Raw genomic sequence first — 57,671 nt, forward strand, 5'->3', positions numbered from 1 at the left:
TTTACTTCCTCTTTTATATAACGATAAAGCATCTCGTACTGCTCATTTAACTTCGAGATCCACCTAGGATAGATATGTTCTTGTTCATCTTTATCCCAATCAGTTGTATCGACGTCTTTGTACCGTGCCTTCTTTATTACCAAACTTTTTGTTGCATATTTGAACCATTCTAAAGAATTTGTATTACGTTTCTTATATTTTTTTAATGAGTCTTTAAATAGATTCTCTGAAGTATTTAAATCAATAGATTCTGTACGAGCATACTTTTTTCTCAATTGTGTGATCAAGTTTTTATTCGTGAGTGGATCATGACGTTTATCTAGTGAAATCATTTAAACGATCACCTCGGCCTTCAAATAATTCGATTATAGTTCATGATTTCCCTATCTAAAATATAATAATCAGCATGTTAAAGGAGTGGGGGAGAGCCGTTCTGCAAACCTCTTTTTGGATGTAAACAAAAATGTTTGCAAGTTTACAAATACGTTTGCAATTGTTTGCTTATTTGTTTGCAAGTTTACAAAACTGTTTACTTGTTGGTGTATAAGGGTTTATTCCATATTAAGTGATTTGTTTGCAACTATGTTTGCAAGTTTACAGAAAATGTTTGCGTGTTTACAAATGTATTAAAAAGAAAAATAGGCATTGTTTAATTTCACTTAACCCTCTAATCTATTTATATAGCACAAAATAAAGATTTGAAAAAAGAAAGGATGTACGCCCATGAGTAATTCTAGAATTGCTGCAGTTGATGTAGGTAACGATTCACTAAAAGGAATTTTCGGTACATTAGAACATGAATTAAACATCCCTAACGTAATTGCTAGAGATATTGAGGATCGTCCTGTAATCGGGATTGAGGAGTTAGACAGCAAGGATCCTTTAGAAGGCATACATATTAGAGTTCACTCCCCTGCCCTTAAAGAAAACAATGTGATTTATCGTGTTGGTCAGCTTGCTGCTAAGAGCGATAACTCTACTGAATTAGATCCAGGAAGCAGTAAATCAGAAGAAGATCAAACATTGATCATGCTTTTCGCTGCATTAGCTCTTGATGCTGTAAATGAAGATAATGCTAAAACATTCACTAAAAACAACAATGTAATTGATACAAGCTATATTTTAGGGACAGGTCTTCCTCTACGCGAAGTGAAGGAAGGTAAGGATGCTGGATACCGTTCAAAACTATTAGGATCTGTTCACCAAGTAGAATTCCTAGTAACGCCTAAGTATCAAGGTATTAAAGTAAACTTAAAGTTTGAAGAAGTAAAAGTGTACCCTGAAGGTTTTGCTGCATTTATTAACCTTGTAATGGATAACGATTTAAACATTACTAATAAAGATCTGATCGACAAGCCTATTCTTATTCAAGATATCGGCGGCCTGTCTACAGATATCGCGGTTATCAAGAATAGAAACGTTGATGATGATAAAGCACAAGGCTTTAACCTTGGTGTTTCTGAAGCGCTAGAACAAATTAGAGAAGAAATCCGCTCTAAGCATGGCGTGGAATTAGACAGCCGACGTGATGTAGTAGATATCATTACGAAAAAGACGAACCGCAACCACATCATGGTACGTGGTAGCCGTACGAGTGTTCATGACATCACGGACCGAATTTTAGTAGACTTGGCGAAAAAGCAATACCGTCTTCTTCGCAACGTTTGGCAAAAGAATTCGCAAACTGAAATCTGCTATTTTGTAGGTGGAGGATCTGCTGTACTTAAAGATTATATTAAGACGTTAAACAATAACCTAGATGGCTACAACATAGACTTTTTTGAAGATGAAAAAGAAAGCATCTGGATGATGGCAAACGCTTATTATAAGCTGATCTCTGATCACTTAAGAAGAACTGCACCAAAAGAGAAAAAGAGCGAGGATAAAGACAAAAAAGCCGTTAAAGCTTAAACAAGGGTGATGAAATGGACAAAAAAGCATCCAATGAGATTACAAGAGGTAAAACGATTGCTTTTCGTATCCCCTCTGACACCCCAGATCACGTCATCAAACAGCTTCAGAAGCTGAAAGAGACGGAGAGGCGCAATTTTTCGAGCAAGATCTCAGAGTATGTTCTTCAAGGCGTAGGACAAGACATACAAAGAGATCGAGAGACGATTACGATCCCGTTGCCGAAAAATCTTAGTAAGATGCAGCGTGATTGGTTGAAGCATGAACATTCAGAGGCCTTGTTAGGCAATATTTTGTATCAGCTCATATCCAATCCGGTAAGAACAGCATCGTTACTGGCGGCTTTAAACAGCAACGCAACCGATATTGATCAAGCTCTATATCTGCAGGAAGATGTAGAGCGCGATGAGGGTTCATTGGATCAGTACGAAAATCCAGTTGAAACTGAACACTCAACCGATGACTTTGACGATGATGATCTTAGTCAATTTGATTGGAACAGTGCAAAGCGAGATGAGCCTGAAGAAAAAGAAGAAACAGAAAGCCCGGAGCAGGAGATGGAAGATCTGCTTGGGGATTTCCTGGCACATATGAATAAGTAACTAGAAAGCGCAGCTGAATCCTCAGCTGCGTTTTTTTACTAAAGTAACCTTTCATGCTCCGGGATATGTGAGAGAAAGAGAGAGGCGTAATTTGTCGAGGATTGTAAACTTGTGGATAAACGACGAATACTTTTGGATTGAGCGACTAATCTTGTGGATAAATAGCAGAAATTTCTGGATGGCGTTCCTAAACTTCTGGATTGAATGAGTAGAATACCCATCTAGGTATATGAAACGATTCGTTTCGGTACACGAAACAGCAACTATTTTCACCTAGAAGGAGTAGAACTTTTATAAAAAATTCAGTTTGTTTCCAACACAGGTAGGGAAAGGTCTCTTTATGATGTGAAAATACATATTGGAGAGGATTAGTTATATGAGCGATCAGAACAAAGTGAACGGCAACAGCAAGAATGAACAGCTGGAACAGTATCGTGCAGATGACAAAGGCAAAAAGTTAACGACCAATCAAGGGTTAAAAGTTGCTGAAGACGAATTCTCGCTAAAAGCGGGAGAACGTGGTCCAACACTTATGGAAGATTTTCATTTTCGGGAAAAAATGACTCACTTTGACCATGAAAGAATTCCTGAGCGTATCGTACATGCTCGTGGATTTGCGGCTCATGGTGAGTTTGAATTATATGAGTCTTTAGGAGAATTCACAAAAGCGGATTTCTTAAATGACACCTCTAAAAAAACACCAACGTTCGTACGTTTTTCGACCGTAGCTGGTTCACGTGGCTCTGCAGAAACGGTGCGTGACGCGCGCGGTTTTGCAACAAAGTTTTATACAGAAGAAGGAAACTACGATCTTGTCGGAAACAACATACCGGTATTCTTCATTCAAGATGCGATCAAGTTCCCAGATCTTGTTCATGCATTAAAACCAGAGCCTCATAACGAGATGCCGCAAGCAGCAAGCGCACATGATACGTTTTGGGACTTTGTAGCCAACAACCAAGAGTCGGCGCATATGGTGATGTGGGCGATGTCTGACCGAGCGATTCCACGTAGCTTTCGAATGATGGAAGGGTTCGGCGTTCATACGTTCCGACTTGTGAATGACGAAGGAAAAGCGCATTTTGTGAAGTTTCACTGGAAGCCAGTCTTAGGAACACATTCTCTCGTGTGGGATGAAGCACAAAAGATCTCAGGGAAAGATCCGGATTTCCACCGAAGAGATCTTTGGGAATCGATCGAAAATGGGGATTACCCTGAATATGAGCTAGGACTTCAAATCATTGCGGAAGATGATGAATTCAACTTTGATTTCGATATTCTAGATCCGACTAAATTATGGCCAGAAGAAGATGTGCCGGTAAAACTTGTCGGAAAGATGACGTTAAATCGAAACGTGGATAACGTGTTTGCCGAAACGGAGCAGGTTGCATTCCATCCAGGACATGTTGTACCAGGAATCGATTTTTCAAACGATCCTCTACTACAAGGACGCTTATTCTCCTATACGGATACACAACTGTCTCGTCTTGGAGGACCAAACTTCCACGAGCTTCCGATCAATCGACCAGTTTGTCCGTTTCATAACAATCAGCGTGACGGAATTTCACGACATACGATCAACAGAGGGCAAGTGAGCTATCACAAGAATTCACTTGCAGCGAACACGCCGTCACCTACTCCTGAAGCAGAAGGCGGATATGTTCATTATCAGGAAAAAGTAGACGGAAGAAAAATCAGAAGCAGAAGTGAGAGCTTTAAAGACCATTTCTCTCAAGCCACTCTTTTCTGGAACAGTATGAGCGAGCCGGAAAAACAGCATCTAAAGAATGCTTTCAGCTTTGAGCTCGGTAAAGTGAAGAGTAAATCCGTTCAACAGCAAGTCGTAGATATGTTTGGCAACGTGAGCTTGGAGCTTGCGACTGCTTTTGCAGAAGCGATCGATGCGGTACCTCCTCAAGGAGAAGGTTCTACGGTTACAAAATCTTCACCAGCTTTAAGCCAGCTGAATACGGTAAAAAGCCCGAAAACAAGAAAAGTTGGAGTTATTGTTGGAACGACTGTAAGCAGTGAAGCCGCAGAAATCCTGCAGTCGTTAAAAGAGAGCGGAATTCAAGGTGAATGTATTAGTGATAAGCTAGGTAAACGCATAGCGGATGACGGATCTGAACTAGAGATCATGCATACATTCTTGACTGCAACTTCTGTTATCTTTGATGCGATCTATGTAGTAGGTGGAAGTGGTGATGCTACGTTTAAGAAGAATGCCTTGCACTTCGTTAATGAAGCTTTCGCGCATTTTAAACCGATCGGTGGTACTCATGAAGGTCTTCAGTGGCTTAAAGAAGCAGAACTAGCTGGAGAACCGGGTGTTGTAAGTGGTGAAGGAAAAGATGAGTTTGTAAAAAACTTTACTGAAGCTATTTCCGTACACCGTCATTGGAACCGTCAAGTATAAGGATCTAGAGAACAGTGGGCGATATGTTCACTGTTCTTTTTTTATGTTCTAAGAATGAAAAAATGACAACGATACAAACTACATATGAAACGAACATGAAGGAGAGTTCATATGTATAAAAAAATGCTAAGTATGATTATGGTGCTTGCTATAACGTTTCCTATTTTTACAACACCATTAACAGCAGAAGCAAAATCAAAGCAAAGAGTGCAAGGACCGTGTTATAGCCAGAACGCGATTGATTTGTATTCTTTGCAAAGAAGACTGTGGAAAGACCATGTTTATTGGACGAGAACCTACGTTGTGAGCGCTACTGAAGGATCAAAGGATCAAGACGCTGTATTAAAGCGACTGTTGCAGAATCAAACCGATATCGGTAACTCCATCAAGCCATACTACGGAGATAAAGCCGGGAACGAACTCGGGAAATTATTAACAGAGCATATTGTCATCGCGGGGCAGTTGGTAGATGCAGTGAAAAAAGGCGATACGGCGAAAGCAGCTACAATAAATAAAGATTGGTATCGTAACGCTGATGATATCGCTAAATTCATGAGTAAAGCGAATCCGAACTGGTCAGAGCAACAAGTAAAAGAAATGCTTTACACCCATTTGAAATACGTAACAGACGAAGCTGCAGCAAGGCTTAAAAAAGATTATGCTGGCGAGATCGTGATCTTTGATAAGAACAAGAATCATATGGTGATGTTTGCCGATGAAATAACAAATGGGATCATGAAGCAATTTCCAGACTCATTTAGAACGTCATAAGAAAAAGCCTCTCGAGATTGAGAGGCTTTTTCGCTATTAATCCTTCTTTTTATCCTTTTTATTGATCTCTTTTTGATCAATGGTCCCTTGATTAAACGTATCGTTGATCTGCTCGTGAACGGTTTCTAATTCCTTATCTGTTTTTGATTTGTTTTCCTTATCGAGTTCAAAGTTTTTCTCTGCGATGTCTTCTGATTGCTTTTGTTTGTCTGTTTTGTCGCTCATGAATGATTACCTCCTATTTTAGAAAAAGGGTCTACTTATCCTTTTCCCTCTCAGTTTTCCCTGAAACATGCTGAATTAAAATAAGCCTTATCCGATTATGGATAAGGCTTGTGGTTGGAAAGCTGGTTTTGGGAAAACCTTTGTAGCTTATGATGGTTGTTGATTTCCGTTTCAGGTTGCTCGCTTTCCGCGGGGCAGGCGGTGAGCCACATTTGTACGTTTCACTCTTAAGTGTCTCACCTGCCCGCCTGTCCCGCAGGAGTCTCGCACCTTCCACTCCAATCAACTTTCAAAGAAGATAAAAATTTGTAAGCCGACGATTTTTTAGGCTAGAATCCTTAATCAAAAGAAATCCAGGAACGCTGCAGGCTTGTTAGTAATAATTTCTTCAAACTGTTCAATGTCTTCTTGTTTTCCTTTAACCTTTCCGCATGTAAATAAAAACTGGGGCTTTTGTGAGCCTAAAAGTGCTGCTGCTAACGTTTGTACATCCATAGCTAATGCTTCTGCTACCGTTTCTGAATCCCTTGTAACAACATCTTCATCGATAGTGAACGTACCGTTGTTCCATTCGGCTTTTTCATCTGTAATGGATAGTGTAAGCCTGCCTTCCATGTTTTTAAACGGATATTGCTTTAGAAAGCTTTCTACATCCACAATACGTGCCATGAAGTAGGGATAGTGCTCTTGGTGGATCCGTGGATTATTCAATAAAAATGGAAGCTGATCATTAGATGGTGCGATGATTTTCACTTTGTCTACCATCGAATCGTGTTGACAGATGAAATTCCATAGCGCACGCCGAGCGTCATCGCTAACATAGACAAACTCTTGAACGTCCAGCAATTTATCTGCGACCTTGCAGCATAGGTATCCCGTTGGTACTCCGTTTTCATCTTTATATAGGATACGGTTGTAGCCTTCTGTGAACACATGATTGTTCCACCAATAGTCTGAACGAACAAGCAGATGGTTGTATGTACGGAACCAACCTTCGTAAACCGTATTTAGTAACTCATTTCCGTCCTTCTCCGTTAACCTGGAAATGGTTCCAGGGACATCCTCATATCGCACGAGATCACTTTTATTTAGTGTATATTTGTTCACTGAGGCAGTGAGTTCCCAGCCGAAACGACGATAAAACTGGATATTGAAAGGATGAAGCAAGCTGATACTCTGACCATTCTCCTTCATTCTTAAGAGTGCTTGTTGTAATAGACGGGTGACAGACCCTTTACGGCGATGCTCTGGCCATGTAGCTACGCCTGCAATTCCACCCATTGGGAAACGCTGATTTTCAATAGAGATCTCTAGAGAGTGAATGTGAAGCTTAGAAATAAGCTCTTCGTTTTCAAATTCTCCCCAAATTTCTTGTCTCTTCATCATTTCATAACGTTTTGGCAGATCCTCTTTTTTTACGATGTACTGAAAAGCATATTGGGAAAGCTGTATAGATTTTTCAAATTCAGACTCTGACAATACTCTACGTTCCATATTGATGACCTCCCTTTCCTCCTTCATAGTACAAGTTAGGTGAGAGGGTTGAAAAGGATTTCGATTAAAAATTTTTTGGAGCTTGTTTTTAACACTCAGATCATCAAAAAATCGCATTAAAATAAAAATGTTAGTATGTATAGAGAAGTGAAAAATAATGGATATTTATAAAAACTATCGAAATTATATTCATTTGGAGTTATAATTATAAATCGTTGTGCATAATCACAACGTTGAAGTGAGGACGAGCATGCGCATTCATAAATATATAAGTTTAACAGGTTTTTGTTCTAGAAGAGAGACGGATCGGCTATTGAAGAGTGGCCGGATTTCTATAAATGGTGAGATCGCGAATAAAGATAGTTTTGTAAATGAATTGGATACTGTTCTTATAGATGGTAAAACGATACCTCAAAAAGCGTCAGCGATCTACATTGCTTTTAACAAACCAGTTGGAGTCACGACCACATCAAATCCTGATATTGATGGAAACATTCTAGAGTATATCGATATGTCGGAGCGTGTTTTTGCGGTTGGTAGGTTAGATAAAGCCTCTCAAGGTTTGATTTTATTAACGAATGACGGAGAGTTAGCCAATCGGATTTCGCAGGCGGATTATGGTCATGAAAAAGAATATGAAGTAACGGTCGATCAACCTGTTACCGAATTGTTTCTTCAGAAAATGGCTCAAGGTGTTCTCATCTTAAATGCTGTAACCAAACCTGCGAAAACAGAGTTTGTAAGCAAGTATATTTTTCGAATCACGCTTACACAAGGATTGAATCGGCAGATTAGGCGTATGTGTAAAGCGCTAGGGTATGAAGTAGAGAAGTTAGAGCGTATACGTATTATGAATATACATCTTCATGCATTGGAAGCCGGAAAGTGGCGTTATTTAAGGGATGAAGAGCTTATTGACCTGAAAAAAGGTTTAAAGATTTAGTGAAAAAGGAAAGAAACACTAGTATTTTATAAAAAAACTAGAATTTCTTACAATATTGCGAAAATTGTAGAATCAACATATACTTGGTAATGGAAAGTGTATGAAAGCGCTTTACACCGTAGAAAGAGAGGCATAAGATTATGGGTTTACCGAAACAACAGATTGATGATCAAATGAAACAAACAAGTTCTAGTCGATTAATTAAATTTATAGTACCATCACTGATTGGTATATTTTTATTTATGATTCCTATCTCATATGATGGGGAAATTACCATTCCTGTAGCGATTTTAGCAGGTATGTTGCAGGATGGAATAGGTCCACATATTCCGAAGATCATGACGGTTATTATAGCGATCACGGTCATTGGATCTTTAGGAACTTACATGTTTAAACCTAAAGCCATTGTAAACCAACCATTTTTAAATACATTATTCAACGTGAATATCGTATGGCAATTGATTCGTTTAGTAGGATTGATTTTTGCTGTGATGACGCTGTTCAAGCTTGGGCCGGAAGCCGTATGGTCTGAAAATACAGGGCAGCTTCTGCTTTTTGATCTGATTCCTGTATTGTTTTCTGTGTTCTTATTTGCAGGACTGTTTTTACCGCTGTTATTCAACTTCGGGCTGTTAGAACTATGTGGGGCACTACTCGTAAAAGTGATGCGACCTGTATTTAAACTGCCTGGGCGTTCTTCTATCGATTGCTTAGCATCATGGCTTGGGGATGGAACGATCGGTGTTCTATTAACAAACAAACAGTATGAAGAGGGATATTATACGAAGCGTGAGGCAGCTGTAATCGGTACAACATTCTCAGTCGTATCTATTACATTCGCGATCGTTGTTCTTGCTCAAGTAGATTTGGCTCATATGATCGTTCCGTATTATTTAACAGTCGTTTTAGCAGGGCTAGTGTGTGCGATTATTATCCCGCGCATCCCGCCTTTGTCTAGAAAGCCTGATACGTATTATGAGGGCGCAAAAGAAAACGTGGCGGATGAAGTGATTCCTGAAGGTCAGACACCTTTTCGATTTGGTCTTAAAAAGGCGGTTGAACGCGCTGATCAAAATAAAAAAGCTGCACCGTTAGTGAAAGAAGGAATTCAAAACGTACTTGATATGTGGATGGGCGTTGTACCGATCGTAATGGCAATCGGAACATCTGCATTGATGGTCGCAGAGTTCACACCTTTCTTCACGTACCTTGGAGCACCTTTTGTACCGATCTTAGAGTTGCTGCAAGTTCCTTATGCATCAGATGCAGCACAGACGATCGTAATCGGGTTTGCAGATATGTTCCTTCCTTCAATCATTGGAGCAGGAATTGAGAGTGAGCTGACTCGTTTCGTAATCGCGGCAATGTCAGTCATCCAATTGATCTATATGTCTGAAGTTGGCGGTCTGCTATTAGCTTCTAAGATTCCTGTTAACTTTAAAGAACTAGTCATCATCTTTTTCTTACGTACTTTTATCTCACTTCCGATTGTTGTGGGAATGGCACATCTTATGTTTTAAAAGAAAAGCTGCTCAGAGGAATGTTCCTCTAAGCAGCTATTTTTGTGTGTTATAGAAGCTCTTGTATATGTTTTTCAATCGTTTCAGGCTTATCCGTTGGGGCGAAGCGCTTAACAACTTGTCCGTTTCGGTCTACTAAAAACTTAGTGAAGTTCCATTTGATCGCTTTAGATCCTAGGATTCCTGGTGCTTCGGCGGCTAAGTATTTAAATAGGGGATGCGCTTGATCACCGTTTACGTCTACTTTTGCGAACATCGGAAAGTTAACGCCATAGTTCAACTCGCAGAACTCCATGATCTCATCACTCGAACCAGGTTCTTGTGCACCAAACTGATTACATGGAAATCCGAGTACGGATAATCCTTGCTCTTTATGGCTCTCATAAATGGATTGAAGACCTTTGTACTGAGGGGTGAAACCGCATTTACTTGCCGTATTTACTATTAAGAGCACATCACCTTTGTATGAGTCTAGATCGGCTTTCTCGCCTTTGATCGTTTCAACTGAAAAATCATATACAGACATTTTCTCGAGCTCCTTATTTTTCGTATTTTTTATTTAGTTTAACGGTAAATGGAACGGCTTTCACTGAAAATGCTCGAAGTGGTAAAATAAGGAGAAAATTAAAAGGGGGAAGTTAAAATGGATGCAGTGTTTCATGTGGAACATCAAGTTTTTAATTACCGTGTAGCGGGGGTAATGATTAAAGAAGGCCGCGTACTTATGCATCGAGCAAAAACGGAGACTAACTGGTCATTGCCAGGTGGACGGGTGAAGCTTGGAGAAGATGCGCAGACAAGTTTGCAGCGTGAAATGAAAGAAGAATTGGATTTGAACAACGTGACCGTTAATGGTTTCTTATGGACAGTTGAAAACTTTTTTACATATGCAGAAAAAGAGATCCACGAGGTTGGATTATATTTTAAAATCACAGCAAAAAACCCGTTGCCGCTTAATGACGGTGAGGAATTTACTGTGTTAGAAGCAGATCGGCTTGTCTTTAAGTGGGTCCCGTTGGAAAAGTTAGACGAGTATGTGTTGTATCCTGAAGCTGTGAAGGAAAAGCTGAAGAAAGGTTCTTTTGAGCCGGATTATTTCTTAGAAGATCAATCTCCTGTAGTGGGTACACGTTCTTAACAGATACGAGAATAAAGAAACAAGGTAAGTAGCGAGGTTGATATGTATGTTAACCTTACGCTGCTTACCTTATTTTTTACTTCTGTTTTTAATCCGATTCTTCTTCACTGCTGTTGTAAGCCAATCCGCAAGAACAGCGACAATCACCAAACAGAAGATGATAAGCAGCTGGGAACTCCTGATTGACTAGCTGTACGCCGCGTGCAAACTCTTTTACGTCAGTAGGTACGCGGGAGAGTGCATCGGCTTTCTTTTGAGAATCAATATAAGCACCAGGCGGGACGAATCGATTCTTTCGAATACGCACGCCGTTCGTTACTACTGCATTGTAGGAAATAAAGCTTCCTTTCTCCACCGTAGCGTTATAAACGATCGCCTTAAAGCCTACGAATACTTTTTCACCGATAAAACACGGCCCATGAACGAGAGCACCATGTGCGACAGAGACTTCATTGTCGATATAAATGGAATACTTCCTGCCATCAACTTTGACGAACTGATTTGTTAATCCATGAAGAATGACGCCATCTTGAAGGTTCGTATCAGAGCCGATATAAAATGGCGTCCCTTCATCTGCGCGAATACTCACAAGTGGTGCGACATATACGTTCTCTTGTATCCTTACATCTCCGATTACGCTTGTAAATGGACTTAAAAATGAACTTTGATCAATGGTTGGTGCGATCTGAATTGGATTAAAAGTTGTCTTAGGATTAGGGCTAACAAAAGGTTGAAAGCCATCTCCGCAATCATTGTGTTTCAAAATTATCCACCCCTTACATTTTATCTTCTCAGCGTATGCAGAGAAGAAAGAAGTGGAAACCGCTTCTAAAAACCAATACTAGTCCATTCGGATACTGACGTTGATCGTCAGTATCTCTTTGTTTGAATGATCGTTATATGTCCACCCCACTTGTACAAAGTGGGGTTTTGTATTTGTGTGGGGTCAGACCCCACTACGCCTCGAGGCTTATGCAAAGATACAGCTACGGCCAGTTTTGAGAAAATGCTGAGGGAGGTAAGCTAAAGATACGAAAGGAGGAAGCCAAAATGAAAAAATTAGGCTTGCTTGTAGTTGGAGGAATTGCAGCAATCGTTTTGATCGCGAATCTTGGCCCGATGGTTGGTCTTGGGATCGGTCTGGCAGTCATGTATTACGCATTTAAGAAGGCGATGGCTGCAAACAGTGGAGGAAAGAAATTTTGGTGGGGAGCTCTATCGGTCGTAGGCCTTTGTGTATCCGTTAGCAATCTGCCTGCGATATTAGGTGCTGTCGCGATCTATGTTCTCTACGTGGTTTATAAGAAATGGAATCAATCAGCTTCGATAGATGAGAACGACAGTAATGACCCTTTCACCAACTTTGAAAGAGAATGGTCAAAACTTAAAAATAGCTAAAAACAAACGCTAAAAAGGAGCGAATCACTATGAATTTATTTGAACGCATCAGAAACTCAATCTCAGCAGATGTACATGAGCTTTTAGATCAAAAAGAGGATAAGAATCCGTTATCTCTTCTGAACCAATATTTAAGACAGTGTGAGTTAGAGGTCAACAAAGCTCATAAGTTAGTAGAACGTCAGCAGCTGTTAAAAGATCAGTTCGTACGTGAGATGGAAGAAGCAGAGGCAAGATCAGCTAAGCGTGCTCATCAGGCTGAAATCGCTCAACAAGCGAACGAACAAGAGCTGTATCAGTTCGCACTCCAAGAAAAAGAACAGCATGCACTACGAGCAGCGAACTTAAAAGAGTCTACGCTGCAAGCAGAAAAAGATCTTGTAGAGCTCGAGCAAAAATATGAGCAGATGAAACATAAGCTCAAAGATATGCAGATCAAACGTATGGAATTAATGGGTCGTGAAAATGTAGCACGCGCTCATCTAAAGATGGATCGTGTGATCGACCCGTCTCAATCCATAAAAAAATCGGCATTCCGTTTTGATGAACTTGAAAGCTATATGGATCGTCTTGAGCAGAAAGTAAACGCTGATTATCATGCAAGCTCAATGGAAGCGAAGCTAGCTAAACTTGAAAAAGATTGGAAAAAGGAAGAATCATCTACTACCGTTTAAGGCAGTATGTGATACGATAAAATGAGAGACAAGGCGCAAATTGCTGCGCCTTTTACCTCGTTTATGACAGAAAGTGAGTGAGTGCAGATGCTGAATCGGAAAAGAAGTGATTTCATAAGTTGGGGGCTTTTACTAGCGGTGGTCTTGGTGTTATTAGAAGCTACCTTAAACGGAGGAGGAATCTTATTTTCTCTCTTGTTTAGTGCTGCACTCCTGTTTTTTGGACGAAAACGAATGCCGAGGCGCTCCGGTAAGATCATGTTCTGGCTCGGTGTTTTCATCGCTGTCATGAACGTATTAAGCATGTTCACCTTTAAGCTCTTGTTAGTAGCATTCGTCATCTATGTCATCTATGAATTTTATCAAACGAAACAAAATCCTGTTTTCGTTACGCCTCAGTTCGAACATGTTCCGACTATGACACAAGATGATGTATACAGAAAAGAAACGCTATTAAAAAACATCCTTTTAGGCACTCAACAAACACCAGAGCATGTGTATGAATGGAACGATATTAACATTCAATGTGGTCCTGGTGATACGATCATCGATCTGAATCAGACCATCTTACCTGATGGGGAATCAGTTATACTGATCCGCGGTACGATCGGGAATATCACGATCTATGTTCCTTATGAAATGGAGGCAGCAGTCAGCCATTCTATGATCATGGGGAATTCAAGGATTTTTGACCGAAATGAATCTAAACTGTTCAACCAGACGCTCTTTTACCGAACGAAAGGATATGTAGAAGCGAATAAAAAAATAAAAATCGTGACAAGTATGTTTGCCGGAAGTCTGGAGGTGAAACGGGTATGAGTACTGTTTTACGTCATATGTTCTCCGGTATCGTAGCTGCATTTGCTGTAGCGATTCTCTTAGGTTCGATCGTTTACACAATATTTCCGATCGATAACTGGGATTTTTTATTACAGAAACACTTACTTGATATTCCCGTTGCTTTCGTCTTGCCTTTTTTAGTGTTCATCATGGGCGCGTTCTTTGGTTTGAATTCGGGCATTACGTCTCGTAAACAACTAAACTCCATCAATCGTACACTGAAGTCTATTGAAGACGGAAGGCAAGTAGATATGAAAGAAGTTCAGAGCCTTGAATTACGAACGATAGCGAAGCGGATGGAAGGCATTCAAAAGCAGTTAGGGGAAAAGATTCGTCAGTCTCAAAAGATGGCTACCGAAAAAGCGGTAGATCAAGAGAAGCGAATTCAACAGATTATTTCCCAAGAAAGAAATCGTTTGGCGAGGGAACTGCATGACTCTGTTTCGCAGCAGCTTTTTGCAGCCAGCATGATCATGTCTGCTATAAATGAAACGCGAAGAGAAGAAGACTCACGTGAAACGAAACAGTTAAAGCTTGTAGAAGAAACGATTCATCAGACACAGCTTGAGATGAGAGCACTTCTTCTGCACCTTCGTCCTGCAGCATTAAACGGAAAATCATTGCAGAAAGGAATGGAAGAGCTTTTACAGGAGCTTCTGCAAAAGGTACCGATCGAACTAAAATGGAAGATTGAAACGATTCCACTTGCAAAAGGAGTAGAAGATCACCTGTTTCGTATTCTTCAAGAATCGGTGTCTAACATCTTAAGGCACGCACAGGCCAATAAAGCTCAAATCTTGCTCGTCCAAAGAGATGATCTGATTATCCTCCGCATTGAAGATGATGGTGTAGGCTTTAAGATGGATCAAGAAAAAACAGGTTCCTATGGACTTCAGAATATGCATGAACGGGCAGCAGAAATTGGCGGTACACTTAAGATTGTGAGTTTGCCAGGTGAAGGAACGCGGCTTGAAGTGAAAGTACCTATTTTAAAAGCGGGAGATGACGGCAATGATCAAAGTATTATTAGTGGATGATCATGAGATGGTGCGTATTGGGGTTTCGGCTTACCTTTCTGCGCAGCCTGATATAGAGGTAACGGATGAGGCGGAGAATGGAAAAGTCGCGATAGAGAAGGCACTAGCATTGAAACCGGATATTATCTTAATGGATCTTGTTATGGATGAGATGGACGGGATTGAAGCAACACGAGAGATCACGGCGGCATGGCCAGAAGCGAAAATCATTGTCGTAACAAGTTTTCTTGATGACGAGAAAGTATATCCGGCACTCGAGGCAGGGGCTTCTAGCTATATGTTAAAAACGTCAAAAGCGAGTGATATCGCTCAAGCTGTTCGCGATACGTATCATGGTAAATCTGTTCTCGAACCCGAAGTAACCGGGAAGATGATGAGCAAGATGCGCAAAAAGCAAACGCGCGAGCCGCATGAAGAGCTGACTGCGCGCGAGATGGAGATCCTTTTATTGATGACGAAAGGGAAGACGAACCAGGAGATTGCTGATGATCTGTTCATCGCATTAAAAACAGTCAAAGTACATGTGAGTAATATTTTGAGCAAGCTGGATGTACAAGACCGCACGCAAGCTGTTATCTATGCCTTCAATCATTCACTCGTGTAACTTTATTCGGCCTGCACGGAGATATGCTGAAAGGTTTTGAAATCAAAGAGACCGAGATCTGTAAGCTTTATCTCTGGAATTACAGGAAGAGTTAAGAAGGATAGGGTCAGGAACGGATCAAAATCTCCGCTGAATCCAATCTCCCTTAATTTTTCTTTCAAGTGGATGATCTGTTGATTGACTTCTGTAAATGGTCTGTCTGACATCAACCCTGAGATAGGGAGTGGGACAGATGCGAGCACTGCTCCGTTTTTCACGATTACATAGCCGCCTTGCATAGAGCGGATAGCCTCTATCGCGACTTGCATATCCTTATCATTCGTTCCTGCAACGACTAAGTTGTGTGAATCATGCGCAACCGTTGAAGCAATCGCACCGTTTTGGATAAGAAGGCCATTTACCACGCCTAGACCAATGTTTTCAGTCTTATTGTGACGTTCGATCACAGCCATTTTTAATAAATCGTTCGTGATAGATGGTATGAATTCTCCGTTTTCTGCCGTTGCCGCAAGAATTTTCTTCTTGGTAACAATTTGGTTAGGGATGATTTCAATCACATGGATGGGCTTACCATCGGTTATAGGAATAGAAAGCTTTTCCGAATCTATCTTCGTCATGTTTACCGATTGTGTTAAAGCGGCTGGAGGCTGTGAACTTTGAGTCCAAGATCCAACAAACATTCCATCCTTAGCAACCAATTTCCCTTCTACAAAAACATCGGATATGGAAATGGATTGCAAATCATCAAGCAAAAGAAAGTCTGCTTTGTAACCTGGAGCGACAGCGCCTTTTTCTTTTAAACCGTAACATTCTGCTGCGTTCAAGGTTGCGAGCTGGATTGCTTGCAGAGGATCCATACCTTCTTGAATAGCGAGCCTCACGTTATGATCTACACTCCCTTCTGCTACTAAATCATCCAGGTGCTTGTCATCTGTACAGAATAAAAAGCGACGAGCGTTTTTCGGTGTTACAGCTGTTATGAGCGCTCTTAAATTTTTGGCTACTGATCCCTCACGTATCAACACGTACATCCCTCGAGAGATTCGATCTAGTGCTTCATCCTTTGTCGTACATTCATGGTCCGTCGTAATCAGTGAGGAGCGATAGACGTTGATGCCATTAGCGTCTAAACCTGCTGCGTGGCCATCGATCATTCCGTTTTGATCAGCTGTAGAAATGATTTTTTGAAGCATATCCTCATCCCCTCTAAAAACAGCAGGAAAATCCATCACTTCAGCTAAACCGAGGACACGTGGATGGGCTAAGAAAGGTTCAAGGTCAGATGCTTTTAAGACAGCACCTGCATTCTCAAAAGGAGTTGCAGGAACTGATGAAGGAAGCATCACTCTGACGTCGAGAGGAAGTCCCTCAGACTGATTCAACATAAAAGAGATCCCTTCAGTCCCTGAAACGTTACCGATTTCATGAGGATCCGTTATAACCGTTGTAACACCATGAGCGAGCAGCACTTTGCTGAATTCTGCCGGCGTTACCATAGAAGACTCGATGTGCACATGACCGTCAATGAAGGCAGGGGATATAAAATTACCTGCTGCATCAATCGTTTCATGTCCTTCGTACTCACCAATTCCTGCAAAATAGCCATCAACGATTGCAATATCTCCTTCAATGATTTCAAGATTATACACATCAATAATTTTTCCGTTTTTTATTACAACATCTGCTGGAATTCTTTTCGTACTAACTTCAATTCGTTTTTTTAGAGCATCTATGTTCATGAAGTGATCTCCTTTAAAAAATCTATCAACTAGTATACGGATATCCAATGTATTCCATGTACAGAAAAAACGGTCCCGAGGAGGTGACCGTTTTCGTTTTTATGCATTCAGAATGTCAATGACTCGTCCCACTTGACCGTCTTCAAGGCGTACCTTGATGCCGTGTGGATGAGTAGGTGAGTTCGTTAAGATATCTTTTACGATACCTTTTGTTTTCTTGCCAGAACGCTGATCTGCTTTTAAGATTACGTTCACGGGAAGACCAGGGGTGATATTTGCTCGCTTACGATGCATTAAACACCTGTTCTCCGCGCTTGGTTGTTTGCTTTTTTGGTTTGTTGGTTTTTTAGCTGGTTGGCCACTTTAACGGGCCCCTTGCTGAATGATCCGCCTGATTGCTGTGCTTTCTTTTCAGCTAAGCGCTGTTTCGCGATTTCTTGAAAGCTTAACTTCTTTTTCTCCTCAGCCATCTTAGTCACCTCTATTTTTTCTTTTTAAAATCTGCTTCTTTTAAATAACCTTCTGCTTCTGCATATGTTTCGAATGCAGCTTCTAGTGCATCATCTTCATCAAAGATGAACCACATGCCATCTTCTCCTACGAGGCGAATTTCCTCGTGGCTGAGGCTGTACCAGTGTTCTTCTTTACGCTCTTCGTCATCTGAACGATCTTTCTTCGGCTGCTGCCAGCCATGTTTTTTCGATAGAAATTCCATGGATTCTTGGATAAGAGCGATTAGTTCTTCTGCTTCGTAGTCACGGATGTTCACATAGCCTTTTTCGTTTTTTACGCTTTGTGGCAGGTGTCCGCCATAAACGAAGCCATTTCCGTTCGGATGAAGGTGGTACACGACGATTTTCTTGTCTTGTACACTTTCCTCGAAGTGGAAGTTCAAGCGGCCTAGGGATACCTCGTGCATGTCGAGCTCTGGGAAGTTTTCTTCGATTAAAGCAATTTTATCTTCAAATGAAAGCATGTTTATACTCTCCGTTTCTTTGTTGTGATTGGTTGATTATATCACATTGAGGGGTGAAAACGAAAAGGTCTCAGGGGAAACTGTAAGGGGAAAAATGGTTATATGTATAAACAGGTTGAATGAGGGGAGTTGATCTCCGTTTCAGGTGCTTCGCTTTCCGCGGGGCAGGCGGTGAGCCCCTTGCCGCTTCGCGCCCTTAAGGGTCTCACCTGACCGCTTGTCCCGCAGGAGTCTTGCACCCTACACTCCAATCAACTTGCAAGGGTGTCAAAAATTTATAGGACAATACCAAGAGGCTTTTTTCAACCACACGTACAAAATAAAAAAACTGACAAGAAGAGAGTACCTAAGTAACTTTCCTGTCAGCTTCATCTGCTTTATCGGGTTGTTGTTTCTTTTTGGATGGATTTTTCGAGTTCGAACCAATAGTCTGCTAATGTTTCCATGCCTTTATCGAAGTTTTCGAGATGGAAGTGTTCGTTTGGTGCATGGAAGTTTTCTGTTGATAGTCCGAAGCCCATTAATACGACTGGGATGTTCAGCATTTGATCGAACGTTGCTACGATTGGGATCGATCCGCCTCCACGTGTGAACGCTGTTGGTACACCGTACACTTTTTCATAAGAACGTGCAGCCGCTTGGATGGCTGGGTGATCGAACGGCGTTACGTATGGAGCTCCTTTATCAAAAAGAGTAACCTTCACATCAATGCCTGCTGGCTTATGCTTTTCAATGTGCGCTTTTACTTTTTCGATGATCTCATCTGGCTCTTGGTTTGGTACGAGTCGGCAGCTTATTTTCGCGTGTGCTTTTGCAGGGATAACGGTCTTGATGCCTTCACCTTGGAAGCCTCCCCATACGCCGTTTAGCTCTAATGTAGGGCGTGCCCATGTACGTTCGATGTGAGAGTAACCTTCTTCACCTGTGAGCTCTGTTACGCCAAGTTGATTCTTAAGTGCCTCTTCTGATAATGGAAGAGCGCGGAATGCAGCTCTTTCTTCTTCCGTTAATTCTTGTACATTATCATAAAAGCCATCTACTAGAATACGGCCGTTCTCATCACGAAACGATTGAAGAAGCTCTGTTATCGCGTGGAGTGGGTTCTGAACAGCACCGCCATAAAGACCGGAATGGAGATCACTGTTTGGTCCCGTAACATCCACTTGCATCGCACACATGCCGCGAAGGCCGTAACAGATTGCTGGTTTTCCACGATCTAGCATACCGGTATCAGAAATAACGATAACGTCTGCTGCTAGCAAATCTTTATTTTCCTCGATGAACTTCGGAAGACTTGGACTGCCGATCTCTTCTTCACCCTCGATACAGAACTTGAAGTTAAGAGGCAGTGTGCCTTCTGATTTTAGTATGGCTTGCAGTACTTTTACGTGCATGAACGTTTGGCCTTTGTCATCTGAAGCTCCGCGCGCGTATAGTTTGTTATCACGAATGGTCGCTTCATAAGGCGGGGATTCCCATAGCTCGATCGGATCAACTGGCTGAACATCGTAATGGCCATAAACGAGTACGGTCGGTTTGCCTTCTGCTTTTAACCAATCACCATAAACAACAGGATGCCCGTCTGTTTCATAGATTTTCACATTGTCCATTCCGGCATTCGTAAGGCTATCTGCAATCCATTCTGCCCCTTTTCGAACGTCTTCTTTATGTTCAGGCAGTGCACTCACACTTGGAACAGCAAGCCAGTCTGTTAATTCTTTTAGATGCGTATCACGGTTTTCTTTTAAATAGTTTACGATTTTTTCAGTCATATAAAATCCTCCTTATGTACGTTATGCTCTACTTCTTAGTTTAATGGAGTTCAGCTCGGAAATGAAATATTCTTTATCTTCTTTTTTCATTATCTGTTGACCAGCTCGCTGTGCAAGACCGTAATATTCTTCCATATTCGTTTCATCGCCTTTTACTAGATATGCACGTGCAACTGCTTCATACGCGAAAGCGAGGTCAAAATCGGCTATGCTGTTCTCTAAACAGAGTTCAAGAGATTGTCTTCCGTGGAACATTGCTGACTCGCTCATGTTAAGAATGGCATACACTCTTGATAGCTGCCATTCTCCACGAGCGAAGTGAAGAGGTTCCCCGATTTGTCCCCAATGAAAGCGCGAAGCGTGAGCGGTATGTATCATTTCTAAGTTATCATCCTTCGTACGGTCTTTCTTTTCGATCAAGTCCCACGTTTTATTGAAATTATCTACAGCCTGCTTTCGATGCCATTCTTTGAGAGTTAACTTCTCCATCCATTTCACACACCTTATGTATTTGTGGTTTACTAAAGGTAAAGCTATCGATATGAGTATTCTGTATAAGTGAACATTTCCCTTTATAAAAGATAGAAAGAAGTGCATAGAGTATGGAGAAAAAAATAGGTTTTATCGGGTTTGGAAAGATGGCGCAGGCGATGGCAGGAGGTATGATCAGTTCCGGTTTGATCAGTGCTGATCAGATTATCGCGAGCATGCGAACGGAAAAGACACGCCTGTATGTAGAAAAGCAATATGGTATCCACACATTCTCGTCAAACAGTGATGTTGCAAAAGCGGCTGACGTGCTGTTCCTTGCTGTAGCACCATATTCCTATCTTGAAGTGATTGAAGAGGTAAAGGAATTCGTAAAATCTGATGCGATCATCGTAACGATTGCAGCGGGGATTACAACGGATGACGTGGAGCACGCTTTCGGCAAGCAAGTAAAAGTGGTACGGACGATGCCGAACACGCCATCACTTGTCGGAGCGGGTATGACGGCTGTTTCTGTAAATGACGAGATAACGGATGAGGAACTGCAGACGGTGGAGAAGTTGTTAGGCAGCTTCGGAAAAGTAGAGGTGATCATAGAATCTCAGATGGATGCGATTCCTGCGATCAGCGGTTCTTCGCCGGCTTACGTGTACATGATGATTGAAGCGATGGCAGACGGAGGCGTGGTACAAGGCTTGTCACGAGATCAATCCTATCGTTTAGCGGCACAAGCAGTTTTAGGAGCAGCGCAGATGGTACTTGAAACAGGAAAACACCCAGGTGAGTTAAAAGACCAAGTAACGTCTCCTGGCGGTGCAACGATTGCGGCAGTCGCAACGCTCGAGCAAGAACGCTTCCGTGGTGCAGTGTTAGCGGCGATGGAAAGCTGCACAGAAAAAGTAAAGAAATTGGGGAAAAAGTAGATGGGCTTTAAAGAATTAGGGATTCATGATGAATTAATAGATATTTTGCTTCAAAACGGAATCGGTGAACCTACGCCGATTCAAAAGGAAACGATTCCTGTCATCTTAGAAGGTAAAGATGTCGTGGGACAAGCTCAAACCGGTACGGGAAAGACACTTGCTTTCGTGCTTCCTCTTCTGCAAAAAGTTGATGCTGAACGTGATGCAGTTCAAGGATTGATCGTCGCACCGACGCGTGAGCTTGCCATTCAGATCACTGCTGAAGTACGCAAACTTACAGAAGCTCTCGATGAGATTAACGTGCTCGCTGTTTACGGTGGACAAGACGTGATCGCCCAGATGCACAAGCTAGAAGGCAAGGTACATGTTGTTGTCGCAACACCTGGAAGACTGCTCGATCATATTCGCCGAGAGACGATCGACTTATCTCATGTTTCAACGTTCGTTCTAGACGAAGCGGATCAGATGCTTCATATCGGATTTTTAGATGATATAGAAGACATCATGTATGAGGTGCCTGAAGATCGCCAAACGTTACTTTTTTCTGCGACGATGCCTGATGAAGTGAAAAAGCTGGCTGAAACGTATACAAACGATCCTCAAGATATTCATGTGAAAACGAAACAGATAACGTTAAAAGAAATCCGCCAGCGAATCGTGGAAACAACAGATCGAGGAAAGCAGAATGACCTTGTTCAAACGATCAGACTGCTGCGTCCGTATTTAGCGATCATTTTTTGCCGAACGAAAAGAAGAGCAAGTAAATTAAACGAGGCACTGCAGAATATGGGATACAATTCTGATGAACTGCATGGCGATCTTTCTCAGGCAAAGAGGGAAGACGTGATGCAGCGGTTTCGCGAAGGAGAGATCCAATACCTTGTGGCAACGGATGTGGCGGCACGCGGACTTGATGTTGATGGAGTCACGCACGTTTTTAATTACGACATTGCGCTAGATGCTGAAAGCTACATTCATCGAATTGGAAGAACTGGGCGAGCTGGTGGAAAAGGACTGGCGGTTACCTTCGTTGCGCAAAAAGACCGTCGTTTGCTGCAGGTTATCGAACGAGAAACGAATCAAAAGTTAAATGTGTTAAAACTTGAATATATGTAAGATTATTTTATTAAAAAATGGGCTATCCTTCAGGATGGCTCCTTTTTTTGTGGGTACATAATACCAACTATTATTACCAGGTAACAAAAATAGTTGCTTCATAAAACAAACCTTGTTACGATTGTATTGTACAAGAATTCGAAAGAGTCAGATTAGAGGAGTTGAGCAAATGAAAGATTTACAATCGTTTGGCTGGTATGCAGCTAAGATTGCTCCAAAGCTGCCAAAAGAAGCCTTTAAGCCAGTACCTTCAAGATTATGGGGTGGGCTTGTCTACTTATTGATCGCAATCGCCGGTATTTTAGTTATCGGGTTATTGAATAATTTACACCCTTGGTTAGGGATTGGAATCGCCGTCATATTAGGAACGTGTTTCGCGGGCATGGGTTTTTTAGGTCATGAGATCCTGCACGGCACAGTTATCCGAAAGCCGTGGCTTCGTGACTTTTTAGGAGCAGTAGCTTTCTGGCCGTTAAGTGTTGGACCGAAGCTCTGGCGTAAGTGGCACAATACGACGCATCACGTTCACACACAACATGATGGGAAAGACCCTGATGCGTGGCCAACCCTAGAGAACTTGTCTCACAAACCATTGCTTCAAAAAGTGTACAAGCTTCCGATGTGGATGCGTTCGATCGTAAGCTTTGCTTTCTTGTCTGTTTCGTTTACGCTGCACGGACTTTTCATGTTCAAACGATTTATTAAAGAATTCAAACCGAGTAAACGTCCTTCTGTTTGGATTCAGCTGTTGTTGCCGTGGGCGATGTGGCTAGGATTGTTAGCTTGGCTTGGACCGGTTAAATGGTTCTTTGCCGTGTTGCTGCCGTTATTGATCGCAAACGCGATCGTTATGAGCTATATTTCAACCAATCACCGCTTGAATCCAATGACAGACGTGAACGATCCGTTAGCGAACAGCTTAACAGTTACTGTTCCAAAATGGATCGATGTGATTCATTTTAACTTCTCTTACCATACGGAGCATCATTTGTTCCCTGGTATGAGTCCAAAATATTACCCGCTCGTGAAGAAGCATATTAAAGAGATGTGGCCAGAGCGCTATCACGAGATGCCACACTGGAAAGCACTTGTTGCCCTATGGAAGACACCTCATGTGTACTTTAATCAGACTCAGTTTGTAGATCCAACACCGGGGAATTTGTATCCTTCACTTGGGTATGGGATGAATAAGACGGAAACTGTGGAAGAACAGAAGCAAGAACCGAAATCATCAAATCAAACACCGAAAAGCATCCATTAATTTGGGTGTTTTTTTGTTTGGCGTGGGAGGCTTGGTCGGTGCTGGAGATGCAAGTGGACAGTATTTTTCTTTAACAAGATCGTCTTCTAAACGGTTCGTTCATCAAGAGCTCCAGTTTATTCATATAGACTGGCTGCAACCTTACTTTTTTTATAATAGCATCACTCCTCACGTTAAAATTCTCCTTCCATCGTAAGAAGTCCTTTTTAAAAAAGCTATAGGATTGATTAAAGGATTGGTAGAATAGAGGGTGAGTGATTTGCTGCTGAAGGAGAAGAAAAGATGAAAAAAGAATTAAACTGTGATAGCTGTTTGATGCCGATCAAAGAGAGGGAAGAGCTGCGTACGGTATGGGCCTTTTTCAAGTTGAGACCGTATCATAGATCGTGTTATGAAAATTCCTTAAAAGGAGCGGGTCTTGTAGGGAATCAGCCGATCAACGGATTTTCTGGGAATTTTACAGCGCTTGTTGCGTTTGGCTTGGCATGGTTGCCTCTATTCACGAATATATCGCCCGCTATAACGATTGTTGGGACGTTAATTGTCCTTCTGAGACTGTATTCCTTTATTCGTTTTGAAAAAAGACTGCCACATTAAAAAAGCGTGCTCTCCCTAATCGGATAGCACGCTTTTGTTTGTTAAGCTTTCACGCGATATACACGCGCTTCATATGGATGTAATGTCACGCTTGTCACATCTTCATGAGCTGCAACTTCTTTGTTTGCTAACAACAGTTCATCAGCGTTCAGCTTCAATTCTGTTTCGAACTTCGCTTCAGTTTTAGAAAGGTTCGTGATCACAACGATTTTTTCCTCTCCAAGTGTACGTGTATACGCATAGATCTGCTCATCTTCTTCAAGGATCAGATCATATACACCGTAAGTGAAGACCTCGTTCTTTTTCTTTAATGCTATCATTTTCTTATAAAAGCTTAAGATAGAATGCTCGTCTTGTTCTTGCTTTTCCACGTTGATTTCTGTGAAATTCGGATTTACTTTCATCCAAGGATTACCCGTTGTGAATCCAGCGTTCTCATTACTGTTCCACTGCATTGGAGTACGGCTGTTGTCACGAGAAGATGCCCAGATCACAGACATGATATCTTCGTGTGAAACGCCTTCTTCGCGCTTGATGCGGTAACGGTTTTTGTCAGCGACATCATCATAGTCTTCGATCGAGTCAAACTGTACGTTCGTCATTCCAATCTCTTGTCCTTGGTAGATGAACGGCGTTCCTTGCATCAAGAAGTACATCGCACCGAAGCTCGTTGCGCTTTCATACCAAAACTCATCATCGTTGCCCCAAGTGGAAACAACGCGAGGTTTGTCATGATTTTCGATGAACAGTGCGTTCCAGCCTTCTTTTTCAAGACCTTTTTGCCAGCGTGTTAACACTTTTTTCAGTTCAACGATATCCACTTCTGGATTGGTTTCTGCATCCCAAAGGCCAAGGTGTTCGAATTGGAAGATCATGTCCATCTTTCCGTTTTCTTTTCCTACCCAAAGGTCCGCTTCGTCAATCTTAACGCCGTTCGCTTCACCAACCGTCATTACATCATAGTTCGCATATGTGCGGTCTTTGAATTCTTGTAAAAACGTGTGAATTCCTTTTTGGTTCATATGCATGTCAAAGGAAGACACGTACTTTTCGTTCTTCGGGTTCGGCATATCAGGGAAGCCATCGCGCTTTTTAATGTGACTGATCGCATCGATACGGAAACCATCGATTCCTTTATCCAACCACCAGTTGACCGTGTCATAAAGAGCTTCACGCACTTCAGGGTTTTCCCAGTTCACATCTGGCTGTTTTGTTGAGAAAACATGGAGGTAGTATTGATCTGTTTTTTCATCATATTGCCAAGCTGATCCGGAGAAAATACTTTCCCAGTTGTTTGGCTCTTTCCCATCTTTACCGTCTCTCCAAATGTACCAATCACGCTTCGGATTTTCTTTTGATGAACGAGACTCGATGAACCATTGGTGCTCGTCACTCGTATGGTTAAGAACAAGGTCGATGATTAGCTTCATATCACGCTTATGAACTTCCTCCATAAGGAGATCAAAGTCTTCCATCGTTCCAAAGTCGTCCATGATATCTTGATAATCGGAAATGTCATATCCGTTATCATCATTTGGCGACTTGTACATCGGGCAGATCCAGATTACGTCGATGCCAAGGTCTTTAATATAATCTAAGCGTTGAATGATCCCTTTTAGATCGCCGATTCCGTCTCCATTAGAATCTTGGAAGCTGCGAGGGTAAATTTGATAGCCAACGGCTTCTTTCCACCAAACTTTTTCCATAATGTTACCTCCATGTTTTCTCTTTAACAACACGCCAGGGGATACCGCAAAAACGGCTCCCCATGGTTTGTTTGATTTAAATATTTTTCCGTACTTTTCGTTGCTATTGTGGGAGTTGATTTCCGTTTCAGGTGCTTCGCTTTCCGCGGGGCAGGCGGTGAGCCACATTCGGACGTTTCACTTATAAGTGTCTCACCTGCCCGCCTGTCCCGCAGGAGTCTCACACCTTCCACTCCAATCAACCTATTCAAGGTGCTCATTATGAAACAAATTCATAAGAAGGAAACCTTTTAAAACTTAACCGTAACTGCAACACCTGCATGATCGGAGACCACCGGTGTTTCTTTTCCGTTAAAACGCACGGATGATTGAAGGACATCAACAGGCTTGCTGCTTAAGATATAATCGATCCTGCGGCCAGCTTCGTTATCATCCCAACCTGCAATTGAACCGATGATCGTTAAACCGTCATCTTTTTCTGCAGCCAGTTCATACGTGTCGTAAAGGCCTTTTTCTTTTACATAATCAAAGCCTTCACCACGAACGTTCGCATCGTTGTTTAAGTCACCCATGAGAAAGGATAGACCCTCTTCAGGGATGTACTGCATCAAACGATCAAATTGACCTTTAAACGGTTCGATGTCATCTTCCCACCAGCCAAAGTGACCAGAGAAGAATTGAATGTCTTGATCTTCATAAGAGATCGATGCTTTTACGATTTTGCGTGTTTTCCAGTTGTGCATATCTTGTAAATCAGAAACAAAAAAGCTTTCATGAGACGTAATTGGATGGCGGCTGATGATCGCCAGTCCTTCTTCGTACGTCACATAGCCATAGTGGGCCATATCCCATACAAAGTCGTAATCTTCAACGCCAAGTTTCTTCAATAGCTCTAAAAGAACAAGGGCATAATTATCTTTTTTGATATTGTCTTTCACGAGAGGAGCGTCAATCGACTGCATGACCTCTTGTAGCGCGATAACATCATAACGCTCGCCCGCGATATCGCGAGCAAGCATCTCTAATTTTTCCATCTGGTTCTCTTCTTGCCAAGCATGAACGTTTAACGTTAATAGCTTCATGAATTACATCCCCAAACGATCTTGAATATCAGATTTTAATACGTCAGCTTTTGGTCCGTAAATCGCTTGAACCCCTTTATCTTTGATGATCAGACCAAGTGCGCCGTTCTCTTTCCATTCTTTTTCCGTACCAACACCCGTTGTATCTTTAACGGTAACGCGAAGGCGAGTCATACATGCGTCAACGTCTTCAATGTTATCAGCTCCACCTAAAAGCGTGATGATCGCTGATGCTTGAGAGTTGTCTGAACCTTTTGCTGCTTCGTTTTTAGCTGGTGCAGCATCATTTTCCGCTGTTTCGATATAGTTACCTGCACGACCTGGAGTAGGCAGGTTGAACTTTTTGATCAATACATAGAAGATCGAGAAGTTTAATCCAAAGAATACGATACAAGTTAGAGCAAAGTTGATCAAGTCACGCGTTAATCCTGCTTTTACAAGCAATGGTGTACGAGTTAGTAATTCAATAAAACCGAATGCGTGAACACGTACGTGGATAAGGTCTGCAACCGCGAACGCAAGCCCAGTCGTGATCGCATACACAACATAAAGAAGTGGAGCAGCAAACATAAACATGAATTCGATCGGCTCTGTTACACCTGTTAAGAATACAGCGAGAGCTGCAGATAAGAACATAGACTTGTACTTTTTACGCTTGTCTTTATCAACGTTCATGTACATCGCAAGTGCGATCGCTACAAGAGATGCCGTTGAAAGAACAACTTGTCCCATTTTAAAACGAGCTGGTACAACATCATTTAAAAGTGCTTGATACGCTTTTGTATCTCCAGCAGCTAAGAAGTTGTTAAGATCGTTGATCCAAGCCAACCATAGTGGATCTTGTCCAGCTACAGAAGATCCTGCTCCTGAACCAGTCATGATTTGATACGTTCCACCGAGCTCCGTATAGTTGATCGGTACCGTTAACATGTGGTGAAGACCAAATGGTAACAATAGTCGCTCAAGTGTACCGAACACGAATGGCGCGATAACTGGAGCCGTGTTACGAGATGTTGCGATCCATTTTCCAAAGTCATTGAGTAGAGATTGGATAAACGGCCAAATTAATGCTAGTAGTAAAGCTGTAACCACTGACCATAAAATAACAGCGAATGGTACAAAACGTTTTCCGTTAAAGAATGCTAATGCATTTGGAAGCTTGTTGTAATTGTAGTACTTGTTAAATAGAACAGCACCTAGGAAGCCGGAAATGATTCCGACGAATACTCCCATGTTAAGAGCAGGAGCACCTAGAATAGATGTGAAATAATCACCAACAACGAGCTCGCTGCCAAAAAGTGATTTTACTTTCGCGCCTTCTTCAAGCATCATAGCGCTGTTCACACCGAAGATTGCTCCTGTGATACGGTTGATCAAGATAAACGCGATTACGGCTGCGAATGCACCGCCCGCACGTTCCTTCGCCCAAGATCCCCCGATAGCTACCGCAAATAAGATATGCAGATTTGTAATAATCGCCCATCCGATGTCTTCCATAACATGAGCAATCGTTTGCACTAATGTCATGTCGCCACCGAACATAGCAATAACTTTACCTAGTGATATCATCAAACCGGCAGCCGGCATAACCGCTACTACTACAAGAAGCGCTTTACCTAGCTTTTGCCAGAAATCAAATGAAATGAGTTTTCCACGTTGTTTCAAAACGATTTCCTCCTTAAAGTATATATCTTTCGTTGTCTTTTTGAAATCGCATTCAATAGATTGCGAAAAAAAGTTGAATCGCTTACATATTTGTATATGCATGTTGGTGCAATCGTTTGCATTAGTGATTGTAAGATAAAACGGTTTCATTTACAAGTAATATTTCTTAGAAAAAAAGTAAAAAGTTTTTCCAAGTGGTTTTGTAAGGCTTTTTCGTAAGATAGCCTGGAGTAATTTAATCTTTATAAAAATTAAGCGAAGTGGCAGGTTAATTCAAAAATTGGAAGAATGAGGTATGTAGAAAAAACGAAGCAAGGAGAGAAGGATATGAGTAAATCATTTATTGAACAAGTACATTATTTAAGAATTCCTGTAAAAGATTTAGAACGATCAGCACTTTGGTATAGAGATGTATTAGGGCTCCAGTTAGTAAATAGTACAGAGGAACTGGCAATTATAAAAATAAATGAAGGACCTTTCTTACTTATCTTAGTTCCCACCGAAGATGAAACATTTGCCCATTTTACAATCGATAATGAATCACAGTTCAGCATTGGCTTTACGAGTCCAGAATTAGCTAAATTCCATCAACACTTGATCGATAATCAAGTTAAGGTCGAGGATATCAAAGAAGATAATGGTCATGCATTTTTTCACTTTTATGATCCAAATGGTAACAAGTTTCAAGTACACTGGTAGGATTACAATAAAAAAACGCCTGTATTGCAAGGTATTAGGCTAAATCACAGTCATTCCAAATTAGAATGGCTGTTTTTTTATACCTCATAAAAGAGTTAGTATAATACTTTATTAATTTTTAGCAACCATTGTGGTGCGCTATCTTATCTGCTCTATTTCATTTTAACTTACGTAACAAAGTTGACTCGTTATAACGAGCCAACTTTATTTAACCATCTCAAATTCTTTTTTACCGTATCTACCTTTCGCATACCGATCATCGTGGACAAAATACCAGGGGTTTTTAAAACAAACGACATCAACTCATCTATATTTCCTTGTTGATGTTTTGTAAGTCTTCCACAATCTAATGGAGCACTTGTTGTGACGTGAACGCCTAACTCTTCTGCAGCTTGAAGCAGCGTTCTCCATTTATCACCCACTTGCTGGTTCAGATCTGTTGCCGCTAAATGATTAGATTGGTTGAACGGAGTTTGAATAAAACGAAATTGATGAGAGTGACCTGCAACAGAGTTGGCAACATCCATCACCTTCTCTAAAGAAATGTAACCAAGTGTCTCTGGAGACTCTGTAAAAGCAGACCAGACAGCTAGACCGTAATATCGGATCAAGCCCTGTTCGACTTGCTGTTCATAAAAGGAGAAAAGGTTTTTTAGCTTATGGTAAAAGGCGTCTTCACCTAAAACTTTTAAAGAGACTTCTGGGTTATGAATGTAATGGACGTCTATGTAATCGACTTGCATGTGCTTTAAACTTTGTTGAATAGCGAACTCATAAAAAGAAGGTTCCAAAACGTGTTTGTGGTGGTCAATAATCTGCAGATCTGAACGTTGACTGACCCCTTTATCCACTAATATCTCTTGCAGGTAATTTTCAGGACGAAGTTGAGCGTCAATATCACCTGGTATGATGCCGGCTTTCGTAGACAAAAATAGGTCTTCTCTGTCGACTTGCTTTTCCATTTGCATGAGTTTCGATAAAACACTTCCGACATCTCGCTCAGAGCGCATGCCTCGATAATTGAGCGCTGTATCAATAAAATTGATTCCATTTAACAGCGCATATTCAATAGATTTTTGATAGAGAAGTGAATCTTCATCATTCATTTCCCCTAGATGTGTACCGATGGCTATTCTTGAAACCTCACTAATTTGCATGCCTTCTAACCTCCTCAACATCCAAATTATAACATTGTTTCATCGCTAACATTTAATGAACGCCTCTTTATAAGAATAAAGAACTATGAATAATTACTCATTTATATTTCTTTGAATTTTTTATAGAGGTATCAACTATGGTCTATTGAATATTAAGTCTGGTGAAATAATTCAATTAAAGTAATTGAATAAAAATTCATAAGTTAGTATAATTATTTTGTTTTTGGGATTGAGGAAGGGGAGAAACAACATGTTAAAAAAACATTGGGTAGCTGGTGTCATGAGTTTGAGTTTACTGACATCGATGCCTTTTGCTGTAACAGCAGAATCGCCTCAAAAAAAGTGGACGAATGTTAATAGCTTTGAAGAGGCTGATGGAAGTCCGTTCAACTCTGAGCATTATGATTTTGTAAAGTATTCAAAGATTGGTTCGGTCTTAAAGAAGATTGATAGAGAAAGCAGACGAGTAACCCTTGAACAAACAGGGGTTTCATCTAAAGGGTATCCGATGTATGTGGTCACGATCTCCAATACAGGTGATAAAGGAAAGTATGGACATTATAAGAAACTGCGAAAAGAAATGTTCAGAAATCCTCAAAAAGCACAAGATTGGATCGCCGAAAATCCTGATTTTAAAGTACCCGTGATGATCAATGGATCTATCCACGGAACAGAATACATAGGCTCTGATGCTGTCCTTCAGCTGATCGATCGTTTTGCCAAAGATAATGATGAAGAAACAAAAGAGATTTTAGACAGCAACATACTCATCTTTAATGTGGTTGCGAACCCTGATGGTCGTGTTGATGGAACTCGTTTTAACGGAAACGGTATTGATTTGAACCGTGACTTTATCACTCTTTCACAAGAGGAAACGAAACAAACCGTTGATCTTATTACAGAGTGGAATCCGATGGTCTTCTTAGATCTTCATGGCTATGTGAACAGTGACGACGGAAAGCCTGGGTTGATTGAGCCGTGTACGCCGCCTCATAATCCGAACTATGAATATGATCTGTTTTCTAAATGGGCTTTAGATCAAGCAAAAGCGATGGAAGCAGAGATCGTTGGAAATAAAGCAAACTATGAAACAGATCTCTATAAAAATATGACAGGTACATATATCCCGCAGCGTGACGATAGTTTTGGTTGGGACGATTATCCGCCGATCTTTACACCGATGTATGCGATGTATCATGGGGCATACGGTTACACGTTGGAAGCACCGACAAACAATTGGGATGGTGTGAGATGGGCGAACGATGCTGTGATGGGAGCCTTAAAATTTGCTGTACAGAACAAACAAGGAATGCTTACAGATCAAATTGAGATCTTTGAACGCGGCATCAATTTTGATCACCCTTACCATGAAGAAGGATTTTTCCCGAATGCCTATGTTTTACCTGTAAATGAAAAAGATCCGACGGTTACAGAAAAAGCGGTGAACCATCTTCTTGAAAATGATATTTCTGTAGAAAAAGCAGTCAAACCTTTTTCGGCTAACGGACAAGCTTATCCAGCGGGCACGTACATCGTTGATATGAGCCAGGCCAAAGCCGGTCTTGCAAACACGATGCTTTGGGATGGCGAGGATATTACGAACGATACGCCAGCGATGTATGACATCTCTGCCTGGAGTCTACCAGAATTATGGGGCTTTGAAGCGATTGAAGTGGATGAAAAGGTGAATGCAAAAACAAAGCCAGTGAAAGAAGCTGAATATGAAGGCTCCTTACAAGGAAGAGGGCCTTATGTGATTTCCAACAGCTCTGTCCAAGCTGTGAAGTTAGTGAACGATCTTATGAAAAAAGGTGAGCGTGTATATAAAGATGATTCAGGAAATTTCTATATTGAAAACCTCTCCTCAAGAAATAAGAAGCTCGTTAAAGAGTCAGGAATTAAGCTGCAATCAGCAAAAATGCCATCTCAAAAAGAAAAGCTTTCAACACTTAAAGTAGCTGTTTTAAAAGATGGTGGCATGAATAAAGCACAAAGTCATGCAGGTACAAAACTTGCATTAGAACGACTCGGCTTCTCGGTAAAAGAAGTGACACCAAAAGAAGTTGCAGAAAAGGGTCTATCTCAATACGATGCGTTTCTATACGCAGGCACTGACGCATTGCTGCAATACGAGAATGTGAGAGAAGCGAATAAACCGTTCGTGATCGGCAGCAAGCAGGCGTATGACAGTTTCAAAGCCAACGTACAAACATTTATCGAAAACGGCGGAAAATATATCTCAGTTGGCGCTGGTGGTGCTAAAGCTTCAAGTCAGCTCGGGTTAACAACAATAAAAGTAAACACGGGCGGCTCTAACAGCAATGGAATCGTAAAAGTAGACTATGAAAAAGATGAAGTAACAGCTGGTTATAAAAAGGATGATCTCGGGTTTGTTTATCGACCGGTCTGGTTTACGGAGTTAGGAAATTCAAAGTCGGTCGCAACTTTAGGAGACGGCGACTTTTTTGTAGCAGGTCACTGGAAGAATAATCAACAAGCGGCTGGTCAATCCGTTATTGTTGAAGAAGCTGAAAAAGACGTTACGCTGATCGGACTCGAAGCAGGATTCCGTGATCATACGGATTATCTGTTCCGTTTATTATCCAACTCACTATATCAGTAATAGAGCATTTCTCGTTGACAACCAGATAAGCACTGCATTACTTTTATAGGGAAAGTTTACCCTGTTTAATAGGACTTGAAGAGCATTGAACTTTTTTCTTTGCTCTTTGGTCTTTCTTTATATCAAAAATCCAGCTCTTAATCCTTTGATTTTCTACATCATCGTATTTGATTGGAGTGTAAGGTGCGAGACTCCTGGGGGATCAGCGGGACAGGTGAGACTCCTAAGTGCGCAAAGCGCAGAGGAGGCTCACCGCACGCCCCCCGGAAAGCGAGCAACCTGAAACGGAAATCAATCCCACGAGCTACAATGATTTTCAAACATGGTTTTGTGAGCTGAAATGTTTTAAAGCGTTCAGACAGGTGTAAATTATAGAAGTAAAGCAAATGAAAGGTGAGTGAAAAGATATGTTCAATAAACTATTTGGAAAAAAAGAAGTTAAAAAAGAAGAAACACTAATCGCTCCATTAACAGGAAAAATCGTAAACATTGAAGAGGTGCCAGATCCGACGTTTGCTCAAAAGATGATGGGCGATGGGATTGCGATAGAACCAACAGAAGGTGTAGTTGTCTCTCCGGTTGATGGAGAAATCGTTCAGTTCTTCCACACGAAGCATGCAATCGGTATCCAATCAGAAGCTGGAGCAGAAATCCTTATCCACGTTGGTCTTGAAACGGTTAGCATGAACGGTGAAGGTTTCGAGGGACATGTGAACGTAGGAGATAAAGTAAAAGCGGGAGACAAGCTTTTAAGCTTTGACCTGGAATTGATTAAGGAAAAAGCGGCTAGCACGGTAACGCCGATCGTGATCACAAACGGTGATGCGGTAGAATCTTTAGACAAGCGTGCAGCGTCTGAAGCAACAAAAGGTGAAACTTCATTATTGCAGGTTAAAATGAAATAAATCAGGAAATCAGGCTAACCATGCCTGATTTTTTTCCAATAAAAAGGGGAGGCTACGATGAAAAAAGGCGTAATTTCTTTAGGAGAAGCACTTGTTGATTTTATTCCAACGGATGAAACGAACACGACTTACCAAAAAAGTCCTGGTGGAGCACCTGCCAATGTAGCTGTTGGGGTTGCGCGATTAGGGTCAGCATCTACTTTTTTAGGAAAAGTGGGAGATGATGTTCTAGGATCGTTCATGATTGATACATTAAAGAGCTATGGCGTGAACGCGTTTTATGTGTACAAGACGGAAGAAGTGAGAACAGGAGCCGTGTTTGTGACGCTGGACCAAAACGGTGAAAGATCGTTCGACTTTTACATTAATCCGAGCGCAGACCGATTCTTAGAAGAAAAAGATGTACAACCGAGTCTCTTTAAAGAACATAAAATTCTTCATTTTGGTTCGATCTCGTTGATTGGTGAGCCTTCAAAGAGTGCTACTGAAAAAGCGGTAAGACTCGCAAAAGAAAACGGCATGTGGATTTCGTACGATCCGAACTTACGATTATCGCTCTGGAAGACACCTGCACAGGCTCGTGAGACGATTCTTTCAATGCTGCAGCACGCTGACATCGTCAAGATTTCTGAAGAAGAGCTCGAATTCATTACAGGCTTAAAAAAGGTCGAAGAAGGCATTAAAGTGCTTCAAGAATATGATATTCCCTTACTCTTCATCACACTAGGAGATGACGGAAGCTATGTGGTGACGAAAGAGGGCGGCGAGTACATTCCGGCCAAACGTGTATCTTCGGTAGATACGACGGGAGCAGGCGACGCTTATGTTGCGGGAGTTCTTCATCAACTAAATGAATATGACGGTTCACTCCAAGAACTGACGCTTGATGAAGCGAGTGACATGGCACTGTTTGGAAGCGTTTCTGGAGCACTTGCAGTTTCTGTTAAAGGAGCGATGACCGCACTGCCTACTTTAGAGCAAATTGAGGACGAACTGGCACAAAATAAACAATAACTGCATATAATAGGAAAATATTTTGACTAATGTTTTTGTTTTTTGGTAATATTATTTTATTATAAAAGATGATATGCAGCTGTGAAGGATGAATAGTAGCTAAAGGTACACTCTTTTTAGCGAGCTGGGGATGGTGCAAGCCCGGTAAGAGACATTAGTGAAACGGCAATCCGGAGTTGCTTTTTGAAAAGAGGATTCGTTTTTACATACGGATCAACTAGGGTGGAACCGCGGGAGATACAACTCTCGTCCCTGGGCATAGCGCCTTGGGACGGGAGTTTTTTATTTTTAAAAACGGCCGACCCATAAGGCATAATCCGAATGGGAGGAATAAAAATGACAAAAAACATGGAAACCATCACAAATCATGCGAAACACCGCGGTTTTGTATTTCCGGGATCTGAAATTTATGGAGGTCTTGCGAACACGTGGGATTATGGTCCACTTGGTGTTGAGCTTAAAAACAACGTAAAAAAAGCATGGTGGAAAAAATTCGTTCAAGAATCACCTTACAACGTAGGTCTTGATGCAGCGATCCTGATGAATCCTCGTACGTGGGAAGCATCTGGGCACATCGGTAACTTCAACGATCCGATGATGGACTGTAAGAACTGTAAAGCGCGTCACCGTGCAGATAAACTGATTGAAGATGCTGCTGATCAAGCGGGAAAAGAAATTATCGTAGACGGCCTTCCGTTTGAAAAGATGGAAGAGTTAGTGAAAGAATACAATATCGCTTGTCCGGAGTGTGGAAGCCATGACTTCACAAGCATCCGCCAGTTCAACCTAATGTTCAAAACACACCAAGGTGTAACAGAATCAAGTTCAAACGAAATCTACATGCGTCCGGAAACAGCTCAAGGGATCTTCGTTAACTTTAAGAATGTTCAGCGTACGATGCGTAAAAAATTGCCGTTCGGTATCGCACAGATCGGTAAGAGTTTCCGTAACGAGATCACGCCTGGTAACTTCACGTTCCGTACACGTGAGTTCGAACAGATGGAGCTTGAGTTCTTCTGTAAGCCAGGAAGTGAGATCGAGTGGTTCAACTATTGGAAAGACACAGCTGAAAACTGGCTAAAATCATTGGGTATGACTTCTGAAAACCTTCGTCTTCGCGACCATAACGAAGATGAGCTTTCTCACTACTCAAATGCAACAACTGACTTTGAATACAAGTTCCCGTTCGGCTGGGGCGAGCTTTGGGGTGTTGCGTCCCGTACGGACTTCGATTTGAAGCGGCACATGGAATTCTCAGGCGAAGACTTCAACTATATCGATCAAGAAACAAACGAGCGTTATGTCCCTTATTGCATCGAGCCTTCTCTAGGTGCTGACCGTGTAACGTTGGCGTTCTTGATTGATGCGTATGAAGATGAGCAGCTTGAAGATGGTACATCAAGAACTGTTATGCACTTGCACCCTGCACTAGCTCCTTATAAAGCAGCGATCCTGCCATTATCTAAGAAGCTATCTGAAGAAGCAACAGAAGTGTTCAGCTCACTTGCAAAAGACTTCAATGTGGACTATGACGAAACAGGATCGATCGGTAAACGTTACCGTCGTCAAGATGAAGTAGGGACACCTTTCTGTATCACGTATGACTTTGATTCCAAAGAAGACGGCATGGTAACCGTACGTGATCGTGACACGATGGAACAAACGCGTGTGAAGATTGCAGATCTTAAGAGCTTTATTGAGTCTAAGGTTCAGTTTTAATTAAAAGCTTGTGATTCATAGTTGCTTTTGTGAGTAGTTGATTTACGTTCCAGGTGCTCGCTTTCCGCGGGGCAGACGGTGAGCCACATTCGTACGTTTCACGTATAAGTGTCTCACCTGACCGCCTGTCCCACAGGAGTCTCGCACCTTACACTCCAATCAACTTTTCAATGAAGATTCAAGATTATAAAGCTTAATAAAAAGCACACATTTGCGTCTTGCAGTGTGTGCTTCTGTTTTTTCTCATGCGTTTATTCTACAATAGAGTATGAGTGATTAATTTATAGCCCTCGGGCTTTTTTTGGAGGTATATACATGAACGAAGGACGTATTCAAAAGGTACAGAACTGGTTAAAACAAGAAGGGCATACTTTCGCGTTCATTCACACGACAGCAAACGTGTTCTATCTATCAGGATTGTATTCGGATCCGCATGAACGTGTGTTAGGTGTGGCTGTACTTGCAGAAGGAGAGCCGTTCATGATCTGTCCAGGCATGGAGCGTTCGCAAGCTAAAGACGCAGGCTGGACGTATGAGATTGTTGGCTACAGTGATTCTGAGGATCCTTGGGCGAAGGTACAAGAAGCTTTGGCTAGCCGTGGAGTGACTGCAGCATCATCGATTGCAGTTGAAAAAGAAACACTTCCATACGCACGTGGCGAAAAGCTACTTGGTATGTTTGATGGTGCGAGCTTGGTCGGAGCTGAAGAGTTGATGAACGAGCTTCGTCTCATAAAAGAAGAAAGCGAGTTAAAGACGTTGCGTGAAGCAGCTAGACTTGCTGACTATGGGGTTGAGGTAGGAGTTTCAGCACTTCGTGAGGGTGTAACAGAGATGGAAGTACTCGCGAAGATCGAATACGAACTGAAGCAAAAAGGCATCAGCGCGATGTCGTTTTCTACAATGGTGTTATTCGGTGAAAAAGCTGGACAGCCTCACGGTAAACCAGGATTAAGAAAGCTTCAGCACGGCGATTTTGTATTATTCGATCTAGGTGTAGTCCTTGATGGATATTGTTCTGACATCACGCGTACTGTAGCGTTTGGTGATCTGGATGAAAAGCGCCGCGAAATCTATGATACCGTGCTGCAGGCACAATTAAAGGCGTTAGAAGCTTCTAAGCCAGGAACGCGTATCGGTGACCTAGACGTGATCGCGCGCAACCACATCACGGAAGCGGGATACGGCGACAACTTCCCGCATCGCATCGGACACGGCCTTGGGATCGATGTTCATGAATTCCCGTCCGTGAGTGACAACAACGATGGTGTGCTTCGTGAAGGAATGACGTATACGATCGAACCAGGCATCTATATTGATGATGTCGGCGGCGTACGTATTGAGGACGACGTCTATGTAACGGCAGATGGACACGAAACATTGACGAAATATCCAAAAGAGCTGCAGATTATTAAGTAATAGTAGTTAAAAATTGAGGGATGGCTCTTGTGGGAGCCATCCTTTCGTATTTTACGGGCGAAGAGAGCAGCGAGAGAGTCACTTTGGAGGTGCTCAGAGGTGCAATCCAAAAGTTTTGCCCTTGAATCCACGAAATAGGACGTTCAATCCACGAGTTTTGTTCTTCAATCCACATATTTGAGGCTTATATCCACGAGTCTACAAACTTAGACAATTATCGACAAACGGTTATCGCTGGGGAAGCCACGGCTATCTGGCCGCTTAATTAATAAAACATGATCTCCATTTTGAACCATGTACATCGTATATAGTCGGTGTTCAATCGATATAGTCACTCTTAGTCCTCCAAAAAACATTTTACTTATTTTAACATATAATCTATAATAATGATTGATTAACCAATCATCCATAAAAAGGAGATTACTCAATTGCCTTTATCACATAAACAAATGATAGCGATGGAACAAAAGCGTGAAAAGATTCTAGAGCAGGCGATCCTGTTGTTTGCAGAGCAAGGGTATGAAAGCACGACCATTGCAAAGGTAGCAAAAGCCGCAGGTGTTAGTTTTGGAAGTGTATTTACGTACTTTGAAAATAAGGATCAGCTTTTTTATCATGCTGTTACAGAGCCTTTAGAAAAACAATATAGAGAAGCGATGTTAGATTTTAATCCGGTTGCTGAAGATCTTTTGGCTGAGATTAAGAGCATGATAGACAAACATATTACGATTTTTATCGAGATGCGTACATATTTGCAGCTGGTCGTTCAAGTGATCGGACAGCATACGAAATTTCCTGAACCGTTTAAAGTTCTGGATGAATTTAGTCTCCAGTTTATTTTAAAACTTCAAGAGATCATACGAAATGGTCAAAAAAGTGGAGTTCTAGAAGAATCTGATGAAGATTTAACAGCAACAGCGTATCTCGGTTTTCTATTAGGAATTCGATTAACGTTTACAGACTATGCGGTATCACGGGTTAGAGAAAAGTTTAAGATTCCAGCATTTCAACTGTTATATCCGAAACGCTAAAATGTGTTTCGGTTACTTTTTATCTTAATAATGATTGATTAATCAATCGTAAAAGGAGAGATAAACATGAATTTCTTTTCGTTTCATCGCAACATCCAGCTAAGGCTAGTGCTGCAATTTATTACGACTTTTGCTTCTTCAGCTGTAATTCCGTTTTTAGCTATCTTTTTTTCTAATCAGGTAGGGGCGTTTTCAACGGGTTTGATGTATATCGGAGTTATTCTATCCGGCATAATGGGTGCACTGTTTGGCGGGAGGCGTTCCGATCAATTTGGAAGAAAGCGAATTATTTTACTCAGTGAGAGCATGATTGGTCTTGGCTACTTGATTGCTGGAGCTCTCAATCTGTTCTTTCCTCTTTCTCCATATGTGAACTTTGCGCTGTTCATCGTTATTCTCTTTTTCACAGGAATGGCTGGACCTGCGTATGGCGCGATCATTATTGATTCAAGTACGAAGGAAAACAGAAAAGCCATTTATACGATTTCCTATTGGCTTGGGAATTTGGCAGTAGCTGCAGGGGGAATAACAGGGGCTATACTTTTTAAAACCTATCCATATGAACTGTTCTTAGGAATCGCGTTGGTTACCTTTTTCACGTGGGTGGTGACATGGTTATGGCTTGAAGATGTACGGTTGCCGAGTGCTATGAATCAGGAAGCCAACGAAACAAAAAGCTTGCAGGGAAGCTATAAAGAAATTTTTTTGAACCGAAAATTCATTCTTTTTACGGTAGCAGGGTTGTTTCTTATCTCGTTGGAAGAGAGCTTGACCACATATATCGGTATAAAACTTGTAAGCGATATGAAGGATCCAGTTGCGTTACTGCCTTTCACATCATTATTTGAAGTAGATGGATTTCAGTTGATCGGTCTACTAAAAGCAGAGAACACCATCTTAGTTGTTGTCTTGAGTCTAGTTATAGCTAATATGGTAAAGCGTTTTAAAGACCGTCACTTAATGCTCGGAGGAGGGTTTGCTTACGCTTTAGGTTTTGTTGTGATCAGCTCTAGCACGAGTCCCGTTGTTTTAATCACAGCGATGTTTATTGCGTCTGTTGGGGAACTGATTCATATTCCCGCTAAACAAGCTTATGTCGCATCAATCATACCGGATGATGCTCGAGGCTCATACATGGCGATCTACGGCTTATCGTTTCATCTGTCTGGAATGATTGCCGCATTATTTGTCATGATGAGTGGAATTCTTTCCGCAAACACGATTACCTTGCTGTTTAGTTTATTGGGTCTTATAAGTTTATGGATCTATCATGTTTTGTTTCGATCCGAAGCGCCAGAAGAAACGAAGGTTGTTAAAACCACAGCATAAAAAAGAAGCAGAAAATTTCCTGCTTCTTTTCAAGAGATTATTTTAGTTAGGCAATACATAAAACATCATGAGAAAATGCATCACACTGCCGGCTAGAACAAATAAGTGCCATACGGCGTGGTGGAACGGAAAGCTACGCCATACGTAAAAGATACTGCCTAGCGTATAGATGATTCCACCTGCAACTAAGAGCTGTATGCCTGCTGGTGGCATGTTTGCTGAAATATCTTGAAAGGCAAATGTGATCAGCCATCCCATCGCTACATAACCTAATGTTGATAACACTACGAATTTTTTCGTAAAAAAGACTTTAAACACGACACCAAAGATCGCGAGTCCCCAAACAACTCCAAATAATGTCCAGCCTAGTGCACCGCCTACAACAATCAGTACGATTGGGGTGTACGTTCCTGCAATAAAGAGATAGATGGCCGCGTGGTCCATGATCTCAAATAAATCCTTAACCCGTCCTTTAGGAAAAGCGTGTACGAGGGTTGAAGCTGTATAAAGCGTCAGCATCGTTCCTCCGAATACGGCGAAGCTAACAATATGAACCGCTGTTCCTTTCCATACGGCAAACACGAGCAGAATGGAAGTAACCGCTACACTTAGAAGGACACCGAGTCCGTGTGTGATGGCATTTGCTATCTCTTCGCGTTTTGAAAATACATGTGTACTCATTTCGTTCACCTTCCTTTACGTTATGGTCAGTATATCAGAAAATGGCATCCTTTAACCAATTAAAGAACATAAATAAATGTAAATTACATTGTTGTCTTTGAAGGTGGTTGATCTCCGCTCCAGGTTGCACGCTTTCCATGGGGCGACCGGTGAGCCTCCTGCCGCTACGCGCCATTAGGAATCTCCACCAGTCCGCTCGTCCCATAGGAGTCGGCAACCTTCCTCTCCATTCAACTTGCATAGGATGAGACAATGAAAGATCTCCAATGTTGTTTAGGCTGAAAGCAAGTACTCTGGAAATGGACATCAATTTCTTTTAAGAAGGCTTTTTTAAAAGATTATTGCTATTGAGTATTTCTTATTTCCTTCTTCGACTATTGATTGTAGTGGAAGATGCGAGACTCCTGCGGGACAGGCGGGCAATCGGAAGAGTGGAAATGGCTCGTTCAGCCCCGACAAGCAAAAGTTGAATGGACTAGGAAGGCGCACTATGCCTTCTTGTCCGTTTAACTTTTGACCTCGAGGGGCTAGCCATTGCAACTAGACAAGTGAGACACTTATACGTGAAACGTACGAATGTGGCTCACCGCCTGCCCCGCGGAAAGCGAGCATCTGCAACGGAAATCAACTCATTCAAAAGCACCCTTTAAGAATAACTTTCTAAAAAGAAGGAATCTTTCTCGGAGGAGAGGAAATAGATAGGATTACAGACTTAATAGATAAAGAGAGGGTCACGATCATGGAGGTAACTCGTTATTCATCTATACCGGAGTTTTATAGGGAAGTAGAAGAATTCCTGTTGTGTCAGGAAGATCGCGCAGGAATCATGCTTGGTAACTGTCTGCGTTTTCAAGACAAAGTATGGGAGGGCGAGCAGCCTTTTCTCGCTACCGTTAAACAGAATGGTAAGATCATGCTTTCCGCTATGCTAATCCCGCCTTATGCTTTATTACTTTTAGAAAAAGAGGAAACAGAGGGTGTAGCGGCAGTGCCATTTTTAGTTCGTTACTTGATCGAAGAAGATTATTATGTACAAAAAGTAATGTCGCCGAAAGTTATTGGAAAGGCGTTTGCACAAGAGTGGACGACAGCTCAGCATTTAGAAGAAAAACTGCTGATGGATCTGCGTCTTTACACGCTTCCTTCTGTTATCCATCCTGCAGCTCGACCTGGCCGTTTAAGGCAGGCTACAAAAGCCGACTTATCCTTCTTACCGCGCTGGATCGTAGAGATGACAGAAGAGACGAAACAGATTATGACGATGGCGGAAGCTGAAGAATATGCGAAAATGCGCGTGAAGAGCAAGTTTCTTTTTATATGGGAAGAGGATGGCAAGCCAGTATCGATGGCAGCTAAGACCCGACCGAATATAAAAGGTGTCTCGATTAATTTGGTTTATACACCTAAGAATCTTAGAGGTAAAGGATATGCGAGTGCTTGCGTTGCTGCACTAAGCGATTATCTGTTGAGTGAAGGATTTACGTTCTGCACCCTTTATACAGATCTCTCAAACCCTACTTCTAATAAAATCTATCAAAATATCGGTTATGAGCCGGTATGTGATTATATTGAACTGAAATTTAACGAAAAAAGAACAGAGCGACCGGCTTGATTACCGGTAAGCTTTGTTCTGATTCTTCATCTCTATATAGTTCGTTATGTATTTTCGTGCACCGCCTAAAGTTTCTTTAGGAAGCTGGTCATGTTTAAAATATTGAAAATCATGTGATTCATCGTGATCAATCGTTAGTTCGCCACTTACAGAATGAGCCGTATACACAGCGGTGACGGCATACAGTTCATCACCGTTTGCATTTTTTACATAATGATCTTGACCAGAATAGACGTGAAGCTGGGTCAAGCCTTCAACATCGAGTCCTGTTTCTTCTTTTACTTCACGAATCGCCGTTTCTTCAAAACTTTCACCAAGTTCCATCAGACCACCGGGCAGCCCCCAACCGCCATCTGTACGGTGCTGTAATAATATTTCATCCTTTTCGTTCACAATAATAACAACAGAGCCAGGTAAGATGAGTGGTGCGGTTCCTACATATTTCCGAAGATCTTCATAGTAAGCCATTAAATCGCTCCTTCCTAACCAACATTTTACAGAAAACATGTTAATAATTCATCTAAAAGTGGAACACTGAATAAAAAGATCGAGGGGAGTTTTGGAATGGAAGCCTTCGCTAGACCCCGGGTGGTTGTAAGTAAGTGTCTTGAATTCGAAGCATGCCGTTACAATGGTGATGTGATATATAACGATGTGATTAAAAAACTGATGGATTATGTAGATTTTGTTCCCGTTTGTCCAGAAGTAGAAATCGGACTTGGTACGCCACGAGAAACGATTCGTATTGTGAAAAAGGGTGAAGATTATTTTCTTCTTCAGCCATCAACGCAGCGTGATGTAACAACGGAGATGCGTACTTTTTCAGATGGTTATCTGGCTGGAATCATTGATACAGACGGGTTTATTCTGAAGACGCGTTCTCCTTCTTGTGGTTTAAAAGAAGTGAAGGTGTATGCCTCTACTGAAAAAGGTCCTGCGATCGGGCATTCAAGCGGGTTATTTGGTGGAAGGGTCGCAGAGCTTTACTCACACTTAGCCATTGAAGAAGAAGGAAGGTTAAATAATTTTACGATCCGTGACCGTTTTTATACGAAGCTTTTTACGCTCGCTGCTTTTCGAAACATCCTCCCTCAAGGACTTCAAGCGATTAAAAGCTTTCATCAGAAAAATCAATTTCTGTTTATGGCCTATAGCAACCCAACGCTTAAAGTGATGAACCGTATCTTGAAAAAAGAGCAGGAAAATGGCGAAGAACGAACGATACAACTGTATGCTAAAGCCATGAACAAGCTGTTTAATCGTACGGCAAGAAGCGATTCAAACAGGAAAGTGGCCTACGAGATCTTCAAACGGTTTCAGCCGCATCTATCTCCAAAAGAAATCGCCTTTTTTGAAGAGCTTCTTCAGAAGTATGCGAACAAAAAAGAACCGTTTTCGAGTGTGGCTACGATTTTAAAGTCGCATGCCATACGATTTGAAGACAGTGAGATTCTGGGTCAGACGTTCTTTGCACCATACCCTGAAATTCTGCTTGAGATCTCAGACTCAGGCAAGGGACGAGATTATTAAAACGAGACCATATAAAAATGGAATGGTAAGACAGGAAAGAACCGTACTTAACATAACACCTGCTGCGGCAAAAGATGCATCCTCTCCATAACGTTCTGCATACATGGAGATGGTTGGAGCGGAGGGCATCCCGGCAGTTAGAACGGCAACTGCTATTAATGGAAGAGGCAACGATAAGAAAACAAAAGGAAGTAATAGAAACGGAAAAAGCAGAAGCTTGTAAAAACTCGCTATCCATAAGTGTGAACTTTTTATAAAGCTCATTAAATGCTTTAACGGTAAAGCTCCCAAAAGAACGCCGATCAACAACATCGAAAGTGGAACAGTTGGTTTTCCTAGCAATTCTAAAGTGTTGGATAAAGCACTAGGAAGGGTTCCTGGGAGGAGCATGAAGATTAAGCCAACAAGTGTGGAAATCACACCCGGATTTAAAAAGACGCTTCGCCAAGGCAGAGTCTCGGAATGACGAGCAAATAAATAGATGCCGTATGTCCAAATCCACAAAAGATAGACAAAGTTAAAGAATGTGGCAAAAAGCACTCCTGTCTCTCCGAACAATAAAAAACAGACGGCAATGCCTAGAAAGCCTTGATTTCCAAAAATCATGATCCCTTCTAAGGCATTTTTTTGTGTCTTTATTATCTTCAATTTCTTAATCGTCCACCAAGAAAAGAGCGAGGAAATCAGTAATACGAATATAGACATTACGGAAAGCCAACCGAACTGTATAAGATTTTCAATGGAAAAGGAAACATCCATTCCGAAGATGATCAATGCAGGTAACGTTACATTCAATAAAAGTGCTGAAAGAGTACGTTCACTGCCAGGTGGTAAGATCTCTTTCTTTCGAAGGATATAACCGATAAGAGCAATGCTGTACAATAGGGTTAATTCTTGCATAAAAGGTGCAAGTTTCATTCGATCTTCACCCTCCTTACCTAAAAGCATATGGAGGATGTGTAGAATAGGTGATACATACGATATACGTTCGCAGGAGGAAGATTCATGCTGATGGCAAAAGGCGAGATTTTATTCAGGCAAGGAGAAGAAGGTCCGTTATTTCGGTTAGAAAGCGGCTTATTAAAGATTGTTCGAGTTCATGAAGATGGAAGCCAAGTTTTGTTGAATTTAATTATCCCAGGCGAAGTAATTCCACACCATTCATTAACGAGTCAAAACGAATATAACGGAACCGCTATAGCGCTGTTACCGTGCGAGATAACGCGGATCGAACCCCAGCAATGGTATCGATCACTTGAAGAGGACCCATACAGATACAAAGAAGTGGCACTAATGCTAGAAACGAAACTAAGGATGATGCAGCAGCGTATCAATCAGATGTCTACTTTGACACCAGAAGGAAAGATCAGGAAGCTTCAAAACTGGTTCACGAATTATTTTCCTGACATCCAGATTGAAAAAGTGCTAACTCAAGAAGAAATCGGGCAGTTTGTTGGCTTAAGACGAGAAACAGTTAACCGGGCACTCAAGAAGATTTAATGAAATGTCAAAGATTTTACATACATATGAACGTAAGATTTTCGCTTCTTTAACAAATGATACCTGTATAAAAGTTAAAGGAGTGATGTGTGATGAAAAAGTTTATCCCTCTTGCACTTGCGTTTTCCGTACTAACGAGTGGTGCCATTACGGTGTCTGCTGCAAATCAAGAAAAGATCCAAGTGGAGTCTCATAAAAGAGGTCAACACTTTAAGCGAATGAAAAATTTTCAGGAGCAGGTTCATAAAGCGAACGCTCTTAAGATCGAACGATTAGAGATTCAAAAAGAGATCGTTAAAAAGAAAGACCAGCTTTTCGACATGCATGTAAAAGCTGGGGAGCAGAAAGTAAAAGAAAAACGAAGCGCGAACAAAGCCAGCTGGCAGGAGATGAAACAGATTCATCAGGATTTAAGGACTCTGCAAAGCCAAGCACATGAAACGAAAAAAGCGATGCATGAGGCATTAAGAGCAAATAACGAGAAACTCGCGCTAGAGAAGATGAATCAGTGGCTGAGTCTCAATGAGAAAATCAATAACAAGCTTAGCGAAAAATCCGCAAAGCTGGATGAGGTCTTAGCTAAACATAAGTAAAAAGCAATAACAAAAAGTGTTGAAGCAAATGCTGCCTCAACACTTTTTATAATTACTTATTTTGATTTATGCTTAGGTGTATAGTCTGGATAATCGGTAATGATTCCATCAACACCTGCGTCTAAGAGCGGCTTTACTTCTTGCTTGTTTCGAACCGTCCAAGCCATGATGCCCATGTGACGCTCATGCACCTCATCAACGATTGAAGAATTAACAAGTGTTCTGCTAGGGTTTACAAATTCAGCATATGTAGCAAACTCATCGAGCTTTGCTTCACTTAAGTCGGTTGCCTTGGAAGTAAGTACGCCAACAGGCACTCTAGGAAGCAACTTGTCTATCTGTTGCATAGAACCAAACTCAAATGATTGAATGATAATCTTATCATGAGCTGGTAAGTGCATGTTTCGTTCCTTTATCGCTGCAGCTACTTTTTCTTCAATCTCGGGATAGTAATAGGTTGCTTTTAATTCAATTAGAATGCCAGTCTTTCCGCGGAATTCATCAAGTACTTCTTCAAAAGTAGGAACTTTTTCTCCTATAAATTTCTCACCAAAGTAGCTTCCGGCATCAAGTTGACGAATCTCTTCTAACGTATGATCTTTTACATATCCCGTTCCGTTCGTTGTTCGATCGAGTGTAACATCATGAATGACAACGAGCTCACCGTCTTTTGTTTCTTGTACATCAATTTCTATATAATCGGATTTCATATCTACACCTTTATGGAACGCGGCCATCGTATTCTCTGGCGCATAGCCTGAAGCTCCGCGGTGTGCGACGGTTTGAACGCGATCAGACGGGTCGTAAGCAAGTGTGGAAGTACTGTAGATCGAACCGATAATCCCCATTGATAGTAGTGATGCAACTGCTGTCTTCTTCATGCTCATGTTATTCATCCCCTTATCATTGTATGGTCCGTGATCCTGCTCGCCTCATGCAACAAGCAGGATTACATTCATTATGCTAACAAAGGAAAAAGGGGAAAGAATGGTCAAAACCTCCTTAGTATTTTAAAGAAAAAAAGGTCTATATGAGGGGGTATCTTAACAAATGTCTGTTCTGTAAAGATGGGGTGAAGGAGATGTCACTACTGTAAAGGAAAAGAAAAAAACCAGGCATTTTAAACACCTGGTTTCTGAAGGTCTTCCGGATGGTTGAAGCTTCTTGCAATATAGATAAACGGTGTGGATGCAGCAGAAACCACAAACTTGATCACATATGTCGTAAAGAAGATCTGAATCCAAACATCCCATGAGAACACACCAACAAACGCAATCGTACAAAAGATAAGCGTGTCGATTAGCTGGCTTACCATCGTACTTCCGTTATTACGAATCCAAAGCTGATCAGGGCGTGAAAACTTTTTCTTCAGTTTCGCAAAAAGTTTAACGTCTAGATACTGACTGATTAAGTAAGCAGCGAGACTGCCGATCACCAGACGAGGCATAAATCCAAAGATTGCTTCAAGATGCGGCTGGAAGATGTCACTTTCGTGCGGTTGAAACACGAGCACCATCTGCATGATGATCGTTGTCATGATAAGAGTAAAGAAACCGAACCAAACTGCTTTCTTCGCTTCTTTTTCTCCGTACTTCTCGTTGATTAAATCTGTTGCTAAATAGATGGTTCCATAGATCACATTACCGAGAGTCATAACAAGTCCAAACATCTCGATCGTTTTTACAACTTGCAGATTAGCAAGAATTGTAGCTGCTGCGATCCATGCATACAGTCCCGTACGACCGAACCACTTATAGCACGTTAAAAATAATATAAAATTAACCAGTGCAAATGCTGCACCAAAATAAAAATTAAACATAAAAATTCCTCCTAGTTTTGATAACGCGGGAGTTTGCGAACCGCGAAACACTTTTAACACAACAGTTCCCCATTATAAGTCAGTTTTTGTAATTAATCAATAATCCATATAAATAAGTAGCGCACGAGTAGTTTATAATCTCTTTCTTTGTGCAATACATAGTGTAGATTGATTATTGATTACAGAAAAAACGGAAATACTTCTTGTAATAGATAAAGCACACTAAGGAGCAGGTGTATGATAACTTTTGATAATGTTTCTAAGGAATACCAAGATGGAACGGCTGCGGTTCGTGATTTGAATTTAACGATACAGCCAGGAGAATTTTTCGTCGTGATCGGTCCGAGTGGTTGTGGGAAAACGACGATGCTTAAGATGATCAACCGACTGATCAGTCTTACAAAAGGCACGATTTCCATCGATAACAAGAGAATCAGTGATTACAATATTGATGAACTACGTTGGAATATCGGGTATGTGCTTCAGCAGATCGCCTTATTTCCTCATATGACGATTCTAGAGAATATTAGTATTGTTCCTGAGCTAAAAGGATGGGACAAAGAAAAAATTCGTAAAAGAGTGGACGAACTTCTTGATATGGTTGGCTTAGACCCTGAAACGTATCGAGATCGCAAGCCTAAAGAACTCTCTGGCGGGCAACAACAGCGGGTGGGTGTTGTGCGAGCGTTAGCTGCAGATCCTAACATTATTTTAATGGATGAACCATTTAGTGCTCTAGATCCGATCAGCAGAGAAAAGCTGCAGGAAGATCTTTTTAATCTTCAAAGAAATATTAAGAAGACCATTGTTTTCGTCACGCATGACATGAAGGAAGCGATCAAACTTGGAGACAGGATCTGTGTGATGAATGAAGGATCTATCGTGCAAGTTGGAACGCCAAAAGAGCTGCTCGAAAACCCTGCCGATGATTTTGTAAGAAATTTCGTAGGAACAGAGAGTATGAGTTCTGTTGAAAATATGGATCTTCGAAAGCTTGTTATTCCATTGAAAGCAGATGAAATTGGAATGGATTATCAATTGCCATCCCTTTCAGTGAATACGAGTATTAAAGAGGCACTCAATATCTTAACCCGTGAAAATGAAGTGACGGTTGAAGATCATGGTGCGATTATCGGAACACTGAACAGACAAGCTATTATTCAATATCTTGCAGATCACTTGCAGGAAAGAGGTAGCAGAGATGAATAGTTTCTTGCAAGTATTTCAAGATCGAAAAGGTGAACTCGCAAGTGCGCTGATCGAGCATATTCAGATTTCGTTTATCGCACTTCTCTTTGCTGTGGTCATTTCAATCCCTCTTGGCATCTATTTAACGAAAAAACAAAGAGTGGCTGAACCTATTATCGGTGTAACTGCTGTGCTGCAGACGATTCCGTCACTTGCTTTACTTGGTCTGTTGATTCCGCTGTTTGGGATCGGCAAGGTGCCAGCCATTATTGCACTTGTTGTTTACGCACTGCTCCCGATTTTAAGAAACACGTATACAGGAATTAAAGAAGTTGATTCCTCATTAATTGAAGCAGCGAGAGCGATGGGGATGAACACGAGGAAGAGATTGATGAAGGTTGAACTTCCTTTAGCGATGCCTGTTATTATGGCCGGAATCCGTACGTCCATGGTCTTAATCATTGGAACAGCTACGCTCGCAGCTTTGATCGGAGCGGGTGGACTTGGTGATATTATCTTGCTCGGTATTGACCGCAATAACACGATGCTGATTGTGCTTGGAGCCGTTCCAGCCGCACTGCTCGCGATTTTATTTGATTTTCTTCTCAGAAGATTGGAGCTTCTTTCTTTTAAACGAGCACTAACAACGGTCAGCGCATTTTTGATAGCTGCTCTTTTAGTTATAATTGTTCCTTTTGCGATGAAAGGCGGACAAGAAGATATCGTTATCGGTGGAAAGCTAGGCTCTGAACCGGAAACCTTGATCAACATGTACAAACTTTTAATTGAAGAAGAAACCGATTTAAATGTGGAGCTTAAGCCCGGACTTGGTAAAACTTCCTTTGTGTTCAATGCGTTGAAATCTGGGAGTATTGATATCTATCCAGAATTTACAGGCACGGCAATCGCTGAGTTTTTAAAAGAAAACGCATCAAGTACTGATAGCAAAAAAGTATATGAACAAGCTCGAAGCGGGATGGAAAGTAAGTTTGATATGCAATTGTTAAGCCCGATGGAATATAACAATACGTATGCGCTTGCTGTTCCTGAACAATTGGCGAAAGAGTACAACTTAAAGACGATTTCGGATTTGAAGAGTGTAAGCCAAAGTCTGAACGCAGGATTTACGCTAGAATTTTCGGATCGTGAAGATGGCTATAAAGGCATCCAAAAGCTATACGATATTCAGTTTGCAAATGTGAGAACGATGGAGCCGAAGCTAAGGTATAACGCGGTGAAAAAAGGTGAAATTGATGTGGTCGATGCCTATTCTACAGACAGCGAACTGCGCCAATATAAGCTTACCGTGTTAGAAGATGACAAAAAGCTGTTTCCTCCTTATCAAGGTGCACCTATGCTTCGTAAAGAAACGGTAGAGAAGCACCCGGAGTTAAAGAAAGCCTTAGATAAACTTGCAGGAAAAATTACAGATGATGAAATGCGTGAGATGAACTATAGAGTGAATGTTGGGGGAGAGTCACCTAAGAAAGTGGCGGAGGATTTCTTGAAGGAGGAAGGTCTTCTCTAAGCTTCTACCACCATTCATTAAGATTCGACAAAAATTTCCCGGAAAATAAAGTATCCATGCAGTGCTTAGACTGTATGGATATTTTTTATGGAATAGTCGGTGTTACTGTTTGTCGAAAATCGGATAAAAAAATTTATGTACGGATATACATCTAATTAGTACGGAATTATTGCCGTTTACCTCGTATTAAAATTGAATTACCTCGTAAAAAAAATTCGCGTCTGCCTAAAACGGACAGATGCTAAATACGTCCACTAGGAAAACACAAAAAAGAAGCTAGCACTCAAAATTATGAGCCTAGCTACTTTCAAAAAATCTATTATACAGTTTGAACTGCTTTTTCTAATGCTGCTTCAACTGAAACGTAGTCATAGCCAAGGTCAGTTGCAACTGCTTCGTATGTTACGAAACCACCAGCTGTGTTTAGACCCGCTTTTAGAGATGGGTTTTGAGCGATTGCAGCTTGTGCACCTTTGTTAGCGATTTGTAATGCATATGGAACCGTTACGTTCGTAAGTGCGATCGTAGACGTACGAGGCACAGCACCAGGCATGTTTGCTACTGCATAGTGAACAACTCCGTGCTTGTCGTATGTTGGGTTGTCATGTGTCGTGATGCGGTCAACCGTTTCAAAGATACCGCCTTGGTCGATCGCAACGTCAACAACTACAGATCCTGGAGTCATAGACTTGATCATTTCTTCTGTTACCAATTTAGGTGCTTTTGCTCCTGGAATGAGTACAGCTCCGATTACTAGATCAGATTCAGCTACAGCTTGTGCAATATTTAATGGGTTAGACATTAATGTTTGGATGCTGTTACCGAAGATGTCATCAAGTTGACGAAGACGATCTGGGCTAAGGTCGATGATCGTAACGTCAGCGCCAAGTCCGATTGCAACTTTTGCTGCGTTCGTACCTACAACACCGCCACCGATGATTGTTACTTTACCGCGACGTACTCCTGGAACACCTGCAAGAAGGATACCTTTTCCGCCTTTAGGCTTCTCAAGGAACTGAGCACCGATCTGTGCAGACATACGTCCTGCCACTTCACTCATTGGTGTTAATAGTGGAAGGGTACGGTTGAATTCTACTGTTTCGTAAGCGATCGCTGTAACGCCGCTATCTGTTAGTGCTTTTGCCAATGCTGGCTCTGCAGCTAAATGTAAGTATGTGAAAAGAATAAGGTCTGAACGGAAATATTTGTACTCAGATGCTAAAGGTTCTTTAACCTTCATAACCATTTCAGCTGACCATGCGTCTTGTGCTTCAGCTACGATTTCAGCTCCTGCTGCTGAATAATCTTCGTTCGTAAATCCGCTGCCAACACCTGCGTTGTTTTCTACAAGTACTTTGTGGCCTGCTGCTGTTAGTGTGATAACACCTGATGGCGTAATCGCTACGCGGTTTTCATTGTTTTTAATCTCTGCTGGAACTCCAATAATCATTTGTGAATCCTCCTATATAAGTAAACTCTTTGAGTGCGTTTTCATTTGTGATTTCAGTATAGTTCGAGGGATTGAGCTTTTCATTGTGGGGAATCTAGAAAATGAAAAAAAGCATTTGTGATAATTCACAAACGCTCCTGTTTAAATAGCCGATTCATCTTGAAATCAAGATAGATCATGATCTTCTGATGAGGGCTTTTCATATCAATATTTGTAAGCTCGCTGATCCTTTTTAAGCGATACAATAAAGTGTTCATGTGGATATGAAGCACTTCTGATGCTTTGTTGAGGTTTTCATCTAACGTCAGGTACGTTTCTAATGTGTGATAAAGCTCTGTCTTATGCTGGCGATCATATTCTCGTAGAGTCTTAATCATTTCATTGTGATAGCTCTGTCTTTGTTGTTTTTCATAAATAGCATCTAAAAATTGGTAGATACCAAGTTCATGATAGCCGTTTAGCGTTAACGTTTCTCCGCCAAGCTTTTCCTGAACAGCTAGTACACTTGAAGCTTCTTTATAACTTTTTTCCACGTTCGAAAAAGAGGATACGAGACTACCATATGCCGCTTTAATATCTGATACAGAAAACCGTTCTTTCATAAGTGTGAAAAAGGACTCTACAAAGGACTTCGCGAGCTCCAAAGGCGGTTCTTTTCCAACAGGTGAGGCGAGGAGGAGCATTTGATTCGCGTCCGCCGCCGATAAGAGAACGTTAATCTTCTGGTTCACCGCAGCAAGATATAAAATATCTTTTTCGATAGCTGGTGTGATCTCCTCTTCTAGCTGCAGAATAAAAACAGCTGCTGGAAGTACCGGCAAAATGTTGAGTTCGTGCAGCTTCTCTAAAATATGCTCTTCTTGAGGAAGGTTGCCCGTGAGCATCTTCCAAAAAAGCTCTTGCCGGTTTTCTTCTTTCTTTTTTGTACCGATCTGCATCTGAAGAAGTTGGCTTTTTGCTGAAGCAGCAGCGAGCTTTAATAATTGCATATCATCTGATGTTAATTGTTTTTGCACTTCAAGAACCCAAATATATCCGAGAACTTCGTTGTTTTTTCGGATTGATACCGCAACTCGATCACCAAGCCCGACGTTTTGTATCGTGCCGACACGAACAGGATCATCGCTCTCTTGCAATCTAGGAATCACGCCGTCTTTCCATAGACTGTTCACTACTTTTTCTGGCACGCGCCGTCCGATGATGGTCGCGATACGCGCAGGATCTGTTCCGTCTTCATGTGTACTGTAAGCAAGGAGTCGGTGATTCTGATCTTCTATCGTTACAGGGCACGACAAAACGTCGCTGATCTTGTCTGCTAGATTTTCAAGACTGCCGAAAGTTCCTTTAAAAGGATCAGATTGAAAGCTCTTCATAACATTTGTCTCCCGCCATTAGTTTCTCTGCTTACATTCTACCGAAAAAGGGAACGGGATTACAGGAGAAAAGCAATGGATTGTAGAATTGGTAATACAGGAATGGATTGTAAATGAATGGGAGGCCTTTCTAATGAAGTTTAGTGAATTTACATATGAACGTCCTGATGTTGCAACTCTGAAAACGGAATTTGAAGAAGCCGTACAGATTTTTAAAGACGCTGAATCGGCAGATAAGCAGAACGAGACGATGAAAAAGGTCGTAGCTCTGCGTAATAGTTTTGAATCAAAAGCAAGGCTCGCGAAGATTCGCCACACGATTAATACGGAAGATGTTTTTTATAAGGAAGAGCAAGCGTTCATGGATGAAAATCTGCCAGTCTATCAAGGGATGGTCACAGCGTTTCATGAAGCGCTTGTTCAATCACCTTTTAAAGATGAGCTCGAAAGTAAATGGGGCAGTCAGCTGTTCCGCTTGGCTGAACTAAAAGTGAAGACGTACTCTGAAGATGTACTAGAGGACCTTAAGCAAGAAAACAAATTGAGTTCAGAATATGTGAAAGTAATGGCATCAGCTAAGATCGAGTTTGATGGAAAAGAGTTGAATCTTGCGCAACTTTCTCCATACGTTCAATCGGCAGATCGTGATACGAGAAAAGCTGCTAGTAAGGCAGCGAACGCTTTCTTGAGCTCCAATCAAGAAAAGTTTGACTCGATCTATGATGAGCTCGTGAAGCTGCGAACTGGAATCGCTAAAAAGTTAGGGTACTCTACGTTTACAGAATTAGCGTATGACCGTATGGGCAGAACGGATTACAACGCGGCAGACGTAAAGGTATTTCGTGAGCAAGTAAAAGAAATCATTGTGCCGCTTTGTACAAAGTTAAAGAAGCGTCAGCAAAAGCGCATCGGTCTCCATGAGTTTAAGTTTTACGACGAACACTTCAGCTTTACAACAGGCAATCCTAAACCCCAAGGGGATGCAGAATGGATTGTGAATCAATCGAAGCAGGTTTTTAGTGGTCTATCGCAAGAAACTGGAGCGTTCTTCAACTATATGGCAGAAGATGAGCTCATGGATCTTGAAAGTAAAAGCGGTAAAGCGCCTGGTGGGTATTGCACGTATCTACAGGACTATACGGCGCCGTTCATTTTTACAAATTTCAACGGTTCAGACAATGATGTTCGCGTCCTGCTCCATGAGATCGGTCATGCGTTCCAGATGTACACGAGCAGAGTGTTCGAAGTGCCAGAATATCAGTTCCCGACACTTGAAGCTTGTGAGATCCACTCGATGAGTATGGAGTTCTTAACGTATCCGTGGATGGAAAAGCTGTTCGGCGAGGACACAGAAAAATATTTATACTCCCACTTAACAGGAGCGGTAGAGTTTATCCCGTACGGAGTTGCAGTTGATGAGTTTCAGCACTTCGTATACGACAACCCGGATGCGACGCCGTCAGAACGCCGTTCAAAGTGGAGAGAGCTTGAGAAAACATATCTACCACATCGTGATTATGATGGGCTTGAGTACTTAGAAAACGGTGGTTTTTGGCATAGACAAGGCCACATTTTCCGCTCGCCTTTCTATTATATTGATTACACGCTCGCGCAAATCTGTGCACTTCAGTTTTGGAAGCGTGCTGGCGAGAATTCTGAGCGTGCATGGGAAGATTATTTCGCACTTTGTCAAAAGGGAGGAAGTCTACCTTTTACAAAGCTAGTTGAAGAAGCTGGTTTGATCTCTCCTTTTGAAAAAGGATGTGTAGCGTCTGTTGTTGGTGAAGTAGAGAAGTTTATTGCTACAGTGGATGAGGAACAATTTGCGAGAGCTTAATTCATATAGGTGGTAGGATGAGGAGAACCGGCCGTGTGCCGGTTTTTCTTTTGTGTGGGCGATGGGGCTTGGGTAGGGGGTATACCTGTTGCAGTAAATGTCGACAAATGACATCTCGTGGATAAAACGTCAAAATTTTGGATTCAGACATGAAACTCGTGGATTCAACGCAAAAACTTGTGGATTGATGCGGCAAACTTCTGGATTGAACTTCATCCGCAACTGAAAATACCCCTAGGTGTATTCCCTCTAAGTTTCTCATTTTTTGAAGAATTATTGACACTTGGTTGGGGAATGCTGTTTTCAGCTGCCTATATGTTTGTGAATAGGGTCTTGAGTGGTAAAATGATTATGAATCTTAGAAGTTTTAAAGACTTTTAGTGGAAAAGGAGTAATACAAAATGGCTGAAACAAAACAGCGTAACTATACACCGCTAATTATCGGGCTATCTATTGCGATCAACGTACTTGTGGCCGTGTTGTTCTTCCTGCCAGAGTATGAGGGAGAAATTGCTTTTGATGTAACGTTGCTGCCGCGATTGAACGCGATCTTTAACAGCTTTACATTCGTATTTTTGCTCGCTGCTCTTTATTTTGTTAAACAAAAAAACATCACGCTGCATAAGCGCTTTATCTTGGCGGCATTTACGAGTACAACATTCTTTTTGCTGTCGTATGTAACGTATCACTATTTAACAGAATCTACTTCTTATGGCGGAGAAGGTCCGCTTAAGTACGTTTATTTCTTTATCTTGATCACACATATCTTGCTTGCGATCGTTATCGTACCTCTAGCGTTAATCACTGTTACGAGAGGCTTTAACATGCAAGTAAAGAAACACCGTAAGATTGCACGTTGGACGATGCCACTATGGCTGTATGTAAGTTTGACAGGTGTTATTGTGTATTTGATGATCGCGCCTTATTATTCATAAAAAAACAGAGGACTTTTGCTGAAGACGTGGAACGAACAGCAAAAGTCTTTTCTGTAGCGAGAGGAAATGAGAGATGAGCTGGTTTTGGGTCATACCTGTCGTTCTCTGCGGATTCGGAATCGCTGTTATCGTTTATGGAATCCGTTATCAAAAAGAAGAAATGGAACATAAAAAGCAGTATGACGCGAATTACAAAGGTGGCCGTGTCTCGGAAACGTTTTTTGGAGCTATTGTAGAATTTATTTTTGTAACGTGTACGAATAAGCTTGTTGGTTTATTTCCGAAATGGTTCATCAAGTTCTTCATCTTCGTTATCGGAGCAGGTTTCTTAAGTCTTGGTGTCTATTTTTTTCAAGACATGCCTCGAAGGTTTTAATATGCGATTCCCACACGTGACTGTAAAAAGTCATTCTTTTTTAAAAGAGAGAACGCAAAATGAGCGGTGTCGCCTGTACTGATCCGAGAGCCGTCGATAGGTAGAACGTCTTTCTCCGTTCGGTACATGCCGGTAGGTTCCCCGTCTGGCAGATAAGTGGGACAAACGATCGTCCAATTCAGCCCGCTTTCTTGCAGTTGAGTATACGCCTTATGATGATCTTCAGCTGCTCTTGTTAATTTGCGCTTTGATTCAGAGGATTGGTAACGAAGCAGATGAGGTTCTGCCCGGCTTTGTAAGATGCCTGCTGTACCGATTGTGATGATACGCGAGATGCCTTCCTTTTTCATCGCTTCAATAATAGTAGGCATACCCTCGGAAAGGACATTAGCTCCGTCTGTTGAAAGAGCGCTGAAAACGACATCGCAGCCGTCCATAGCTTCAGTTACGGATT

56 protein-coding genes and 1 pseudogene (2 of these 57 cut by a window edge) are annotated in these 57,671 nt (G+C 41.6%); 33 read left to right on the forward strand and 24 right to left on the reverse strand.

Annotation, left to right across the window (positions count from 1 at the left end):
* On the reverse strand, positions 1-332 hold the start of the coding sequence (locus tag H9648_RS17010; RefSeq protein WP_191754994.1) for a glycosyl hydrolase family 28-related protein. It extends 1,234 nt beyond the left edge of the window; the window shows 332 of its 1,566 coding nt (coding positions 1-332); the start codon lies at positions 330-332; the stop codon falls past the left edge of the window.
* Between the two features lie 391 nt (positions 333-723).
* Between H9648_RS17010 and H9648_RS17015 the strand changes: the two genes are divergently transcribed.
* The 4 genes from H9648_RS17015 (at position 724) to H9648_RS17030 (ending at position 5,700) form a co-directional block, all read left to right on the forward strand.
* Entirely contained in the window at positions 724-1,911 is a 1,188-nt protein-coding gene (locus H9648_RS17015) for a ParM/StbA family protein (protein WP_066399370.1), read from the forward strand.
* Positions 1,912-1,925: 14 nt separating this feature from the next.
* Positions 1,926-2,513 (forward strand): hypothetical protein, encoded by a 588-nt coding sequence (locus tag H9648_RS17020; RefSeq protein WP_191754995.1) that lies wholly within the window; start codon positions 1,926-1,928, stop codon positions 2,511-2,513.
* Between the two features lie 376 nt (positions 2,514-2,889).
* The gene (locus H9648_RS17025) at positions 2,890-4,929 is read left to right on the forward strand and encodes a catalase (RefSeq protein WP_191754996.1); all 2,040 of its coding nucleotides are present in this window, start codon (positions 2,890-2,892) and stop codon (positions 4,927-4,929) included.
* 111 nt (positions 4,930-5,040) lie between these two features.
* Complete coding sequence (locus H9648_RS17030; protein ID WP_225218961.1) at positions 5,041-5,700, forward strand: glycosyltransferase; 660 nt, start codon at positions 5,041-5,043, stop codon at positions 5,698-5,700.
* A 36-nt stretch (positions 5,701-5,736) separates the two neighbouring features.
* Here the strand turns inward: H9648_RS17030 and H9648_RS17035 are convergent, their stop codons facing one another.
* Both H9648_RS17035 and H9648_RS17040 read right to left on the reverse strand, forming a co-directional pair.
* On the reverse strand, positions 5,737-5,925 hold the full coding sequence (locus H9648_RS17035; protein ID WP_191754997.1) for a YozQ family protein: 189 nt from the start codon (positions 5,923-5,925) through the stop codon (positions 5,737-5,739).
* A gap of 342 nt (positions 5,926-6,267) precedes the next feature.
* The gene (locus H9648_RS17040; RefSeq protein WP_191754998.1) at positions 6,268-7,419 is read right to left on the reverse strand and encodes a GNAT family N-acetyltransferase; all 1,152 of its coding nucleotides are present in this window, start codon (positions 7,417-7,419) and stop codon (positions 6,268-6,270) included.
* Between the two features lie 250 nt (positions 7,420-7,669).
* Here H9648_RS17040 and H9648_RS17045 point away from each other — a divergent pair, with 250 nt between their 5' ends.
* The gene (locus tag H9648_RS17045) at positions 7,670-8,362 is read left to right on the forward strand and encodes a pseudouridine synthase (protein WP_191754999.1); all 693 of its coding nucleotides are present in this window, start codon (positions 7,670-7,672) and stop codon (positions 8,360-8,362) included.
* 140 nt (positions 8,363-8,502) lie between these two features.
* Positions 8,503-9,882: a YjiH family protein gene (locus H9648_RS17050; RefSeq protein WP_225218962.1), complete on the forward strand. Its 1,380-nt coding sequence runs from the start codon at positions 8,503-8,505 to the stop codon at positions 9,880-9,882.
* Positions 9,883-9,931: 49 nt separating this feature from the next.
* Here H9648_RS17050 and H9648_RS17055 read toward each other — a convergent pair whose 3' ends face one another.
* Positions 9,932-10,408 (reverse strand): glutathione peroxidase, encoded by a 477-nt coding sequence (locus H9648_RS17055; RefSeq protein ID WP_191755000.1) that lies wholly within the window; start codon positions 10,406-10,408, stop codon positions 9,932-9,934.
* Between the two features lie 117 nt (positions 10,409-10,525).
* Here H9648_RS17055 and H9648_RS17060 point away from each other — a divergent pair, with 117 nt between their 5' ends.
* On the forward strand, positions 10,526-11,020 hold the full coding sequence (locus H9648_RS17060; RefSeq protein ID WP_191755001.1) for an NUDIX hydrolase: 495 nt from the start codon (positions 10,526-10,528) through the stop codon (positions 11,018-11,020).
* Between the two features lie 88 nt (positions 11,021-11,108).
* Here H9648_RS17060 and H9648_RS17065 read toward each other — a convergent pair whose 3' ends face one another.
* Positions 11,109-11,783, reverse strand: a complete 675-nt coding sequence (locus H9648_RS17065) for an LbetaH domain-containing protein (protein ID WP_225218963.1) — start codon at positions 11,781-11,783, stop codon at positions 11,109-11,111.
* A gap of 287 nt (positions 11,784-12,070) precedes the next feature.
* Here H9648_RS17065 and H9648_RS17070 point away from each other — a divergent pair, with 287 nt between their 5' ends.
* The 5 genes from H9648_RS17070 (at position 12,071) to H9648_RS17090 (ending at position 15,573) form a co-directional block, all read left to right on the forward strand.
* Entirely contained in the window at positions 12,071-12,418 is a 348-nt protein-coding gene (locus tag H9648_RS17070; RefSeq protein WP_191755002.1) for a lmo0954 family membrane protein, read from the forward strand.
* Positions 12,419-12,447: 29 nt separating this feature from the next.
* Complete coding sequence (locus H9648_RS17075; protein WP_191755003.1) at positions 12,448-13,092, forward strand: PspA/IM30 family protein; 645 nt, start codon at positions 12,448-12,450, stop codon at positions 13,090-13,092.
* An 87-nt stretch (positions 13,093-13,179) separates the two neighbouring features.
* On the forward strand, positions 13,180-13,911 hold the full coding sequence (liaF, locus tag H9648_RS17080; RefSeq protein WP_191755004.1) for a cell wall-active antibiotics response protein LiaF: 732 nt from the start codon (positions 13,180-13,182) through the stop codon (positions 13,909-13,911).
* Positions 13,908-14,969, forward strand: coding sequence for a sensor histidine kinase (locus H9648_RS17085; protein ID WP_191755005.1), 1,062 nt, complete (start codon positions 13,908-13,910; stop codon positions 14,967-14,969). The genes liaF and H9648_RS17085 overlap by 4 nt, the downstream gene beginning before the upstream one ends.
* On the forward strand, positions 14,944-15,573 hold the full coding sequence (locus tag H9648_RS17090; RefSeq protein WP_191755006.1) for a response regulator: 630 nt from the start codon (positions 14,944-14,946) through the stop codon (positions 15,571-15,573). The genes H9648_RS17085 and H9648_RS17090 overlap by 26 nt, the downstream gene beginning before the upstream one ends.
* 2 nt (positions 15,574-15,575) lie before the next feature.
* Here the strand turns inward: H9648_RS17090 and ade are convergent, their stop codons facing one another.
* From ade to H9648_RS17120, 6 genes are all read right to left on the reverse strand, one after another.
* Entirely contained in the window at positions 15,576-17,312 is a 1,737-nt protein-coding gene (gene ade / locus H9648_RS17095) for an adenine deaminase (RefSeq protein WP_191755007.1), read from the reverse strand.
* 99 nt (positions 17,313-17,411) lie between these two features.
* Positions 17,412-17,606, reverse strand: a complete 195-nt coding sequence (locus tag H9648_RS17100; RefSeq protein WP_066399319.1) for a YwbE family protein — start codon at positions 17,604-17,606, stop codon at positions 17,412-17,414.
* The gene (locus H9648_RS17105; RefSeq protein ID WP_171005587.1) at positions 17,606-17,782 is read right to left on the reverse strand and encodes a hypothetical protein; all 177 of its coding nucleotides are present in this window, start codon (positions 17,780-17,782) and stop codon (positions 17,606-17,608) included. The genes H9648_RS17100 and H9648_RS17105 overlap by 1 nt, the downstream gene beginning before the upstream one ends.
* Before the next feature lie 11 nt (positions 17,783-17,793).
* Complete coding sequence (locus H9648_RS17110) at positions 17,794-18,288, reverse strand: hypothetical protein (protein ID WP_191755008.1); 495 nt, start codon at positions 18,286-18,288, stop codon at positions 17,794-17,796.
* A gap of 377 nt (positions 18,289-18,665) precedes the next feature.
* A complete protein-coding gene (locus tag H9648_RS17115; RefSeq protein WP_191755009.1) occupies positions 18,666-20,060 on the reverse strand; it encodes a dipeptidase in 1,395 nt (464 codons plus the stop codon).
* Between the two features lie 21 nt (positions 20,061-20,081).
* The gene (locus H9648_RS17120; protein WP_191755010.1) at positions 20,082-20,549 is read right to left on the reverse strand and encodes a hypothetical protein; all 468 of its coding nucleotides are present in this window, start codon (positions 20,547-20,549) and stop codon (positions 20,082-20,084) included.
* A 113-nt stretch (positions 20,550-20,662) separates the two neighbouring features.
* Here H9648_RS17120 and proC point away from each other — a divergent pair, with 113 nt between their 5' ends.
* From proC to H9648_RS17140, 4 genes and pseudogenes are all read left to right on the forward strand, one after another.
* On the forward strand, positions 20,663-21,472 hold the full coding sequence (proC, locus tag H9648_RS17125) for a pyrroline-5-carboxylate reductase (protein WP_191755011.1): 810 nt from the start codon (positions 20,663-20,665) through the stop codon (positions 21,470-21,472).
* Positions 21,473-22,543 (forward strand): annotated as a pseudogene (locus H9648_RS17130) (DEAD/DEAH box helicase); the annotation flags it as partial. It abuts the gene before it with no gap.
* A gap of 214 nt (positions 22,544-22,757) precedes the next feature.
* On the forward strand, positions 22,758-23,849 hold the full coding sequence (gene desB / locus H9648_RS17135; protein ID WP_191755013.1) for a Delta(10) desaturase DesB: 1,092 nt from the start codon (positions 22,758-22,760) through the stop codon (positions 23,847-23,849).
* A gap of 282 nt (positions 23,850-24,131) precedes the next feature.
* Positions 24,132-24,446, forward strand: coding sequence for a hypothetical protein (locus H9648_RS17140; RefSeq protein WP_191755014.1), 315 nt, complete (start codon positions 24,132-24,134; stop codon positions 24,444-24,446).
* Positions 24,447-24,487: 41 nt separating this feature from the next.
* On the opposite strand, the gene H9648_RS17145 is transcribed toward H9648_RS17140, so the two are convergent.
* The 3 genes from H9648_RS17145 to H9648_RS17155 all read right to left on the reverse strand — a co-directional run bounded on the left by H9648_RS17145 (position 24,488) and on the right by H9648_RS17155 (position 28,899).
* On the reverse strand, positions 24,488-26,152 hold the full coding sequence (locus tag H9648_RS17145; RefSeq protein ID WP_191755015.1) for a glycoside hydrolase family 13 protein: 1,665 nt from the start codon (positions 26,150-26,152) through the stop codon (positions 24,488-24,490).
* A 290-nt stretch (positions 26,153-26,442) separates the two neighbouring features.
* Entirely contained in the window at positions 26,443-27,234 is a 792-nt protein-coding gene (locus tag H9648_RS17150; RefSeq protein WP_191755016.1) for an endonuclease/exonuclease/phosphatase family protein, read from the reverse strand.
* A gap of 3 nt (positions 27,235-27,237) precedes the next feature.
* On the reverse strand, positions 27,238-28,899 hold the full coding sequence (locus H9648_RS17155) for a PTS transporter subunit IIBC (protein ID WP_225218964.1): 1,662 nt from the start codon (positions 28,897-28,899) through the stop codon (positions 27,238-27,240).
* A 327-nt stretch (positions 28,900-29,226) separates the two neighbouring features.
* Between H9648_RS17155 and H9648_RS17160 the strand changes: the two genes are divergently transcribed.
* On the forward strand, positions 29,227-29,598 hold the full coding sequence (locus tag H9648_RS17160) for a VOC family protein (protein ID WP_191755067.1): 372 nt from the start codon (positions 29,227-29,229) through the stop codon (positions 29,596-29,598).
* Between the two features lie 188 nt (positions 29,599-29,786).
* Here H9648_RS17160 and H9648_RS17165 read toward each other — a convergent pair whose 3' ends face one another.
* On the reverse strand, positions 29,787-30,755 hold the full coding sequence (locus H9648_RS17165; protein ID WP_191755018.1) for an aldo/keto reductase: 969 nt from the start codon (positions 30,753-30,755) through the stop codon (positions 29,787-29,789).
* Between the two features lie 250 nt (positions 30,756-31,005).
* Between H9648_RS17165 and H9648_RS17170 the strand changes: the two genes are divergently transcribed.
* The 5 genes from H9648_RS17170 (at position 31,006) to H9648_RS17190 (ending at position 38,435) form a co-directional block, all read left to right on the forward strand.
* The gene (locus tag H9648_RS17170) at positions 31,006-33,378 is read left to right on the forward strand and encodes a M14 family zinc carboxypeptidase (RefSeq protein ID WP_191755019.1); all 2,373 of its coding nucleotides are present in this window, start codon (positions 31,006-31,008) and stop codon (positions 33,376-33,378) included.
* Between the two features lie 407 nt (positions 33,379-33,785).
* The gene (locus H9648_RS17175) at positions 33,786-34,283 is read left to right on the forward strand and encodes a PTS sugar transporter subunit IIA (RefSeq protein ID WP_066399283.1); all 498 of its coding nucleotides are present in this window, start codon (positions 33,786-33,788) and stop codon (positions 34,281-34,283) included.
* Positions 34,284-34,340: 57 nt separating this feature from the next.
* Positions 34,341-35,297 carry an aminoimidazole riboside kinase gene (locus H9648_RS17180; RefSeq protein ID WP_191755020.1) on the forward strand — a complete coding sequence of 319 codons (957 nt, stop codon included), beginning with the start codon at positions 34,341-34,343 and terminating at the stop codon, positions 35,295-35,297.
* Between the two features lie 336 nt (positions 35,298-35,633).
* Complete coding sequence (locus H9648_RS17185; RefSeq protein ID WP_191755021.1) at positions 35,634-37,016, forward strand: glycine--tRNA ligase; 1,383 nt, start codon at positions 35,634-35,636, stop codon at positions 37,014-37,016.
* Between the two features lie 315 nt (positions 37,017-37,331).
* On the forward strand, positions 37,332-38,435 hold the full coding sequence (locus tag H9648_RS17190; protein ID WP_191755022.1) for a M24 family metallopeptidase: 1,104 nt from the start codon (positions 37,332-37,334) through the stop codon (positions 38,433-38,435).
* A gap of 206 nt (positions 38,436-38,641) precedes the next feature.
* Here H9648_RS17190 and H9648_RS20920 read toward each other — a convergent pair whose 3' ends face one another.
* Complete coding sequence (locus H9648_RS20920) at positions 38,642-38,770, reverse strand: hypothetical protein (RefSeq protein ID WP_263600347.1); 129 nt, start codon at positions 38,768-38,770, stop codon at positions 38,642-38,644.
* Positions 38,771-38,863: 93 nt separating this feature from the next.
* On the opposite strand from H9648_RS20920, the gene H9648_RS17195 reads away from it, so the two are divergent.
* Both H9648_RS17195 and H9648_RS17200 read left to right on the forward strand, forming a co-directional pair.
* A complete protein-coding gene (locus tag H9648_RS17195; protein WP_191755023.1) occupies positions 38,864-39,466 on the forward strand; it encodes a TetR/AcrR family transcriptional regulator in 603 nt (200 codons plus the stop codon).
* 66 nt (positions 39,467-39,532) lie between these two features.
* Positions 39,533-40,795, forward strand: coding sequence for an MFS transporter (locus H9648_RS17200; RefSeq protein ID WP_191755024.1), 1,263 nt, complete (start codon positions 39,533-39,535; stop codon positions 40,793-40,795).
* A gap of 42 nt (positions 40,796-40,837) precedes the next feature.
* Here the strand turns inward: H9648_RS17200 and trhA are convergent, their stop codons facing one another.
* Entirely contained in the window at positions 40,838-41,476 is a 639-nt protein-coding gene (trhA, locus tag H9648_RS17205) for a PAQR family membrane homeostasis protein TrhA (protein WP_191755025.1), read from the reverse strand.
* A gap of 739 nt (positions 41,477-42,215) precedes the next feature.
* Here trhA and H9648_RS17210 point away from each other — a divergent pair.
* Positions 42,216-43,088 carry a GNAT family N-acetyltransferase gene (locus H9648_RS17210; protein ID WP_191755026.1) on the forward strand — a complete coding sequence of 291 codons (873 nt, stop codon included), beginning with the start codon at positions 42,216-42,218 and terminating at the stop codon, positions 43,086-43,088.
* Here the strand turns inward: H9648_RS17210 and H9648_RS17215 are convergent, their stop codons facing one another.
* A complete protein-coding gene (locus tag H9648_RS17215) occupies positions 43,089-43,556 on the reverse strand; it encodes an NUDIX hydrolase (protein WP_191755027.1) in 468 nt (155 codons plus the stop codon).
* Positions 43,557-43,652: 96 nt separating this feature from the next.
* Here H9648_RS17215 and H9648_RS17220 point away from each other — a divergent pair, with 96 nt between their 5' ends.
* Positions 43,653-44,618 (forward strand): YbgA family protein, encoded by a 966-nt coding sequence (locus H9648_RS17220; protein WP_191755028.1) that lies wholly within the window; start codon positions 43,653-43,655, stop codon positions 44,616-44,618.
* Here H9648_RS17220 and H9648_RS17225 read toward each other — a convergent pair.
* Positions 44,595-45,536 carry an AEC family transporter gene (locus H9648_RS17225; protein WP_191755029.1) on the reverse strand — a complete coding sequence of 314 codons (942 nt, stop codon included), beginning with the start codon at positions 45,534-45,536 and terminating at the stop codon, positions 44,595-44,597. The two genes, H9648_RS17220 and H9648_RS17225, sit on opposite strands and share 24 nt — an antisense overlap.
* An 87-nt stretch (positions 45,537-45,623) precedes the next feature.
* On the opposite strand from H9648_RS17225, the gene H9648_RS17230 reads away from it, so the two are divergent.
* Both H9648_RS17230 and H9648_RS17235 read left to right on the forward strand, forming a co-directional pair.
* Positions 45,624-46,118, forward strand: a complete 495-nt coding sequence (locus tag H9648_RS17230; protein ID WP_191755030.1) for a Crp/Fnr family transcriptional regulator — start codon at positions 45,624-45,626, stop codon at positions 46,116-46,118.
* Positions 46,119-46,210: 92 nt separating this feature from the next.
* Complete coding sequence (locus tag H9648_RS17235; RefSeq protein WP_191755031.1) at positions 46,211-46,711, forward strand: hypothetical protein; 501 nt, start codon at positions 46,211-46,213, stop codon at positions 46,709-46,711.
* Positions 46,712-46,767: 56 nt separating this feature from the next.
* On the opposite strand, the gene H9648_RS17240 is transcribed toward H9648_RS17235, so the two are convergent.
* Together H9648_RS17240 and H9648_RS17245 are read right to left on the reverse strand one after the other, a co-directional pair.
* Positions 46,768-47,598 carry a glycerophosphodiester phosphodiesterase gene (locus H9648_RS17240; RefSeq protein WP_191755032.1) on the reverse strand — a complete coding sequence of 277 codons (831 nt, stop codon included), beginning with the start codon at positions 47,596-47,598 and terminating at the stop codon, positions 46,768-46,770.
* A gap of 233 nt (positions 47,599-47,831) precedes the next feature.
* On the reverse strand, positions 47,832-48,530 hold the full coding sequence (locus tag H9648_RS17245; RefSeq protein ID WP_191755033.1) for a queuosine precursor transporter: 699 nt from the start codon (positions 48,528-48,530) through the stop codon (positions 47,832-47,834).
* Between the two features lie 237 nt (positions 48,531-48,767).
* Here H9648_RS17245 and H9648_RS17250 point away from each other — a divergent pair, with 237 nt between their 5' ends.
* Complete coding sequence (locus H9648_RS17250; RefSeq protein WP_191755034.1) at positions 48,768-49,739, forward strand: ABC transporter ATP-binding protein; 972 nt, start codon at positions 48,768-48,770, stop codon at positions 49,737-49,739.
* On the forward strand, positions 49,732-51,246 hold the full coding sequence (gene opuFB, locus H9648_RS17255) for an osmoprotectant update ABC transporter permease/substrate-binding subunit OpuFB (RefSeq protein ID WP_191755035.1): 1,515 nt from the start codon (positions 49,732-49,734) through the stop codon (positions 51,244-51,246). Before H9648_RS17250 ends, opuFB begins: the two co-directional genes overlap by 8 nt.
* A gap of 319 nt (positions 51,247-51,565) precedes the next feature.
* Here the strand turns inward: opuFB and ald are convergent, their stop codons facing one another.
* Together ald and H9648_RS17265 are read right to left on the reverse strand one after the other, a co-directional pair.
* Positions 51,566-52,696 (reverse strand): alanine dehydrogenase, encoded by a 1,131-nt coding sequence (gene ald / locus H9648_RS17260; protein ID WP_191755036.1) that lies wholly within the window; start codon positions 52,694-52,696, stop codon positions 51,566-51,568.
* A 125-nt stretch (positions 52,697-52,821) separates the two neighbouring features.
* Positions 52,822-54,069 carry a PucR family transcriptional regulator gene (locus tag H9648_RS17265; protein WP_191755037.1) on the reverse strand — a complete coding sequence of 416 codons (1,248 nt, stop codon included), beginning with the start codon at positions 54,067-54,069 and terminating at the stop codon, positions 52,822-52,824.
* Positions 54,070-54,202: 133 nt separating this feature from the next.
* Here H9648_RS17265 and H9648_RS17270 point away from each other — a divergent pair, with 133 nt between their 5' ends.
* The 3 genes from H9648_RS17270 (at position 54,203) to H9648_RS17280 (ending at position 57,217) form a co-directional block, all read left to right on the forward strand.
* Positions 54,203-55,906, forward strand: a complete 1,704-nt coding sequence (locus tag H9648_RS17270) for a M3 family oligoendopeptidase (protein WP_191755038.1) — start codon at positions 54,203-54,205, stop codon at positions 55,904-55,906.
* Positions 55,907-56,307: 401 nt separating this feature from the next.
* Entirely contained in the window at positions 56,308-56,841 is a 534-nt protein-coding gene (locus H9648_RS17275; RefSeq protein WP_191755039.1) for a DUF420 domain-containing protein, read from the forward strand.
* A gap of 73 nt (positions 56,842-56,914) precedes the next feature.
* Positions 56,915-57,217, forward strand: a complete 303-nt coding sequence (locus H9648_RS17280; RefSeq protein WP_191755040.1) for a hypothetical protein — start codon at positions 56,915-56,917, stop codon at positions 57,215-57,217.
* Here H9648_RS17280 and H9648_RS17285 read toward each other — a convergent pair.
* Positions 57,214-57,671, reverse strand: partial view of an NAD(P)-dependent oxidoreductase gene (locus H9648_RS17285; RefSeq protein WP_191755041.1) — the 3' portion only. It continues 166 nt past the right edge of the window; the window shows 458 of its 624 coding nt (coding positions 167-624); its start codon lies off the right edge, out of view; the stop codon is at positions 57,214-57,216. The two genes, H9648_RS17280 and H9648_RS17285, sit on opposite strands and share 4 nt — an antisense overlap.

It is taken from the genome of Fictibacillus norfolkensis, from assembly GCF_014836645.1.
Classification (GTDB): domain Bacteria; phylum Bacillota; class Bacilli; order Bacillales; family Fictibacillaceae; genus Fictibacillus; species Fictibacillus norfolkensis.

Excerpts from the sequence above, each read along its gene's own strand:
- H9648_RS17045 (WP_191754999.1), top strand. The coding sequence starts at position 7,670 with ATGCGCATTCATAAATATATAAGTTTAACAGGTTTTTGTTCTAGAAGA.
- H9648_RS17085 (WP_191755005.1), top strand. The coding sequence starts at position 13,908 with ATGAGTACTGTTTTACGTCATATGTTCTCCGGTATCGTAGCTGCATTT.
- H9648_RS17230 (WP_191755030.1), top strand. The coding sequence starts at position 45,624 with ATGCTGATGGCAAAAGGCGAGATTTTATTCAGGCAAGGAGAAGAAGGT.
- H9648_RS17270 (WP_191755038.1), top strand. The coding sequence starts at position 54,203 with ATGAAGTTTAGTGAATTTACATATGAACGTCCTGATGTTGCAACTCTG.
- H9648_RS17055 (WP_191755000.1), bottom strand. The coding sequence starts at position 10,408 with ATGTCTGTATATGATTTTTCAGTTGAAACGATCAAAGGCGAGAAAGCC.
- liaF (WP_191755004.1), top strand. The coding sequence starts at position 13,180 with ATGCTGAATCGGAAAAGAAGTGATTTCATAAGTTGGGGGCTTTTACTA.
- H9648_RS17220 (WP_191755028.1), top strand. The coding sequence starts at position 43,653 with ATGGAAGCCTTCGCTAGACCCCGGGTGGTTGTAAGTAAGTGTCTTGAA.
- H9648_RS17030 (WP_225218961.1), top strand. The coding sequence starts at position 5,041 with ATGTATAAAAAAATGCTAAGTATGATTATGGTGCTTGCTATAACGTTT.
- H9648_RS17115 (WP_191755009.1), bottom strand. The coding sequence starts at position 20,060 with ATGACTGAAAAAATCGTAAACTATTTAAAAGAAAACCGTGATACGCAT.
- H9648_RS17170 (WP_191755019.1), top strand. The coding sequence starts at position 31,006 with ATGTTAAAAAAACATTGGGTAGCTGGTGTCATGAGTTTGAGTTTACTG.
- H9648_RS17110 (WP_191755008.1), bottom strand. The coding sequence starts at position 18,288 with ATGCTTTCATTTGAAGATAAAATTGCTTTAATCGAAGAAAACTTCCCA.
- H9648_RS17185 (WP_191755021.1), top strand. The coding sequence starts at position 35,634 with ATGACAAAAAACATGGAAACCATCACAAATCATGCGAAACACCGCGGT.
- H9648_RS17175 (WP_066399283.1), top strand. The coding sequence starts at position 33,786 with ATGTTCAATAAACTATTTGGAAAAAAAGAAGTTAAAAAAGAAGAAACA.
- H9648_RS17025 (WP_191754996.1), top strand. The coding sequence starts at position 2,890 with ATGAGCGATCAGAACAAAGTGAACGGCAACAGCAAGAATGAACAGCTG.
- H9648_RS17165 (WP_191755018.1), bottom strand. The coding sequence starts at position 30,755 with ATGCAAATTAGTGAGGTTTCAAGAATAGCCATCGGTACACATCTAGGG.
- opuFB (WP_191755035.1), top strand. The coding sequence starts at position 49,732 with ATGAATAGTTTCTTGCAAGTATTTCAAGATCGAAAAGGTGAACTCGCA.
- trhA (WP_191755025.1), bottom strand. The coding sequence starts at position 41,476 with ATGAGTACACATGTATTTTCAAAACGCGAAGAGATAGCAAATGCCATC.
- H9648_RS17140 (WP_191755014.1), top strand. The coding sequence starts at position 24,132 with ATGAAAAAAGAATTAAACTGTGATAGCTGTTTGATGCCGATCAAAGAG.
- ade (WP_191755007.1), bottom strand. The coding sequence starts at position 17,312 with ATGAACATAGATGCTCTAAAAAAACGAATTGAAGTTAGTACGAAAAGA.
- desB (WP_191755013.1), top strand. The coding sequence starts at position 22,758 with ATGAAAGATTTACAATCGTTTGGCTGGTATGCAGCTAAGATTGCTCCA.
- H9648_RS17015 (WP_066399370.1), top strand. The coding sequence starts at position 724 with ATGAGTAATTCTAGAATTGCTGCAGTTGATGTAGGTAACGATTCACTA.
- H9648_RS17120 (WP_191755010.1), bottom strand. The coding sequence starts at position 20,549 with ATGGAGAAGTTAACTCTCAAAGAATGGCATCGAAAGCAGGCTGTAGAT.
- H9648_RS17280 (WP_191755040.1), top strand. The coding sequence starts at position 56,915 with ATGAGCTGGTTTTGGGTCATACCTGTCGTTCTCTGCGGATTCGGAATC.
- proC (WP_191755011.1), top strand. The coding sequence starts at position 20,663 with ATGGAGAAAAAAATAGGTTTTATCGGGTTTGGAAAGATGGCGCAGGCG.
- H9648_RS17020 (WP_191754995.1), top strand. The coding sequence starts at position 1,926 with ATGGACAAAAAAGCATCCAATGAGATTACAAGAGGTAAAACGATTGCT.
- H9648_RS17210 (WP_191755026.1), top strand. The coding sequence starts at position 42,216 with ATGGAGGTAACTCGTTATTCATCTATACCGGAGTTTTATAGGGAAGTA.
- H9648_RS17060 (WP_191755001.1), top strand. The coding sequence starts at position 10,526 with ATGGATGCAGTGTTTCATGTGGAACATCAAGTTTTTAATTACCGTGTA.
- H9648_RS17240 (WP_191755032.1), bottom strand. The coding sequence starts at position 47,598 with ATGAGCATGAAGAAGACAGCAGTTGCATCACTACTATCAATGGGGATT.
- ald (WP_191755036.1), bottom strand. The coding sequence starts at position 52,696 with ATGATTATTGGAGTTCCAGCAGAGATTAAAAACAATGAAAACCGCGTA.
- H9648_RS17100 (WP_066399319.1), bottom strand. The coding sequence starts at position 17,606 with ATGCATCGTAAGCGAGCAAATATCACCCCTGGTCTTCCCGTGAACGTA.
- H9648_RS17235 (WP_191755031.1), top strand. The coding sequence starts at position 46,211 with ATGAAAAAGTTTATCCCTCTTGCACTTGCGTTTTCCGTACTAACGAGT.
- H9648_RS17215 (WP_191755027.1), bottom strand. The coding sequence starts at position 43,556 with ATGGCTTACTATGAAGATCTTCGGAAATATGTAGGAACCGCACCACTC.
- H9648_RS17180 (WP_191755020.1), top strand. The coding sequence starts at position 34,341 with ATGAAAAAAGGCGTAATTTCTTTAGGAGAAGCACTTGTTGATTTTATT.
- H9648_RS17050 (WP_225218962.1), top strand. The coding sequence starts at position 8,503 with ATGGGTTTACCGAAACAACAGATTGATGATCAAATGAAACAAACAAGT.
- H9648_RS17040 (WP_191754998.1), bottom strand. The coding sequence starts at position 7,419 with ATGGAACGTAGAGTATTGTCAGAGTCTGAATTTGAAAAATCTATACAG.
- H9648_RS17200 (WP_191755024.1), top strand. The coding sequence starts at position 39,533 with ATGAATTTCTTTTCGTTTCATCGCAACATCCAGCTAAGGCTAGTGCTG.
- H9648_RS17265 (WP_191755037.1), bottom strand. The coding sequence starts at position 54,069 with ATGAAGAGCTTTCAATCTGATCCTTTTAAAGGAACTTTCGGCAGTCTT.
- H9648_RS17250 (WP_191755034.1), top strand. The coding sequence starts at position 48,768 with ATGATAACTTTTGATAATGTTTCTAAGGAATACCAAGATGGAACGGCT.
- H9648_RS17105 (WP_171005587.1), bottom strand. The coding sequence starts at position 17,782 with ATGGCTGAGGAGAAAAAGAAGTTAAGCTTTCAAGAAATCGCGAAACAG.
- H9648_RS17145 (WP_191755015.1), bottom strand. The coding sequence starts at position 26,152 with ATGGAAAAAGTTTGGTGGAAAGAAGCCGTTGGCTATCAAATTTACCCT.
- H9648_RS17035 (WP_191754997.1), bottom strand. The coding sequence starts at position 5,925 with ATGAGCGACAAAACAGACAAACAAAAGCAATCAGAAGACATCGCAGAG.
- H9648_RS17075 (WP_191755003.1), top strand. The coding sequence starts at position 12,448 with ATGAATTTATTTGAACGCATCAGAAACTCAATCTCAGCAGATGTACAT.
- H9648_RS17245 (WP_191755033.1), bottom strand. The coding sequence starts at position 48,530 with ATGTTTAATTTTTATTTTGGTGCAGCATTTGCACTGGTTAATTTTATA.
- H9648_RS17190 (WP_191755022.1), top strand. The coding sequence starts at position 37,332 with ATGAACGAAGGACGTATTCAAAAGGTACAGAACTGGTTAAAACAAGAA.
- H9648_RS17070 (WP_191755002.1), top strand. The coding sequence starts at position 12,071 with ATGAAAAAATTAGGCTTGCTTGTAGTTGGAGGAATTGCAGCAATCGTT.
- H9648_RS17150 (WP_191755016.1), bottom strand. The coding sequence starts at position 27,234 with ATGAAGCTATTAACGTTAAACGTTCATGCTTGGCAAGAAGAGAACCAG.
- H9648_RS17225 (WP_191755029.1), bottom strand. The coding sequence starts at position 45,536 with ATGAAACTTGCACCTTTTATGCAAGAATTAACCCTATTGTACAGCATT.
- H9648_RS17275 (WP_191755039.1), top strand. The coding sequence starts at position 56,308 with ATGGCTGAAACAAAACAGCGTAACTATACACCGCTAATTATCGGGCTA.
- H9648_RS17160 (WP_191755067.1), top strand. The coding sequence starts at position 29,227 with ATGAGTAAATCATTTATTGAACAAGTACATTATTTAAGAATTCCTGTA.
- H9648_RS17090 (WP_191755006.1), top strand. The coding sequence starts at position 14,944 with ATGATCAAAGTATTATTAGTGGATGATCATGAGATGGTGCGTATTGGG.